Source organism: Mesorhizobium sp. B1-1-7, assembly GCF_006442705.1.
In the GTDB taxonomy this organism is placed as follows: Bacteria; Pseudomonadota; Alphaproteobacteria; order Rhizobiales; family Rhizobiaceae; genus Mesorhizobium; species Mesorhizobium opportunistum.
The window spans coordinates 275,312-332,982 of the sequence record NZ_VFWQ01000005.1; the positions used below are offsets into that span (position 1 = coordinate 275,312).

Below are 57,671 nucleotides of genomic sequence, written 5' to 3' on the forward strand. Positions count from 1 at the left end.
TTGAGCGGGAACTGGGGAATGCGAACTCGCATAAGCTTATGTTCTTTGCATTCGACCTTCTGCACCTCAACGGACGCGATCTTCGGCGAGAACCGCTGATTGCACGCAAGGCCGCCCTCCAGAAGGTGCTGAGGGACACGGCGCCGACGCTGACCTATGCCGAGCACCTAGAGGCATGCGGTCGCGACGTGTTCGACCACGCGTGCCGGATGGGCCTGGAAGGCATCGTATCCAAGCGAGCCGATTCGCCGTACCGCTCCGGCATCCAGACGAGCTGGCTCAAGGTGAAATGCATCAAGAGCGACACGTTCCCGATTGTCGCCTTTGTCGAGAAGCTTGGTGCTCACCCCCGCCGTATCGCCTCGCTGTATATCGGCAGGTGGAAAGGCGACCGGCTGCTTTATGCCGGGAAAGCTCAGAGCGGTTATACGCTGGACGCAGCACGGAGGGTCAGGGAACGGCTAGATCCGCTGGTCGTCGGCAAATCCCCCTTGTCCGAACCGGTTGAGAAGCCGAAGGCGACCTGGGTCAGGCCCGACGTGCTGGCGGAGGTGCAATTCAGCGGTGTCACGGATCGCGGCATCTTGCGGGAGGCCGTGTTCAAGGGGCTGCGGGAAGATCTGCAGGCGATCCCGGCCAAGCCGCCGTCTCCCTCCAAGCGCTCGGAAGCCCTGCATGGCGTCCCTCGCGAAAACATTCTGCAGCTTCTGCCCGATGCTATCGCGCCGTCCAAGGAAGAGCTCGCGCGCTATTGGGAGCGGGTGGCCGATCAGGCTTTGGTTCATCTGAGCCGCCGGCCGCTGAAGCTGGTCCGCCACGCCTTCGGCGCCACCTTCTATCACAAGGGGCAATTGCCTCCGATACCGGCTTCGGTGCACCAGCTTCGGGTCCAAAAGCGCGAAGGTGGCGAAGGTGTCCGAGTGTGGATTGACGATCTGGACGGTCTGCTTGGCTTAGTCGAAATGGACGCCGTCGAGCTGCATCCTTGGAACGCCACCATTGACGATATCGAACATGCTGACCGGCTCGTCCTCGACCTCGATCCCGGTGAAGGCGTTCCGTGGCAAGCGCTGGTTGAGGCCGCGCTGTCGCTGCGCCGTATCTTGGAAGCGGCTGGCTTGGAGAGTTGGCCGAAGGTGACCGGCGGCAAAGGCATCCACCTGATGACGCCGCTCGGCTCCAGGATGACCCACGACGAGGTCCGGCAACTGGCCAGATCGCTGGCTCAATGCCTCATCGATGCCGAACCCGACCGATACCTGCTGTCAGCCGACCCGGCGGCCCGAAAGAGCCGCATCTTCCTTGACTGTCTGCGCAACGGCCGGGGCAACACCGCCGTCGGGGCTTTTTCTCCGCGAGCGCGGCCGGGCTTCCCCATTTCCCATCCTGTCACATGGAGACAGGTTGAACGAGGTGTCAGGCCAGACGCCTTCACACTCGCCAACCCCTTCAGGCCCGATAGCCGAAGGGCGGCATAACCCAAACTTTGGCCACAGGCGCAATCTTCCCAGTGGCAAAAGCGTGAGGCGGGGTGGCGCCCTGCCTCACCGATCAGAGCCCTAGTGTTTGACCTGCTTCAAGCTGAAGGAAGGCTGCCGACGGATTCCTGAAAACCGCGTCCTGAAAAGCCTCGGCAGCAGAGGCGTGGGTGAGGTCGACCAGAATGGCTGCCGCTCGCTCAACTTCATCGGCCAAGTGGTCGAGTCGATCCATGCGCTTCAGGACGCGATCATGGAGCATCGACAACCGCGCGGCGTGGTAGACCTCGCTTCGCTTGTGACCATCCCAATTGAGTGGTTCGAACAACATCATGGGTTTTGGCTCCTCAAGGCGTGCTTGTCGGGTGCGCTATTTTGAGTAACCGCCGACGGGCCGCTTTTGCTCGCGCCTGCCCGGCTCGCATGCGGCTGCACAGCGCAAGACTGATCGCAAGCCCGTGGTTGTCGTTGTTCATTGTCTGTGGCCGATCGAGGGAGAGTTCGCCGCGCCTAGCGTGTTGCCTGGCGACCGCCATTTCCAGGTTCAAAAGTTCAACCATTCCTCGGCGTCCTCGATCATCAGCCTTCCATTAGAAAATCGTCACTTGGCCCTTTCGTTCCGCTCCGGGCCCCAAAAAGGGCCGCAAACACGTGCCCGGCTGGGAGCGTCCTATCGCCTGAGCGTACACCCGCTGGCTCCGGTCTGCGGGTTCTTTGCTGTCCTAGCTTTTGCGACGCGGCGAAGTCGGGGGCCGGGGATGCTCGTCCCGCCGTCGGAAATCCCCGGAAATGCATCGCCGGCCTAGTTGTCGTCTGCCGCTGCCAATCCGAAACGGCCTGTAGCCTGGCTGCTCGTATGAGGACCTGGTACAGCTCCCGATGTCGACTTGCTGACGGGAAACTTGCAGGGTTAGAAATCCTCCTGTTCGTCAGCCGGATCGCCTTCGCGCCTGTTGCCGGGAATAGGCGGACCAAGTTCGGAGAGCATGAATTCGGAGGAATGAGTCGGGTCGCCTGGTTCGGCCAAGATGTATTCGTATGTGGCGGCATTGGCGCAAATCCCGCTGGTCCACCTCTTGCCCAAAATTGGGGCACGGATAGAAATGCCGCTCTTCCGGGAGTCTTCGCCGCCGTGCAACTTGCCGGGGATAGGCGGGCCAAGCTTTGAAAGCTTCGTCATGCCGGTTTGTCCACCAGCGGCGTCTGCCGCGTCGGCGGCTTGTAGGCATTCACCAGGCGCAGGGTGTCCAGCTTGACTGTGATAGGCACGCCAAAGTTCACCGTCACCAGATCCCCATCGATGTGAGTGACGCTGCCGATAAGCTCGATCGGCTGGCCCTGCTGCACTTGGGAAGTCCGGTCGATGATGGAATGCGGGAAGCCATAAGAGGGGATCGAGACGCTTACGCGGTCTGCGGTGACGCGCCGCCGGACTGTCGCCACGATTGCCACCTCATCGCCTATGCTGATGCTGCCCTTAGCCATGCCGATTCAAACTCGGAGCAGGCGAGTTTGTTTCGTAAGCAGATGCTAAAATGTGATCGCCCGTCGTGGAACATACCTCCACCTTCGCAGTTATGACCGTTCAGATTTTTGCGCGTGTGGGGAAATCATGAAGCGAGACTTTGCATACCTGTGCGCTTGGGCGAGTGCACGGGGCATTAAAATATATCAGCGTTCAAAGACGGTATGGATCGTGGCTGGGGGCTATCGAGGTCGGGATTTGGAAGTTAAGGGGCGGTCGCCAGCTGTTGCACTCTTACTATGGATTGAGGCAACCCAGTACAGGGGAACGATTTAGGACTGTTGGCACGCACCTGCGAGTAGCCACAAAAAGCGCGCGACCGTCGGGATCTCCCCCGCTAGTGCATGTCGCCCCCCAAACCGACACGCATTTCAATGATCCCCGCATTCTCAGGATCGATCGCCGGCCGTTCGGATCGCTGGCCGAGCATGATGCAGCTGATTGCCCGGTGGAACGAGACCGTCGGCCCCGAGGATGAAATCTGGCATCTGGGCGACTTCGCGCGGCTAGGCAAATCGAACGTCGAAGCCCTGCTGGCACACCTGAACGGCCGCAAGAACCTCATCGTCGGCAACAATGATGCGGGTGGCACATCGTCCAGCACTATAGGGAGCTGGTGCAGGAGGCTCAGCTTATCGTGTTGTGCCATTATCCGTTCCAGACGTGGAACCGGATGGGCAAGAAATCGATAAACCTGCACGGACATTCGCACGGCAAATTGAAGCCGTTGACGCGCCAATATGATGTCGGTGTCGACAGCTGGGATTTCCGGCCCGTTTCGCTGCACACATTGCGCGGCAGGCGCGGGCTGCGGTGACGCGGCTGAAGCGGAGAGGGTTTGGTGAGCGAGCACCGGCGGCCGTTGCCCTTTCACTTTCTATCCAGCACCTTCCGGATCTTCTCCGCCAATTCGTCGATCGTGTACGGCTTGGACAAATACAAGCGGTTGACCTGTTTGACCCGCGAACTTGCAAGATTGGATTCGGATGGTGCCGACAGAATGCTACCAGAGTGATGGCGTAGTTCTGATCATTTGAGGTGACCAGCCGCGCGAAGCTTTGCCAGCAAGATCAGTGCTGTGCCATGGTAGTCAGCTCGCACGTGTTCGCTCAATGGGGAAGCCTCCCATGCAGCGAGCGCCGCGACGAAAGGCGACGCGGCACCATTCACTGAGGCGCACCTTAATTGGCCACTCTTCTCGAGCACGACTATCGCCGTATCTGCGTCACCGTATCCGATGGCGGCCATTCTATAAATGTTGGCGTCACCGTCGACACGCACATCGAACAGCACCGCGCCAGCAGTTTTCTCCGCAGCGTCGATCACCCTGTCGGAAAACGGCTGCTGAATGCCATCCGCATTGGCCATCGATTGCTCGAACAGAACCATTTCAACATGTCCAGCCACCATGTTAGCGACAGTGCGCTGTTCTGTGCGATTGGCCTAGCCAACATTTCGTGGATATCTGCCGTTGTTCACAGGACGCACTGCGCACGCCGCCAATCACCGCGATGGCCTGACGAGTGGTTCGTAGACGATCTCCAGGATCACGATGAAGCAACGGTGCAGGCAAAAACTCAGGCCGAAGCGGGCGTGTAGAGGGATCGGAAGATAGACGGCGGCATGCGCGTTCACGGTCTCAATTCGAAGCGGCTCCCCGGGGCTGCCCAAATCCCGCAGTCTGTACCGCTCCCATTCGGAGCAAAAAAAGAACGATAGGCCGCTGCGGTCTTGACGGGGCAGGAATATATTCCTTATTTGTGACAGCATGAAGCCAGAGAGCGTCCATGGCAAAGCCCCTAAACGGGGCGGCGGGCTGAGCTCTGTCGGAATTGGCATCCGCAGCCCGGCAGCGCACTAGACGCTGCACCCGGGTCGCGAGGAAGACAGAACTGGAACGCGAGCTTGGCTTGTCGTGTGGTGCGATTTCGAACGTTTTTCGCGAGTCTGACGCGAGCAGCACCTCTGGTGTCGACCACCGGCGAGGAGCAGAGAAGGGACCGTCGGTCCGGTGGAAATCCAGAGGATGCCAAGGGATTGAGCGGGTTTGAGAATGCATGATTTGATCAGGTTCTTCCAGGACAATGCGACGTTGATCATTGCCAATCCTATTGCCTTCGCGACGTTCGCGTTTCTTTTCGGGAGTGGAGGGTTCGTCGTGGGTCGCTATTTTCTAACCGAGCGCATCGCCAATCTGGAAAGCCGCATCGCCCGTCGTGACGACGAAATCGATGCGCTGAAAAAGCGCCGGGATAAGACGGGAGGGCCGTCCTTAATCCCTGTCATCGGTACATCGGCAATCGGCGAGAACGAAACCACACCACTGCTGGGAACACGGCCGGACCGGCCTCGGCTGGGACCACTGTCAGCGCCGCCGCGTCAACGTCGTGGCTAAGCTATGGCTGGTGGTGGCATTCATCTTTGGATGAGAAAGCGATTGATCAGAAAATAGAGTGAGCCATGTGGTGCTGTCGCGCCAAAAATCCGGTAGTGGCACAAGCAGCATGGCCGCGGACGTGGGCTATCCAAGCCGGCCCGGTATGTCATTCGATCCACCTATTTGTAGGGCACCGACAAATTGTGGAACTCTTCAAAATGGCCGGAAAAATTGCGCGCCAGATACCGCACGGCCCGAGGGTTATTCATCAGCCGATCGAGATAGCGGCCGGCAGCCAACAGTTCCAAGCTCACCGAACCACGTCGCTCCACAGCGCTCAGAAACTCACGGCTTAGCCGGTCAAGTTCTGGCGTCATCGCGTCCAGTTGATCTTTAGACGCGTTGGCAACCGTCGTCGGATCGAAACCCTCGGCCAGCAGCGCACGCGGCGTGAAGGCGACAAGCAACTTTTCGTACGTGAACGTGACCCGCTCCATGGCAACCATCAACTTGGCAATTTCCAATTGCCTGGCCGGGAGCACATGCCGCAGTAAGCCGAAGATTTTCACCTTCACAGGGTAGTCCTGAAGAAAATTGAGGACGTCGGGGCAAATCCCGCCGACAGATTGGGCACTGCTGTCAGAAGGGGACTCGCAGGCATGCGCGGCTGTCTGAGATTCGACCGTCAGGCCTTGCAACCGCTGGGCCAGGGGTTTTGGCATGGTGGCAAGGCTTTCGGACACCAGCAATGAGCGAAATTTCGTGTCGCTCATGATCAGGCGAAGCGCTTTGACCATACGCCCCAAGCGCTGTTCTGCTTCCACTGTTTCTTTTATGAAACGGCGCTTACGTCTGCACTCAGCTTCATAGGTTGCCAAAAGCTCTGGCCCAAAGAGCTTTACCTTTGATCCCGGTTGATCAGTGGCAATATTCCGGGCGTGTCTGTGGCCGTTATCCTGGAAAGCTTTGTAGGCGGCTATGCGGGTCATACGATACTTCGAACTCACAATATGGTCTCCACACTTGCTCGCGCTGCCAGTCTGGTAATTGGGGTGAGCGTGGGGAAAAGGTAGGTATCCAGTTGAGCCCCATTGTTAGCGCGCAATTCCGATTTGCCGACGATTTTAGAAATAGGGGCAATCAGATAGTCTCGAATGACAAGGTCACCTGGGCGCATCCGGACCAAGATGAAAATGTCGGCCACCGACTGGCGTCGGGTTTTCAGGGACCAGAAGGGATATCCGTAGTCGGAAGCGGTGCAATGTAGGACTTCGATTGCAACCGTGAACTCGTCGTTGATCCGCAGGATCTCGTTCTCTTTGTCATAGGCCGCCTGTCCGCCAGCGCTTCCGATCGCGCCCAGTAAGCCTTCTATCGCCTGTATACGTACCGTCGCCAATCGCCTTTTCGAGGCAATGAACTGCCTGGGCGACCGATATCCGATCAATTCGTAGCACTTCAGAAGACTTCCGAAGCGATGGAAATACAGGCTAGCCGCGGGGCAATCAGGCGCATCGTCAATGACCGAGGCAGACAAGTAGCCTCGGCGCGCCAGAACTTTCTTCAACGCAAGCAGTATCTCTTCGTTGCTCACCCTGATGCCCGAATAGAGCGTCTGGTGGATGAGTTGCGCCCGTTCGAACAGCCTGCGGTCGATGATGGGCTCGAATGCGCCGTCCGCTCGAGCCCAGTGTTCAGGAGGATTGTTCGTTGCCTTTGCTTTAAGCTTGCGCGAGCGCCTGTTCCAGACATTGTTGCCGATGTATTTCTCATTGGTCAGAACTCCGCGCACCGTTTCCCGCTTCCATGGCCGCCCAAGGTCTGTGACGACGCCGCGCTTGTTCAACAGCCTTGCGATCTCAAGCTCTGTCTTATGCGTTTTGACGAACTGACCGAAGATCCAGCGCACCGTCGCGATTTCTTCTGGCGGCCCGGGCACCAAGATCATTCTGTCGGTGTGCAGGCTCTTTTGTTCGTGCGGGCAGAGGATAAATTTGGGACGTCCTGAATGGTCCACCAACTGGCGTCTTAGGCCGAGCCCCGGCTTGCCACCTTGACGGAATCCCAGCCGGATCAGCCTCGCCTGGCCTATGAACGTCTTTTGAGAGAGCATGCGGCTGTGCTCGGCAGCCATGCTGCGTTTGATAGCCATAAGCACATCGGAGCCGACGCTGCCGTCATTTGCGAATTGCTCGGCGCAAAATTCGATCCGCACGCCGGCCATCTGGCAACGGTATTCGTAGGCGGCGCTTTCATTGATGTTCTGGAAACGTCCCCAGCGGCTGACATCATAAATCACGACCGTTTCGAACTCGGCGCGCCCACTTTCTACATCGGCCAGCATCCGCTGGAGGCCGGGACGACCGCCTAAGTTGAGACCGCTGCGACCGGCATCCTCGTAAGTGGCGACGATGTCGTAGCCCATGATTTCGGCATAGTTGCGGATGGCATCTTTCTGATTGTCGATCGAGTAGGTCTGGTGCTCTTTCGACATGCGCAGGTACTGAGCGGCGCGAACGATGCGTTTGCCTGAAGGAACTCTTGGGGTTTTGGCAACCTCGTCCATCGCTCGCGCTGTCCTGCCGATCGGTCATGTTAGCGACCACAGCGCTATGGTTTGGTTGAAAATTCCTGTCCAGTTTGCGTCGAATGCCGGGCTTTTCTGTTTGGAAACCATGGCGTTCAACTGCCGGGAAACCCTGACTCACTTCGTGAGCCGGCACGCCGCTGTTCGGCCGCAATCCGACCGCACTTGAGCGAAATCGCCCCATGTGCAGTCCCGGGGCTACAAAGGAGCTCTGGATATGATGATGAAGAAGGCCATTCTGGCGGTGCTTATGACCGCTGTACTCGCAGGCTGCGCGCAGACCGAAGGCCAGCAGAGGGCTGGAACCGGAGCCCTGATCGGCGGCGCCGGCGGCGCCCTCGTCGGCCAGGCCATCGGCGGCAACACCAAAAGCACGGTCATCGGCGCGGCCAGCGGCGCCTTGCTGGGTGCAGTCGTAGGTAGCGCGACCACCCCGCAGCGTCGCGGCGATGAGATGTGCCGCTACCAGGACCGTTACGGGCGGATCTACACAGCACCATGCGATGACCGTTACTACAACGGCAACTATTGAAGGGCGGTGTTCGCCGGCTACTGACGCCCCAATAGACCTTGGCCGACGCTCGTCCGCGATATGGGTACGGCAGGCTACGTCCATCGGACTAATTGTGTCGGCCGCTAAACGCGCTCACACTCTAGGCATCCGAAGCCCAGTAGACGCCTGCTGACATTGCTATCGGACGCTTGCCGACACCTGTCTTCCCCCCGAAGCCCGGTCGACATGCAAGGCGGATCCCGTCCCCGGATCCGCCTTTTTCATGTCCGCGCTATCGGCGCCCCTAAGCGGTGGCGAAAGTGGGCTCATTGTCATCTTTTGCCCACTTGCCTGGACTACCTTGTTTTTGAGGCGGGCTTTGGAGGAGGTCGATGTGACGACGACAAGCCTTGCCGCCTTGAAAAACCAAAGCAAACGCGCCGTCAAACGACTCATCGGCTACGATTCCCGAAACTGGCTGCGCATCCGCCAGATCGAGGCGTTCACCCTCTTCCTCGAAGCCGGCAACCGCAAAGCCTCCGACGTGATCGAGATCTCGCCCGGCTGGAACCGCTACTGGCGGGCGATGTGCCCCAACTACAGATCGGTCGATTTCCCCGACTTCGACATCTGCAGGAATCGCACCGACGAGAAATATTCCATCGTCATCGCCGACCAGGTGCTGGAGCATGTCCAGCGGCCGCTGGCGGCGATGGCCAATATCCATGACATGACCCGGCCCGGCGGCTGGGCGATGGTGGCGACGCCCTTCCTGTTCAGGGTCCACGCCAGGCCGCACGACTATAGCAGATGGACGCCTGCCGGCTTGAAACAGTTGATGGTCGAGGGCGGCTTTCCCGAAGCCAATGTCAAGGTCCATGGTTGGGGCAACAAGGCCTGCGCCAGGGCCCATATCGGTGGGCCGGTTCGCGCCTACGGCCTGTGGCGGGATCTGAGCAACGACGAGGAATACCCGCTGATGGTTTGGGCCTTCGCCAAGAAGGCCTAGTTGGAGCTAGCTGCTTGGGATGCCGTGACTGGCGGCTGGAGCAGACGACGGTCCAAGGACGATGTCAAGGCGAACGTCGAGGAGGTCACATTTAAGGCCAGGCGATAACATCAAGCAATAAAATGCCCGGCGCCCACTCGGATTGGGGCCCTTTGGGAAGACGCCGGCCAAGCGGACAATCAGATCCGCCGCAGTTTACACATGGCCGATTCGCCGAGCCGGCATCATGGCGTGATCGTGCAGGGCATTGGCGAGACTGGGGCGCCCGAACCTACTCGCTTTGCGCTTGCTCGGAGCCGTCGTCAGGGGCCGACGAGCCAGCGGGGGAGTGTCCGAGTTTTAGTACCCCGAGTTGCCGTACTAGACCGGGTGGAGATTGGGTGCCGACAGGTTCGCCAACAGGTGGTCCGCCTCCCTTAGGTGGAACATATTACATTGCGGTAGACGCGGATTTTCCAAACAGGCGGGATCAACGGACGCGCTAGTCTGCGCTTTTCACGAGAATCAGCCATGCGAAATCCTTTCCACCTTCTTGGGAGGAGGTTGTTCAGATTGAGATTTTCAGTAGGGTGAAGGGCTAAGGCGCCAGCACACCGGTTGGCTCGTACTGTTTCAGGACGTTTATGATCGCCAGTGGTAGGCCGAGGGCCACATTTGAGCAGATTGTCTGTTTAGGCCCCAATTGTAGGCCGAAACGACAGATCCAGAATCATTTTGGCGAACGTATATCTCGGAGACATGTGTTCGATTGGCAGCTCACACCTTTTGAAACGGTGCTGGAATATCTGCGGCGGGACTTCCGGGGCATGTTCGAACGGAGCGATCTAGTATTGCGCAAGGGGGTCGTTTGGAACGAGCGCTTTCAGACGGAACATCAGCACGAATTTCCCGCTGACCTCTCACCGGAACAACTGAATGCACTTTATTCTAAGGCGCGGCTCCTCCATTACCACTGGTGCGCGGCGACGACAGAAGCGCTCGATAATCCACTGTCAACGCTGTTTGTCGTCGGCGTTCCGATGTCGGAGGCGATCGCAGGGCAGCTTTCAGACGAAATCGCAAAGCGCTGCTCACACAAGGCCTACTTAGTTCTGGACGGACCCGAAGGAGATTACCCGATTGGGGGGAGCACCTGGGCCGGGAACCGCAAACTTTGGGCGGAACACCTGTCCTCATTTACGATTGAACCAGCGAGTTTGGTCGCTTCAGCGCGTTAGATCGCGGGCTCATTTTCCAGGATCACAGGCGGGATCGAGGTTTAAAGCAGTAACGAGCGCCACCGCGTCAGGGGCGTCACAGTAGACTGCTTCAGCGCTTACAGCGGGGTTGCATCGACGTGGGGAGCCGCGCTAGATCGCCGCGAATAGAGGAGTTAGCAGTGGTCGATTTTGCTAAGTGGTACGAAGGGAAAGAATTTTCTTCCGATTGGACGTCTAATAATTTCCGTGTCTGGAGCGCTTGCCTTGCAAGTATGCGGGATCGACCTCTCAACATCTTGGAAATCGGATCTTGGGAAGGACGTTCCGCGATCTTTTTCCTTGAGTACTGCCATCTGTCGCGGATTACGTGCATCGATCCGTTCGTTGGAGGGCAGAACGAATACGTAACTTCGGCTGGCGGATTTACCCAAGTTGAACAGCGCTTCGATGCCAACACGGCCTCTTATGCCGGGCGCGTCACAAAGTTGAAGTCGATTTCCAGCAAGGCATTGATCGACCTGCAGGACCAAAAAAGATCCTACGACCTGATCTATATCGACGGCGCCCACGAGCGGGACGCGGTTCACGTCGATTCCCTTCTGGCGTGGCCTCTACTCAAGAATGGGGGGACAATTATTTGGGACGATTACGCTTGGGAACGGAAACAGCCGATCGAAACAAGGCCGGAAGAAGCCATCAATGTTTTCGTGGCTTCCAGACGCAACGAAATTAAAGTTCTCCATGTCGGGCACCAAATCGCAGCGCAGAAAGTTGCTGACGGAAGGTTTGATGTCCGCTCTGCCATCAACTCATTCATTTTGGGGAGGCTGCGGCAACGCAAACGCTCCGTCAAAGTGGCTAGATAGTGGATGATCACTGTGGCGCCAGGATTACCGTCGGGTCCATCTGCGGTGTCATAGATGACGCCGGATGCTGCCCGGGTGCTGCGCGATAAACGAAAAGGCCGAACTAATATCCGGCCTTTCTAAGCCTCAAAGCCTCTAATTAGTCGCGCTCATCGTCCTTAGGTTCGCCAGACCATACGAGAGAATACGAAGGAAACGGCTTGGCGAACCATCCGCTAACGTATTGATTATGTGTGGGAAACGCTGACCCTCAGAGAGTAAGATAATCGTTATTGGTCAAAGGGTTACGAAGCGGGTCGCCCGAATTGATTCAAGAAGCTGATCCAGCCATTCGCTGACCGCATTTATCTTCTCCCCAATAGCAGCAATGCGCCTCATCACTCTCGTTCAGGCGGGCTGCCATCTTTCCTGAAAGCTGCCGGTCCGTTCAGGATGGTCGCCGGCGGGCAACAAATTGTCGCGCTTCCTATAACCGGAGTTGTTTATGACACTGGAGACGCAAGGCTCCGCGGTGATCATCTATGCGGCTCGCTCGCTGCCCTGGGTTCGATGCCGATCATCGGGTTTCGACGCCGAAGCCGTGCACCGGAATTTCGGCCTGGCCGAAGGGTGTTGACCGTCGGACTGCAGCGAACTGGCAACGGGCCGCAGAAGCCCCATGTGCCTGTGGCTGATGTCCTGGCATTTGCCGATCGGCCAGAGTTCGAAAATTCGGTCTTCCAAAATCGATGACACAGGCGCTTTGGGGAAAGAGGGTGCGCAAGCTGTGTTGGCAGTTTGAGAATTCGCCGATATGCCGCACAACGGTAAATGCAACGCCGAGCCGGAACACGCCCGAGCAATGTCAGGTTCGCAGGAGGACAAGTAGCCGTGACGCAGAAGGGGATCACCTTGAGGGACGTTGCTGCCGCGGCCAATGTATCGCGCGCTACGGCCGCGCGGGCGCTCAACAGCTACGGTTATGTCGGCGACGAGACCGCACTTCGGGTGCTGGAGGCGGCTGAAAGACTGGGTTATCGGGCCAATCTCGTAGCGCAGGCCCTCCGCAGCGGTCAGTTGCCGATCGTCGGCTTCGTGCCCGGCGACATCCAGAATCCGTTCTTCGCGCGCATCGCTCACGACATCGAGGTAGAATTGCGCAAGCACCGCCACAACCTGCTGATCGCAAGCAGCGAAGAGAATATCGAACAGGAAAAGGAGTTGCTGGAGAGTCTGCGCTCACTGAGCATTCGCGGCTTCATCCTGGCGCCAACCTCAGCGACCGACAGCGAGCACATCGTGCGCCTGGTGCGTGACGGCGCACCGGTCGTGCTGATCGACCGCGTCGTCAAAGAGGTGCACTGCGACAGCGTCGGCGTCGACAACGAGGGCGGCGCGGGCGAGGCCGTGGATTACCTAGTCGCCAACGGTCACAAACGGATCGGGCTGTTGCGCGACGAATCCCGTATCTTCACCGCGCAGGAGCGTCTTGCCGGATACCGGAACTCACTGCAGTCGCATGGCATCGCGCTGGATGAATCGCTGATCAGCGTGTCGCGCTCCACGGTCGAACATGCCGTCGAAGCCACCATCCGCCTGTTCAGCCGACGCAACCGTCCTACAGCGCTTTTCACGGTGGACAGCATGATGACCCAAGGCGCCCTTCTCGGCCTGCGCTCACTGGGGCTCGCAATCCCCAACGACGTGTCACTGGTCGGCTTCGACGACTTCAATCTCGCGACTTTCACCGATCCGCAGATCACCGTCGTAGCCCAGCCCATCTCCGAGATCGGACCGCTCGCGGCCAAGCTGCTGCTCGAACGGCTCGCCGGAAAGAAAGTTGCGCCGCGTCACACCCGGTTCCCGACGCGCCTCGTCATTCGTGGCTCGGTCGCACACCTGCGCTGACCGGCACAGAACTTCCGTTTCAGACATTTGCTCGCAGGGGGGCTTGCCAACCCCAAAAAAGCATGGCCATTATTTGGATGTGAGATCGATCTCACAACCTAACGGTTAATCAAAGGCTGGCTGGACGGCGCCTCGATTTTGGCGGCCCGGTAGGATTCCGCCGAATGCAAGTACAAGGAAGAACGACATGTTGAATTTCGATAGGGAACGCTTCGTAAGGATACAGAGCGGGGCCGTTTCCATTGCTGGCGAGGCGCGCACGCTCATGCGCGCGCTGCTTGCGGACGGCGTCGAGAGGCTGTTTTTCATGGGCACCGGCGGTGTGCAGCTTCTCACTCTGCCTGCGATCGAACTGGCGAAACGCTACTCCACGTTCCCGGTGAGCGCCGAATATCCGGCACAGGTCGTGCTCGATCCGCCGGCCGGCCTCGATAAAAAGGCCGCGGTTGTCATTCCCTCGCTGTCAGGCACGACCAAAGAGGGCGTCGAACTCATGGCTTTCCTGAAAAAGCGCGGCGTGCGCACGATCTCGCTCACCGGCCATTCGGACACCCCGATCGCACAGGAAGCAGACCACAATTTCACGAACTTCGCCGAAGACGACACCTCATCGGAATCATTCTACCTGCAGACGCTGCTGATCGTCCTGGCACTGCTGGCCGAGCGCGACGAATATGACAGTTTCGACGCTGCTGTCGCGGAACTTCAGCTTCTTCCCGGCCTTCTTGCCAATGCGAAGGCCGCCTTCGAGGACAAAGCCGCCGAACTGGCCGCGACAATCAAGGACGAGACCTACCACATCTTTACCGGCGCCGGCTCGGTGTGGCCGGAAGCCAACTATTACGGCATGTGCATCCTTGAAGAGATGCAGTGGATCCGGACCCGCCCAGTGCATGCCGCCGACTTTTTCCACGGCACGCTCGAACTGGTCGAGCCGGGCGTCAGCGTCTTCGTGTTCAAGGGCGAGGATCGCCTTCGCCCACTAGCCGACCGGGTCGAGAATTTCGCCAGGCGCTACACGGACCGCGTCCGTACGCTGGATGCTGCCTCGGTCCAGCTGCCGGGCATCTCCCAAGAGGTGCGCGGCATGATCTCGCCGGTACTGCTCGCCACCCTGCTCGAGCGACTGAGCGCGCATCTCGAAGTGCTGCGCAATCACCCGCTGACCACCCGTCGCTACTACAAACGCGTTGAATACTGATCCCCTCTCACCTTTGAAGGAGCTGCTTATGAAACGTTCGCTGCAAGTCGTGACGGTTACAGTGGCCGCGGTATCATCATTCGGTTTTTCGATCAGCGGCAGTTCCGCCGCTTCGGCTGCGGTCGCGGCCGATCCCAGCGCCAAGGTGGAGTACACCGGCACACTCTCGGTGCTGACCAAGTTCGGGCTGCAGCAACTGTCGCCTTACTTCGTCAACCTGGCGCAGCAATACGAAAAGCTCCATCCGGGCGTGAAGGTCGAACTCATCCAGGAGAGCGACGACAGCGTGAAGGGCAAGACCAAGACCCTGGTCGCTTCGAACTCGCTACCAGATGTCTATTTCTCCTGGACTGGCAGTTGGGGCGGCAATTTCGTGCGGGGCAATCGCGCCGTCGACCTGAGCGCCGTCATCGGTCCCGATACCGAGTGGGGCAAGACGCTTTCTCCCGCGGCCGTCAAAGCGTTCCAATACAATGGCAAGTTCTATGGCATCCCGCTTTATCAGGACGCCAAGTTCATGGGTTACAACAAGCAGCTATTCGGCAAGCTCGGCCTCAAGGCGCCGGCCAGTTTCGAGGAATTGCTGACCAGTTGCGACGCCATCCGCAAGTCCGGCGCGACACCGATTTCGTTCGGTAACAAGGAGGCCTGGCCAGCGATCCACTTTGCGGGCCAGCTGCTCGCCTACAATGTGCCGCAGGCAACGCTGGAACGCGACTTCGATCCGACCACCGCTGAATACACCGATCCGGGCTATGTCGCGGCGCTTAAGCAGTTCAGTCAGCTTGTCGAGCGTTGCACTGACGGCGCTGGCGTCAACGGCACATCCTATGCCTCGGCTCTCCAGGCGTTCACCAACGCGCAGTCGGCCATGTACTATCAAGAGATCATCGAGTTCGATCAGGCCGCCACGTCGGATTCGGCGCTCAAGCCTGCGGATTTCGGCTTTTTCAGACTGCCCGTACCGGCTGGCGCCAAGGGTGACCTCAAGTCGATCGAGGGCGCGCCGGAGGGCTACATGATCAATGCGGCGTCGAAAAACATCCCGCTGGCGATCGATTTCATGAAGTTCGTTACCTCGAAGGAAAACGCGCAGGTCCTGTCGGCGCCGCCTTATGGCCAGCCGAGCGCGACCATCGGCGGCGCCTCGGAAAAGAATATGAGCGCGGCTGTGGTCGCCGGTCTCAAGGACATCAACGCGGCCTCGTACCTCATGCCCTGGCTGGACACGGCCAATCCGCCGCGCGTCGCCGCCGTCTGGCTGTCCAGCCTGCAGGCACTGGCGGGCGGTTCGATGACGCCCGAGCAAGTGATGGGCGAGGTGCGCAAGGCCGCGTCCGCAGCCAGATAAGCGGACCATGGCCAGGACATCGGACACAATAGAGAGCGGCGCCGTGGTTCACGGCGCTGCCAGAGCGCAGAGGCCAAGAAGCCTGCGGGTGCGCTTCGGCAACCTGTTGTCGTTTCGATGGGCGGCAGCGGCACTGATCCTCATCGGCTGGTTCGTCTATTATCCGATCGTTGACAACTTTATCGTCAGCACCACTGATCAGGATATCTATACCGGTGAAGTGACCAATGTCGGCCTCGCCAATTACGACCGGCTTCTGCACGACCCGGTCGTTCTGCTCGCGCTCTGGAACAACTGCCTCTACGCCATCATCTCCGTGGTGTTCCAGGTCTTCGGCGCGTTCCTGCTGGCGGCGATCATCGAGGATCTGAGGAGCGAACGCTGGCGCCGTCTGTGGCGCGCCGTGTACTTCGTGCCTTCGGCCATATCGATCACCGTGACCGGCCTGCTGTTCTATTTCATCTACCAGCCGCAGATCGGTCTGCTGGATGCGGTTCTGAGCCGCGCCGGTCTCAGCCAGTTCGTCATGCCCTGGCTCGGCAACGAGCACACCGCCATCTACGCCATCATTGCCATGAGTCAATGGCAGGGCTTCGGCTACTCGACGCTGCTGTTTGCCATCGCCATTCAAAAAATCCCGCGCGACCTCTACGACGCAGCCACAATTGATGGCGCCGGCCCGCTTCGCCGCTTGTGGAGCATCACCTTTCCACTGACCCGGGAAATGACCGGGCTGATGATCATCGTCACCATCACCGGCGCTTTCCAGGTCTTCAACGAGGTCATGGTGATGACCGCCGGCGGGCCCAGCAACAGCAGCCAGGTGCTGGGCACATGGCTCTACCAGAAGGCGTTCATCGAGGACAATTTCGGCTACGGCGCGGCGATTGCGGCCGTCATTTTCGTTCTGACCATGCTCACCGGCGCGGCACAGCTCTGGTACACGAAGCGTCGCAGGGTGCAGCTATGAGTGCGACGGTCGCAGTCGGGCGGGCCCGGCATGTCAATCTATGGTCGGTCATTGCCAGGACATCGCTCTATTCATTCCTCGTCTGTCTCGGCGTCGTCGTCATCTATCCGCTGATCTGGATGGCGCTTAGCGGCGTCAAGGACAATGCGCAGATCTTCGGCGATCCCTTCGCCCTGCCTGCCCATTGGTCGTGGAACAATTATGTGCAGGCGTGGAACCAGGGCGTACGTGGTTATGTGACAGTCTCCGTGCTGGTGACCGTCGTTTCGGCCATATGCACTGTGCTGATCAGCGCGTGGACCGCCTTCGGCCTGACCCGGACGAGGATGCCGGCAAAGCCGCTGGTTATTGCCATCGTGCTGGGCGGGCTGATGCTCAGCCCCACAGTGGCGATCATTCCGCTGGTAAAGATGTTGCAGGCGCTCGGGCTCTACAACACCTACTGGGCGCTGATCATTCTATACACCGCGTTCCGGGTGCCGTTCACAACCTTCCTCATCCGCGCCTACATGCTGGATCTACCCAGCGATCTCGACGAGGCGGCGACGATGGACGGCGCCAGCGAGGGCCAGATCTTCTGGCGCATCACCCTGCCATTGTGCCGCCCGATCATCATCTCGTGCGTCATCCTGCATGTCCTGTTCGCCTGGAACGAATATCTGTTCGCCATGATCTTCACGAGCGGCAGCGACGTGCAGACGCTGCCCGTCGGCCTCACGTCGATCATGGCAACGCACGGGACTAACTATGCCGTGGTGTTCGCCGCCATGACGATCTCGGCCCTGCCCATCGTAATCGTGTTCTTTGCCGCGCAGCGCTACTTCATTCGTGGGCTGTCCGAAGGCATCGGCAAGTAGCCATTCCCGAAAGGACCCTTCATGCCGCAGCTTGCATTCCATCAGCGGATCGGAGCCAATTTCAGCTTCCAGCACTTTCCGTTCGATCGGGTCATCAAGCTGATCCGCGACTTCGGCATGAAAGAGATCGAATTATGGGGCATTGCCCAGCACCTCGACCTCTTCCACGCCACCGACGCGCGCATCGATTCTGTCCGCCGGATGCTAGCCGATAACGGCCTGTCTGCCTGGTGCTTCACTCCTGAGCAGGTGCTGTATCCGATCAACATCGCCTCAGGCGACCCGGATCTGCGCCGTGACAGCATCAAGCGGTTCTGCCACGCCGCCGAGATCTGCGCGGCGCTGGGCGCGCGCTATCTGTTCCTGACGCCCGGCCGAGGCTATGAGGACGAAGCCGCGAAACCGGCTTGGGACCGCTCGGCGGAGGCGCTTGGCGAGATCGCTGGATATGCCGACCACGTCGGTGTGCGCTGCCTGCTCGAGCCCTTGCAGCGCTTCGAGAGCAACCTCGTCCACGATGCGGCAAGTCTGCGCCGAATGCTGGACGCGTTGGGCGCGGACAACATCGACATCGTGCTGGATTGCGTGGCAATGGCCACCGCCGGGGACACCGTGGCCGGGTATGTCGACCTGTTCGGCCCACGGCTGGCGCACGTCCATCTTGTAGACGGCACACCGGGCGGGCATCTGGTGTGGGGCGACGGCACGTTGCCGCTCGGCGACTATGTCAGCGAACTGGCGCGCCTCGGCTATGCGGGAAAGCTCACCTTCGAGCCCTTTGGCAACGGCGCCTACTCACTGGATCCAATAAGTGCCTGGACCCGCTGCCTCAGCGCTATCGAGCCTTATCTCAATCGCGCAACGGTGCCGGCATGACTGCGCCGAAGCTGGTCGCTGTCGGCGACAATTGTCTGGACGCCTACCTCACCAACGGCCTGCTCACGGTCGGCGGCAACGCGCTCAACGTGGCGGTGCAATGGCGGCACAATGGCTGGGCGGCACGGTATTTCGGCGCCGTCGGCGAGGATCCAGAAGGCGAGGCGGTGCTTTCCGGGCTTGCCGGCGTTGGCCTGTCGCCGGACGATGTCGAACGGCGACCCGGCGACACGGCCGTCACCTTGCTTCGCGACGAATCCGGCGACCGGAAGTTTCTCCACGAATCCTTCGGAGTTGGTGAAAACTATATGCCGACGCCGGAGCGCTACGCGGTTGTCGCCGCCGCTGATTGGGTGCATCTCGGCACCAACGCCAACAAGGACCTCCTTCGCCGATTGGTCGCGGATGATGTCCCGTTCAGCATCGACGTCTCGACGGCGCACCTGGCGCTGCCGCTCGAGGGAGTGCCGCTGCTCTTCGCCTCCGGTCCAGATGAGGTCGATCGACCGGTCGAGCCGTTGCTCACCGCGCTCAGGGCCGCTGGTGCAAGGCAGGTTGTCGTGACCTGCGGGCGGCGCGGCTCCTATTTCGACGACGGCCAGGGTGTCGTGCATGCGCCGGCCACGCTCGTCGACGTGGTTGACACATGCGGCGCCGGCGACAGTTTCATCGCGACATTCCTGACCTCGTTCCGGTTCGAAGGTATGCGGCCAGCCGAAGCGCTGCACACCGCTGCGCTGGCGGCGGCGCGGACCTGCACGCATCTCGGCGGGTTTCCGCAGAAGCCGCGTCCCATACCGGACTGGCTGCCAGCCAAATACGCCGGATTCATCACCAACGCCTTCGGAGCCTGACCGTGACGACACTTCGTTTGCGCCAGCCGGCGGTAGCGCTCCCTTCCGACCGCTCGTTCTGGCTGCAGGACATCGGCGCCGACGCGGTCACCGAGCCGTTACAGGGCAATGAGCGCGCCGATGTGCTGATCGTCGGCGGCGGTTATACCGGTTTGTGGACGGCGCTGCGTATCCGTGAGCTTGCGCCGGAAACGCGGGTCGTCGTGCTTGAAGCCGACCTTTGCGGATCTGGGGCTTCGGGGCGCAATGGTGGCCAGGTCCACTCATGGTTCGCTGAACTCGATCAGATCAGCGCCGTCGTCGGCCTGGAAGAGGCGCGGCAGCTCTGCGCTGCCACGGTGGCATCGATCGCGGAACTGAAAACTCTGCAACGAGACGGTACGATCGACATGGATCTGCGGCTGGATGGATGGTTGTGGACGGCGAGCTCAATTGCCCAGGAAGGCGCCTGGGACAAGGCCGTCGCCATGACGGCGGCGGTCGGAGAAAACCGTTTCAAGCCGATGATGGCCGAGGAGATCGAACGCAGGACCGGTTCGTGTGCCTCCTATGTCGGCGTCGTGGAGACCAATGCCGGCACGGTGCATCCGGCAAAGCTGGCAATCGGATTGCGAGACCTGGCGTTGGCACGCGGCGTGATCATTCACGAGCGCAGCCCCGTCCTCGACATTGAACCCGCCAGGATATGCAGGGCGCGTACGGCGCAGGGCACGGTGCAGGCGGAGAAGGTCGTGCTTGCCGCCAATGCATGGCTCTCCGCTTTGCCGGAACTGCGACGTCATCTCTACGTCGTCGGCAGCGAGGTCATCGCCACCGCGGCCGTGCCCGAACTGCTCGACAGCATTGGCTGGCGCGACGGCGCATCGATCTGCGATGCGCAGGCGCAGGTACTGTATTATCAACGCACCAGCCCGGGCAGGGTGGTCTTCGGTCGCGGCAGCGGTACCGTTGCCTTCAGGGGGAATTTCGGCGCCAGCTTCAATCGCAGCCCGCAGCACGGCCGCGATAATGTGCAAGAGCTGCACCGGGTCTATCCGTCGCTGAGTGGTGTGGCGGTCGAGTATGACTGGTCAGGTCCAATCGACTGTGTGCCCGAACAGGTTCCGGTGTTCGATCATCTGCGCGGATATCCCAACATCTTCTACGGTATGGGCTTCAACGGAACCGGCATCGCGCAGACGCCGATTGGCGGGCGAATCCTGGCCAGTCTGGTTCTGGAGCGAAGGGATCGGTGGAGCGCCAGTGGACTGGTTGGCATCGAGCGACGCATGTCGCTGCCGCCCGAGCCATTCCGCTACCTCGGCGCCAAGCTCGTCCGCGGCGCGGTGCGCCGCAAGAACGAAGCCGAGATCGACAACCGCAAGGCGGACCGGATCACCAATCTGCTGGCTGGGCTGAAGCCGGGCCGCCGGAAGAAATAGGCGGCGGCCAAAGCGTCTTGTCCATGACGCTGCCGATGGGGACACGATGGCCGACCTGCGCTTGATGCAAGTCGCGAAAACTTCACGACAATGCCGCCGATGCGTCGCTGTAGCTCCGATCGTTAGCGCGGCGCGCCGGCAAAAAAGAAGCTGGCCTGGGTTTCTTTCCAATCGCAAAAAAAGGGCTTGATCCCCCCGCCGATATGTGTGCCTAATTTGATATGAGATCGATCTCATGTGGCGCTCTCAAGTTAGCTCTTTCTCACGGGGAGGGCGCTTTGGGGAGCATTGTGTGAATGAGGATGAACAGGGAGGTTTAAGTGAGGAAATTGATCGCGTGGCTGGCGTTGGCCACCACCACGCTTGCGTTCGCGTCTGCGGCGTCGGCGGGTGAAACCATGGACCGGGTTACCTCGAAAAAGGCGATGGTGGTCGCCACAAACAGCGGCTGGCCGCCGCAGAGTTTCCTCGACGACAGCAATCAGATGGTCGGCTTCGACATTGATGTCTCAAAGGAGATCGCAAGACGCCTCGGTGTCGAGGTCAGTTTCGACACGCCGGACTGGGCGACGATGACAGGCGGCCATTGGCAAGGGCGCTACGATCTGGGTGTCGGCTCAGTGACGCCGACCAAAGCGCGGGCCAAGGTGATCGATTTCGAAGGCGTCTATTATTACAGCCCTTACGTGTATGTCGTTCACAAGGACAGCCCGGCCAAATCGGTCGCCGACCTGAACGGCAAGATCATCGGCGTCGAGACCGCCACCACGTCGGAGGATTTCATCCGCAGACAGCTCGAGATCGATGCTCCCGGCCTGCCGCCCATCGAATACAAACTGGAGCCCGGTGAGATCAGGACTTTCGCCGATTCAATGCTGCCGTTCGATGATTTGAGGCTCGGCGACGGCGTGCGCCTCAACGCTGTCATCGCACCAGAACAGACAGCTCAGAACGCGATAAAGAACGGCTACCCGCTGCGTATCCTGGAGGGCGGCTATGCCTTCCGTGAGCCACTGGTGGTGATCGCGGAAAAAGGTGATGCCGAGTGGAATACCAAGATCGGCGGCATTCTCAACGAGATGAAGACGGACGGCACCCTCACGAAGCTGACCACCAAGTGGTACGGCAAGGATTACAGCGCCGACTGAGTAGGGTTGGACGAAGCGTGAGCGGGATGCATCTAAATTGAACATCCCGCTCCATCCGTTAGTTTTTAGCCGCATTTTGAACGACACCGGGCGGCTCCGCCTGGCTGCAAAATGCTCTCGCACCCCCACCCTATTATCCGATCATGACATATCCTGACACCTATTACCGACGCACGCTTGCCGACAACATCATCAGACCGCCGCTGAGCGGCGTTTCCGAGTGCGAAACAGTCGTTGTCGGCGGCGGACTGGCGGGCCTGACGACGGCGTTGCAACTGGCTCGCGCCGGCCAGCAGGTTGTCGTGCTTGAGGCGGAGGGCATCGGCTTCGGCGCTTCCGGTCGCAATGGCGGCTTCGTCAATCCCGGCTTCGCCACCGGCCTCGACAGCATCGCCGCGATGGCTGGCGTGGACGCGGCACAAAAACTGCACCGCCTGTCCATCGAAGGTGTCGATTTCGTGCGGCAGACGATCCGTGATCTCGACATCAAGGCGGCAGAGCCGCGCTCCGGTATATTGAGCGTGCTTCGCCACGATGGTGGCGCCGCGCTCAAGGGATATGCCGATCAAATGGCGCGGGATTTCAACTATCGGCTCGACTATCTCGAGCGCGAACAGGTGCGAGCGGTGCTGCATTCCGAGCGCTACCATCAAGGCTTGCGCGACCCCAGCGCCTTCCACATGCATCCGCTCAACTATCTGCGCGCTGTCGCGGTCGAGATCGAACGGCTGGGTGGCAGGATTCACGAAAGATCGGGGGCTATTGAAGCCAATCTTGGCGGCGCGGAAAAGATCGTGCGCACCAGCAGTGGCAACGTGCGCGCGCGCCAGGCTGTATTTGCCACCGGCGGCTATACGGGGCCACTGGTCGGCCGCCTGAAACGGGCATTCCTGCCGATCGCCACTTACGTCATGGTGAGCGAGGAAGCGCCTGACATGATCGCCGAGGCGATTACGACAACCGACGCCGTTGGCGACAACCGTCGCGCTGGCGATTATTACCGCATTGTCGAAGACGGCAGACGCCTGCTCTGGGGCGGGCGCATCACCACGCGGGCAGCCTCACCGGGCGTGTTGGCGAGGCAATTGCGCCGCGAGATGGTGACCACCTATCCGCAGCTCGAAAAGCTCAAGACCGAACTCGCCTGGTCCGGGCTCATGTCTTATGCCCGTCACCTGATGCCCCAAATCGGCGCGTTGCAGCCGGGCGTCTGGTACCTCACGGCTTTTGGTGGCCATGGCATCAATACCACGGCGATTGCCGGCAAGCTGATCGCCGAAGCCATACTGGGAGAATCGCCCCGCTACCGGCTCTTCGCACCATTTGGGCTTGCCTGGGCGGGCGGCCCGGCCGGACTTGCGGTCGCGCAACTTACCTACTGGAAGCTGCAGGCGCAGGATTGGTGGCGCGAGCGCGCCCGCTGACCACAGGGAGATCGATGACGTGATCGGCCGACTGTTGCTCAACCACCCGGACGCGGCGCGCCGCGTTGGCGTGTTCTTCGTGCTCGCCGCCATCGCCGCCGGCCTGTACGGACTCGGCATCAAAGCCAGTTGGCTCGGCAAGCTTGTTCCGGGGGCAGTCGAGTGGCTGGCCGCCAACCCTGAGATCGGGCGGGGGGTCTCGGCAGTGCTGATCGCATCGATCCTGGCGGCGAACTGGAACGCGCTGCGGTATCTCAGCCGCAAACAGCAGATCGTGGCTGTGTGGATAGAACTGTTCGTGCTGTTAATGCTGTTTTTCTATTCCTTCGACCTGTCGTTCGCGTTCATCGCCAAAAAGATCGGCTTCCTCGTCTCGAAGGGCGTAGTGACGACGCTCTACATTTCGGCCATTTCGATCGCCATCGCCACCCTCATCGCCTTCGTCGGCGCGATCGCCAAACTGTCCCGCAACGGCGTGGTCTATGGCTTGGCGACCTTCTATACCTCTCTATTTCGTGGCTTGCCGCTGCTGATGCAAATCTACATCATCTATCTCGGCCTGCCGCAGATTGGCTACGTCATCGGCGCCGTGCCGGCCGGTATCATGGCGCTGTCGCTCTGCTACGGCGCGTACATGACCGAAATCTTCCGTGCCGGCATCGAAAGCATCTCACGCGGCCAGACCGAGGGTGCTACGGCACTCGGCCTTAGCGCTAACCAGACGATGTTCCTGGTCATCCTGCCGCAGGCGATGCGCGTCATCGTGCCGCCGACCGGCAACCAGTTCATTGCGATGTTGAAGGATTCTTCGCTGGTTTCGGTGGTCGGGGTCTGGGAGATCATGTATCTCGCACGCACACAGGGCCAGACCGAGTTTCGGCACATCGAGATGCTCATCACCGCCTCGATGATCTATTGGCTGCTCTCGATGGGACTTGAGTTCGTGCAGTCGCGGATCGAGGACCGGTTCGGGCGCTCACTCAAGCGCTGATCGTGGTCTTCGGTGAACTGCGACTGCATTCCATCACCCAGCTTCCCCGCTCTAATCCTGCGAGCGTGGTCGAGACCGACATCGAGCGGGACTTCTAGTCTAGCTTATCTATCACGCGCCGCAAATGATCCGACATAGCACGAAGCCCGCCGCAAGGCGGGGCGCCGGCATGTTCAGATCCGACGATGCTGTCAGACGCAGCAGGCCAAGCGTCGGGAGGCGCCCGCGCGTCTTCTGCATCGGCGCCTTAACTGTAGCCGCAGTTGTTCTCGGCTTCGTCGTACGCACGGCCGGGTTGCGTTTTTCTGCCATCGAAGCTGTCAGGGGCGCCGCTTTGCGCCTGAGTCCAATTGATTTCGCCGGGGCGAGGCGGGTGCCGCATAGTTCGGCACCACCATCGGAATAGGCCAGGCAGGTTCCACCGCAGCGCTGGGGCAAAAACAGGCGTATCCGGGAAAGGCCACGGTTGCGCACGAGAGTTAACATCTTGTCGTCATCGGGGAATTGCTGAGCTACGAGCGCAAAGAAGCCACAGTTGGTCTGCTGCTGGCTACGCCGTTACAGCCTGCTCACCGAGCACGGCTCTCGCCGGTAGCGTTGACATGCACAAAGGTGACGCATCCGCGAGGAGTGAACGGCGGCTTTGCGCCCCAAGTTGGACGCAGAACCCACTTTGCGGGTTTCCCGAAAGCTGACACATGCAGCGGCCACCTTGGAGGTCCGGTCGCGCCAGGTATCTACCCTGTGCCGAGGGTCAGTTTGAACTACCGATCAGGGCGAGCCGAGGTGTTCGTTCGCGTGATGGCGCGGGCGCACTGAAATCCGCGATTATAGGAACTTCTGTTAGCGGCCCGGAGACATTCTCGTGAACCCCTACTGCGTAACCGCGACTTGCATCCTTGCCGATGATCTTGATCCCGGAAAGTCGACGATCCTCTTCGATAGCGGCGCGTCGAATTGAGATAGAAGCAATCATGAGCCCATCTCGCAAGACCGCAATCGCCTTCGTCGCGCTCGTGGTGATGCCGTGGGCAGCTATATGGAGCTGGCAGTGGTTCACGATCGGTCGGTACGAGGAAAGGACCGACAACGCCTATCTTCGCGCTGACATCACCAGTATCGCTCCCAAGCTGGCTGGCTATGTCGTCGAAGTCGACGTGGAAGATAATGCTAGCGTTTCGAAGGGCGCCGTGCTGTTTCGCATCGATGACAGCGACTACAAGGCCAAGGTGGAGCAGGCGAAGGCCAATGTCGACGCCCGGCGGGCGGAAATCGCCAACATCGAGGCAAGCCAAAAACTACAAGATGCATTGATCGCGCAGGCCGAGGCGCAGAAACAGTCAGCCGCCGCCGACCTCCAGTTCGCCCGTGCCAACCTGACCCGCTATGTCACACTGCAGAAGAACGGCACTGCCAGCGATCAGAAACTGCAGGATGCACAAGCCAGCTACGACAAGGCAAAGGCGTCCTTGGACGGCGCAGAAGCCAATCTGCTGGCTCAAAGGCTGAAGCTCGGCGTCTTGGAAGCACAATTGTCCGGTTCGCACGCGGCCCTGTCACAGGCGAAGGCCTCTCTCGATCTGGCTATCCTCGACCTCGACAACACGGTCGTGAGAGCCCCGGTCGACGGGATCGTCGGCAATCGGCAAATCCGTGTCGGCCGTTATGTCACTCCAGGGAATGGGGCCTTGGACATCGTTCCCGTTGACGATGTCTGGATCCTCGCCAACTTCAAGGAAACGCAGCTCAGCTTGGTCGAGATTGGCCAACGGGTACGCGTCACGGTCGATGAATATCCAGATCGAGAAATCGACGGTATTGTCGACAGCTTCGCTCCCGGCAGCGGCGCGGCGTTCAGCCTGCTGCCGCCGGACAATGCCACCGGAAATTTCATCCGCGTTGTCCAGCGTGTGCCGGTGAAGATCAGGATGATACGAAATCCGTTGCCTGGCCGCCTTGTTCCGGGCCTCTCCGCTCGCGTTGCCATCGCCGTCCGCGCGGGGGACGTTCCAGCGGTGGCGTTGGAAATGCAGTCCGAGGAGAGTGCCAGGGGACGCTCGCTACAGTGACGCACCGCACCGAATCCGAAAAAGGAGCGTTCCGCCATCCCGATACCCTGCTGTCGGCCTGGCTTGTAGCAACTGGCGTTGTATTGGCCGCCTTCATGGATGCAGTGGCATCCACTGCACTGTCCATCGGCCGGATCGACATGCTGGGCGACATCTACGCAACGCCGGATGAACTGGCGATGGTCGACATCGCATTCATCGCGGCCAAGCTGACGGCCTTCCTTGTCGCTCCGCTTCTTGTCACCGCCGCCAGGCCGACCGCCTGCCTGCGCGCGGGGGTCGTGATGCTTCTGCTGGGTTGCGCGGCAATGACGCTCTCGGTGGATCTTGTCTGGATTTGTGTCTTTCGCGTCGTCCAGGGGCTGGCTGGCGGCACAATTCTCGTAGCTGGCCAGACGTTGCTGTTTTTTCGGTTCCCGTCTCGACATCAGCCGACTGTCCAAGCCGTTTTTGCCGTGGGCGCGGTAATGGCTCCAACGACGATTACGCCGGCCCTGCAGGGCTGGTTGGTCGATCATTTCTCCTGGGACTGGATATTCCTCGCCAACGTCCCGCTCGGCATCGCCGCCCTTGTCCTTCTGGCGGCGGATGGCAATCGGACATACTGGCGGGCAACCACGCTCCCCGTCGTCGAGGTCATTGTGCTCGGCATCAGTACCGCGCTTTTGACATACGTGCTGCTGCAGGGCAGCAGGTTCAACTGGTCGGACGACATGGGGATCACCGGCCTTTCGACCATCGGTGTGGCGGCCGCCGGCCTTGTGGTTGTCCGGGAAGCCCGGTTCCGCTCAGGCTCACTTCAGGCGGTCGCGCCTTTCGCCGATCCGGACTTTCGCTTTGGCTTTCTTGTCAGCCTCGTCGCGGGCTTTGCCCTCTCGGGCAGCACCTATCTCATCCCGGCTTTTGCCCTCAACGTTCTCGATTTTACGGCCACGGCCGCAGGAGTGCTTCTGCTGCCCAGCGGAGCCATGCTGGCGCTGGGACTTCTGTTCTCCGGCCTCCTCATCGAAAAGGCCGGCGTTCACCCGATCGCCCTTGTTCCTTTTGGAGTCCTGCTCTTCTCCGGAGCCATGTGGCTCCTGTCCGGTTCGACGAGCGGTAGCGGCACCCCCGACCTGACCCCGGCCCTGCTTCTGCGAGGATCAGGTCTCGGTCTTCTGTTCGTGGCACTGACGCTGGTTACGCTGCGTGGACTTGCTGCCGATATTCTGCCGTTTGGAATAGGGCTGTTCAATCTCGGCAAGCAGGCTGGTGGTCTGATGGGCACGGCGCTCTTGCAAACGTATATCGATCACCAGAACGCTCTCAACCGAACGATGTTGTCCACCCACCTTGTCCGTGGCGATCCGGCCCTGGACCAGCGCTTGAGGGCCACTGCGAACATTCTCACTTCGAACGGTGCCGACATTCTAGCGGCACCCAAGATCGCTTTCCCATTGTTGCAGCGCTCTCTCGAAAGGCAAGCCTCCACGATCTCGTTCGACGAAGCTTTCTTCGCGCTCGTGTTGCTGTTCGCGGTTGCTGCGCCATGCCTGATTGGCGCCAAGCAATTGTTCAGTCGCAAAGTCCTCCGGCGGAATCAAACTGGATGAGCATCCTACATTTTGGAACAGATGTCCCTATCGTCATAGCTTCCAACTTGAATCTTGCGAGCCACGTCCACTAGACCAGACTGGGATGAACACGCGAGGTCGTCGCGGCCGCGTCGCGCTGCGGTTCATGGCTTTCCATGAGATGCGGCTGGGGCGCGGCGCTGCTTATGGTGAGTTTTGGTTCGTCAGCCCAGATCCCAGCTGCTGAGAGCAAGTGCTATACGGGGAGCCGACCAGGCCTTGTTTCAGGGGCTTTAGCTTCAATCGGGACGTCTAGGTGCCTTACCCCGAAAGTTAGGTCACCCACATCTCATGGATTTCCATGAGGTGCGGCTGCGGCGTGGTCCGGTTAAGATGATGAACCAATTCGCGAGCCCAGATGGTCAACGATGAGAGTTAAAGAAGGCGCTGATAGGTCTCCGCCTTTCATTGTCCGGTAGGAGAAGACAATGACGACAGCGTTCAACTCGCTTGGCGATCCCGACGCGGAAGCGTTGCGGGCGGCTCGGCTCATCGAAAGCGTGGTCGGCAATGGGTGGGCGACAGACGCGGCCGGCAGATTCAGCTATGTTACTCCCAGCACGCTATCGCTTCTCGGCACGACGCTGGAGGAGTTCAACACTTCGTCAGAAGATGGCTCCGCGGGTTGGAAGCGGCTAATCCATCCAGACGACTATGACCGAGCCGTGGCCGAGTGGCGTCGCTGCCTGCAGACAGGTGAGCACTACAATGTGGAGCACCGCATTTTGCGCGCGAGCGGTGCTTACGGTTGGAGTCGAAGCTCCGGACAGCCGCTGTGCGATAGCGAAGGTAACGCCGTTGCATGGTATGGCACACTGATTGAAGGCGATGCGCCGTCCGCAGCCACAGAGCGATTCGCCGATGTGATCAGTGCGGCACTTGAGAAGGAAGCCGCCTCCGACGCTCTCCATTCTTTGAGTCTGGTCCATCCGGATGACCGGACAGCGGCGGCGCACGCAATCGCCCGCGCCTTCTGGACGGGTGTCCCCCAAGTAACGAGGCACAGGCAACTGCAGGCCGACGGAAGTTATCGCTGGAACGAGACCCGATCGGAGCCCGGCTACAGTGTCAGTGTGGACATTGATGATCTGGTGACAGACGGGGAGCCGCTTTCCGGGGCGGACCTGGATCTCTTGGTTGAGAACAATGCCGGGCCAATTCGATCGGCGAAAATCGTTGAAAGCATATTCGGGAACGGATGGGCGTTCGATGCGGCGGGTAGATGGATCTACCTGCATCCGTTCGCGCTGAGCTCCCTCGGGGTGACGCTGGAGGATCTGAACGCTCCATTGAACGAGGGGTACACCGCCTGGAAGCGTTTGCTTCATCCAGACGACTATGAGCAGATCGCGGTTACCTGGCGCCATTGTCTGAGGACCGGCGATCATTTCAATGTCGAGTTTCGCTTTCGGCGCGCAAACGGCACCTATGTATGGGCCCGAACCGCCGCGCGGCCCGCGCGCGACAGCCAGGGTCGTATCACCGGATGGTACGGAATCGCGCTCGACAACGATGTCTACAAGAAAACCGTGGCGGAGCTGCGCGGTCGGGAGCGGGAACTTTCTCAGCTCGTCGACATGGTCCCAGTCCAGATCAGACGGCTGACGCCTGAAGGCGAGCCGACCTTCTTCAACAGACGTTTGCTTGACTTCTTCGGTCTCGACGGTGTGGCGGATCTGGACAAGCCGGGGATGAGCCGGCAAGCGGCGGCCATACAGTCCCTCGTCTATCCCGAAGATGCGGCACGCCTCCTGGAGACCGTCCGCCACTCTCTGGCTACCGGCGAACCATACTCCATGAAGTATCGAATGCGCCGTGCGGACGGAGCGTACCGCTGGGTGGATGGACGCGGCGAGCCGCTGCGTGATCACAGCGGCGCGATTGTTCAGTGGTATGTGATCTCTATCGACGTCGACGACGAGATGCGCGCACAGGAAGCGTTGCGCGACCGGGAGCGGGAACTCTCGCAACTGGTCGACATGGTGCCGAGCTTCCTCTGGCGCCTGTCTGCGTCGGGCGAGCCGGTCTTCTTCAGCAAGCGAATGGTTGAGTATCTCGGCCTTGACGTAGGAGGATACGAGAATGTCAGAGGAAATGGCCTGAAGGCGGCCATTGCGGCTGTCGTACATCCCGATGACGCCGCCACGCTGGAAGCAGCGATCAACCACTCGGTCACCACCGGGGAAAGCTTCTCCCTGAACTATCGCCTGCGTCGTGCTGACGGCGTCTTCCGATGGATGTCGGGCCGAGCGGAACCGATGCGAGACGAGTGTGGGACTGTCGTCCAATGGTACGGTCTTTCGCACGACATCGACGACCAGGTGAGGGCAGAAGAAGAGCTACGGAAAGCCAACCGGCAACTGGAGCAAATGATTGACGCTGTGCCCGTGAATCTCCTGAGCTTTGCCCCTTCTGGCAGGATCACCTACACCAGCAAGCGATACCTGGAGAAGGTCGGTTCGCCACCGACGCACATCAATGATTTCGATGCCCTGGCCCGGGACCTGGCCCATCCTGAAGACTTTCCGACAATGTTTCGGAGGGCTTCGAATGGCTTTGCGTCCGGCCAGCCTTTCGTGAACCGCTTTCGTCGACGCGAGAAGGATGGCGTCTACCGCTGGATAGAAGCACGAGCGCAACCGTTAAGGGATACCGATGGCGCGATCGTTCAATGGTATATGGCTTCAATCGACATTGAAGATGAGATGCGGGCGCAGGAGGCATTGCGCGAAAGAGAGCGCGAGCTTCAGCAGCTTGTCGATGCCTTGCCGGTCCACATCTGGAGCTGGACGCCCGATGGCAAGCTTGCGTACGTCAATAGGCGGTCTTTGGAGGAACTCGGCATCTCCGGGGCAAACTTCGAAGACTTCACGAGGGTGGCTCGAGATCTGATTCATCCCGAAGACGCTCTCGAGGTGCTCAATAGGTCAGCCACCTGCCTCAAAACTGGCGACTCCTTCATCATGCGGTATCGCCGGCGTTGGAAAGACGGCAGCTATCGCTGGATAGAAGGGCGTTGCGAGCCTCTGCGCGATCGAGACGGAGCCATCGTTCACTGGTACCAGGTCTCCATCGACATCGACGAGGAGATGCGCGCACAGGTGGCGCTGCGCGAGAGAGAACGTTCGCTGTGGCAGCTGGTTGAAACGCTGCCGGTGATGATCGATTGCGCCGCACCGAATGGTGAGCCGATATATCGAAGCCGTCAGCTCCGCGAGTTCCTCGGATATGAGTTGGAGGTATTGGACGGTAAGGGAAAATCCCGCCTATCCGGGACACTCGACGAAGGCGTTCATCCTGACGACCTAGCGGGCGTCAAAGCGAACTATGCTCATTCGTTGGCCACTGGCGAACCGTATGCGCGCAGGCACCGTCTGCGTCGCTTCGATGGCGAATATTGCTGGGTCGATACGCGCGCGGCACCGATGCGCAATGCAGAAGGGGCGATTGTTCAGTGGAACGTCGTCTGTCTGGACATCGACGGTGAAGTTCGCACGCAAGAAGAGCTGCGCCTGGCGCAAGAGAGACTTGCACGCGCGAGCCAGGCGGCGAGTCTCGCCGAGCTTTCAGCCTCTATAGCGCATGAGGTGAACCAGCCTCTGGCGGCTGTTGTCGCCAATTCATATGCCTGCCAGCGTTGGCTCACGGCCGATCCGCCAAATATCGAGCGGGCGCAGAAGACTGTGGAGCGTATTATCCGTGATGCCAACTCAGCTGCGGATGTCGTCAGCCGTATCCGCGCCTTATTCAAGCAATCGGCAGACGCGATGGCTTACACAGCACTCGACAGCGTCATCGCGGAAGCGCGCGACCTCATCGCCGAGGAGGCGGTGCGGCGCCGTGTTCGTCTGGATATCGATGTCGAAAGCGATCTTCCTATTGTCGCGCTCGATCGGGTGCAGATCCAGCAGGTTCTGGTGAACCTCATCCGCAATGGGATCGAGGCGATGGACTCTGTTACCGGTGACAAGGTTCTTGGACTTCGCGTGGGCCATATAGGGGACGCGATCCAGATCGAGATCAGCGATTGTGGCCCGGGCATTGAGTTTCCTGACCGAATATTCGAGCCGTTCTTTACGACGAAAGAGCATGGCATGGGCATGGGACTCGCGATCTGCCGTTCGATCGTCGAGTCCCATGGCGGACGGTTGTGGGTGGAGAAGAACGATCCGCACGGAACGGCGTTCGTCTTCACGATGCCAGTTGAAATGAAAGCGGCAGCATGACGCCCCACGATCAAATGGTCTTCATCGTCGATGACGACGTGCGTATTCGGGAAGCGCTTGGTGAGCTTCTGGAGTCCCATGGCATGCGCGCCGTAGCGTTCGGATCGGCCGGCGACTATGTCCTTGCCGACAAGCCGGACGTCCCCGCCTGCCTGATCCTCGATGTGGAATTGCCTGACATCAACGGTCTAGATCTGCAGAAGCAGATCGCCGAGGGCGATCATCCGCCGATCGTCTTCATAACGGGGCATGGCGACATCCCGTCCTCTGTGCGTGCGATCAAGCACGGCGCTGTGGACTTCCTGACAAAGCCTTTCAGCGATACGGACCTCATGGTCGCGATCCGGGCAGCGATCGCCCAGGACCGGGAAAGGCGATCAGAGCGCGCCGAACTCACCGTGTTGAGGCAACGCTATCAAGAGCTCACGCAGCGAGAACGCGAGGTGCTGCCGCTCGTTGTGAGTGGCCTGCTCAACAAACAGGCCGCGGCTGAGTTGGGGATCAGCGAGGTCACGCTGCAAATCCATAGACGGAACGTGATGCAGAAAATGGTTGCGGCATCACTCGCTGATCTCGTGCGCATGGCGGAGCGGTTGGAGATACCGATCAGCCACTCTCGACGAACGGGAGGGAACGGAGTGTGAGCAAGGTGCGACCTGTCGTGGCGATTGTCGATGACGACCCAAGATTGCTTGAGTCGCTCGAGAACCTTTTGGAGTCTGCGGGCTATGCTGCCCGCATCTTCTCGTCGGCGGGATCACTGCTCGTCAGCGGGCTGTCTGACGTGGACTTGCTCATTACCGATATCGGGATGCCTGGTACGGACGGCTTTGAACTTCGTGACTTGGTCAAGAAGACGCGTGCGGACCTGCCGGTGTTCCTGATCACCGGTCGTCACGAGATAGCCGATCAGCACCGCGCCAAAGGCATCAGCGGGTTTTTCCGAAAGCCCTTCGATGGCCAGGCCCTGCTTGCGGCTGTGAGCGACGCTTTACGCAACCAAGAACCGAGGGATGAACATGAGAGTTGACCAACCGCTCTTGCAGAGATCGACGCCGGTGTCACGGCAGCGGAACGCCGAGCCGCAGCAGCCGCTCGTCATCATTGTCGATGACGATGCGTCTGTTCGGGAGGCACTGTCGGAGTTGATACTGTCGATGGGCTTTGAACCGGTCTGCTTCGCTTCGACCCGAGAATTGCTCGACGCTGACGTCTTGGACAGCCCCGGTTGCTTGATCCTCGACGTCCGCATGCCAGGGGCAAGCGGCCTGGATCTACAGCACCATCTTGCGTCAAACGGCAATCCCAAGCCCATCATCTTCCTGACTGGGCATGGCGACATACCGATGACTGTCCAGGCGATGAAGGCGGGCGCGGTGGATTTTCTCACCAAACCGGTGCGCGACCAAACACTCCTTGACGCCGTGATCGCGGGCATTGCGGTGGATGCCAGGCGGCGGGCGGATGCGGTGATCGTCAAGCGCAACATCGAGCGTGTCGAGACGCTGACCCCGCGCGAGCGCGAGGTGCTGCATGAAGTGGCGCGTGGGCGCCTCAACAAACAGATCGCTTTCGACCTCGGCATCAGTGAAGTGACCGTCAAGCTTCACCGCGGCAATGTCATGCGCAAGATGGAAGCAGCTTCCATCGGAGAGCTGATCCGGGCCTGGGAAACGCTGCCCCCGGCGATGCGCGAGGCCGGCGCGGCCAGGACTTTCGAAAGGGTGAACCTCGCCTCCGTCCGATAGGATCGCCCAGCGGCTGGCGCTTCTCCATTAAGAGTAGCCTGCCTAGGACGATGCGGACTCAGACAAATTTTTATGAAGTTTAGAGCGATGATCGGCGCGTGTAACCTGGTGTTGAGGCTACACTGCCAAGCTCTTGCCGCGCATCGCCAGCTAACGGCGGCGTATTGGGAAAGCTTTGGAGCGGCGTATCTCCATCACGGCGACTATCGCTAATGTTGTGCTTCAGCCAGCCGCGAAGCTTAGTATGCTGGTGGCAGGAATTCGATCAGGGCCCTTGTGACGGCGGCCGGCTGCTCCTCCGGAACCCAATGGCCTGAGCCTTCGACTACTACGGCCCGTACGTTTTCGGCGACGTGGCGGAGATGGCCTTCGTACATCGATGCCAGGCCACCCGAACCGCTTATACCGAGTACCGGCATCGTCAGCTTGTGTTTTGCAAAGGCTTTGTTCTGTTCTTCGTCACGCGGAAAAGCCCGGTAGTACTCGAAGCCTGCGCGCAATGCGCCAGGCTGGGCATAAGAACGGCCGTAGACTTCGTCGGCTTCGGTGTCGAACGCGCGAGTATTTACCCCCTCTGCATTGTGAAACCACTTTAAATACTCAAGCTCGCGACCGGCAATGAGCATTTCCGGCACGTCGCGGAGTGGAAGCGAAAATGCCAAGTGCGAGGGCCTTGGATCAATTCGTTCCACGGTTCGATGCCTGGCAGCGGGACGTCAATGATTGCCAGTGTGGTGACTTCCCCCGCCCCCGGGTGCTGCGCCGCATAGGAATAAGCGACCATGCCACCCATATCGTGACCGACGAGATTGACGACCGGACCAAGGTTCAGCTGATTGACAAGTGCTCGAATATCCTCGGCAATCGCCGCCTTTTAGTAGCCGGCCGCAGGCTTGGCGGTGTCCCCCAAACCGCGCAAATCGGGCGCAAGTACCGTGTAACCGCGCGCCACCAGTTGCGGCATTACAAAGCGCCACATGTATGAGGTCGTGCCCCAACCATGCAACAACACCACGGTTTTCGGGCCGCCTGCTGCCAGCAAATAGTGATAGGCCACACCGTTAACGTCGGCCTTGCCGTCGACGATACGTGCCGACAGGTCGGTCGATTGCCCGAGCGGCACGCTGGAGTGCGGCACGCTGGAGTGCGGTGCGCTGGCAGAAGTCGATGGCCCGGCAGCAAGAACCGCAATGAGGAAACCAGAAAGAAAGCTAAGGCGCATAAAGCACTCCGGGGTTGTGAGGTCCAAAGTGCTCCAAGAACGGCAAATGCCGTGCAATTTCTATGAGGCGAAAGCTTTAAAGCCTTTGTCGTTATAATAACGCGTTGTACACCTAAGCATATTGCGCTCTGGCCGGCGGTGAGTTGATTACTCAACATGAGGACCACGTAGGCGAAACCTATCGCGGTCCGTTCGGGCGGTGACTTGCTCGCGATCAGCCGCTCCTCGTTTTGAGAAGAATCCTCATACGGCTTGATAGGTCGTGTTTGTGACAGCCGCACGCGGCACGTCGCGCACCAACCAACGTCATCGCATCATTTGCCCCATCTCAGCGACAGTTCCAGCACCTCGGCGTACCTACCCTGCACCTTGGCATCGTACGACAGATGCTTGCGTAGAATAGGTTCGCGGGGCGGATCGGCGCATCTTCTCCCTCGCAAGCCATCACGATCATCGGGCGTCGCCGCTCCTTCGCCCGCTCCTCCCCCCGAAAGCGACGGTGCAGGTCGACCCGGCGATCGTGATGGTGAGCCGACCCGAGAAGCCGCTCACCAAGGATGGACACGATGAGCATGGATGGACTTTTCACCCTCGGTGCAACCCGCCGCGACGTCTTGTTGGCCAGTTTTTCAGCGGCGGTCATAGCCGGACTGCCAGTCGCTTCGTCATCCGGCGCCCAGCAAAACCCACATGTTCCCACCCCTCAATCAGGACGCAAAACAATGAGCACCATCACAACCAAGGACGGTACGGAAATCTACTACAAGGACTGGGGTAGGGGTCCGCCAATAACCTTCTCACACGGCTGGCCGCTGAATTCCGACGCCTGGGATGCACAGATGCTCTTTCTGGCCCATAATGGCTTCCGCGTGGTTGCTCATGACCGGCGGGGCCATGGCCGCTCCAGCCAGGCCACCTCCGGCAACGACATGGATGGCTACGCGGACGATCTTGCAGCCGTGATCGAGGCGTTGGATCTCCGGGACGCCACGCTGGTCGGGCATTCAACCGGGGGAGGCGAGGTCGCCCGCTATATCGGACGGCACGGGACGGAACGCGTGGCCAAGGCTGTTCTTATCGCCGCTGTTCCGCCGATCATGGTGAAAACGCCGGCCAATCCGGAAGGTCTGCCGATCGAAGTGTTCGACGGCATAAGGGCTGGCCTCCTCAAGGATCGCTCGCAGCACTATCTGGACCTCGCACAGTCGTTTTATGGTGCAAACAGGCCAGGCGCCACGGTCTCCCAGGGGGTTCTGAATCAGTTCTGGCTCTGGAGCATGCAGGTCGGTCTCGTGAATGCATATGAATGCGTCAAAGCGTTCTCCGAAACCGACTTCACCGAGGACCTCAAGAAATTCGATATACCGACCTTGATCCTGCATGGCGAGGACGACCAGATCGTCCCGGTCAAGGATTCGTCAGTCAAGTCGGAGCGGCTGATCAAGGGCGCAAAGGCCATATATTACCCCGGCGCGCCCCACGGGATCACGGCCACACACCAGGACCAGGTGAACGCCGATCTGCTCGCCTTCATCAAGGGCTAGTGCTCTCAAGCGGCAGTCAGGCTGGCCGCACAACACCGGTGCGGCCAGCCTGACTATGAAAACTCAGCATCGATGGCTCCTGGAGAAGCTTTCTGGTCTCAGCCGTCCGAGTTCACGCTGAGAACTGCGGTTGGCAACTGCGGCGGCTCTCGTGAAAATCATCAGAGGCAATGCAAATGGGTATACTTTCAGGAAAGACGGCGTTGATCACCGGGGGAAACAGTGGGATTGGGCTATTCGCCGCGAAAGCTTTCGCGTCGGAGGGGGCGCAGGTCGTAATCACCGGCCGGAGACAGCGTGCCGTCGAGGAGGCAGTCTCCGAGATCGGAGCCGGCGCACTGGGCATTCAGGGTGATGTAGCCGACGTGGCGCACCACGAGGATGTCGCGCGACAGATCCATCAGAGGTTTGGGGCGTTCGATATCTATATGGCGAACGCCGGCGTGAACACCATCACGCATTCGTCGGCAGTTTCCGAAGACGAGTACGATGCGCAGTTCTCTATCAATGCGCGCGGCGTCTTCTTTGGTGTGCAGAAAGTGATCCCGCTGATGCGCGATGGCGGCGCAGTCATACTGACGGGATCAATCGCCAGCGAGAAGGTCTTGGAAGGCCATGCCGTTTATGCAGGCTCCAAGGCAGCCATCGGCGCCTTCGCGCGCAGTTGGGCGATAGAACTGAAATCGCGTCGCATACGCGTCAACGTGCTCAGCCCCGGCCCCGTGGATACGGCTATTCTCGACAAACTGGGTGTCCCGGCCGAAATGCGAGCATCCTTCGAGAAGTCCATGGCCGAAGCAATTCCCCTTGGTCGAATGGGCCAGCCGGAAGAACTGGCAAAAGCCGCTCTGTTCCTGGCATCGGACGCAAGCAGTTTTGTCACCGGTGTCAATCTGCGGGTCGACGGCGGAATGGCATTGCTTTGAGCTGGGGTAGCCAAGTCGCTGCCGTTTGACGGTCGAGCGTCGATCGCCATCCCACCCGGCCAGATCCCAGGTGAAAGGTGGTTTTATAGCTCCCCGGTCTCAGAACCTGTGTCAGGGCCCCCACGCACTTCCAAGGTCCTTTGGAAAGCGTGAAGAGGACCGGGGCGACGCCCCGGTCCTTCAAGGTTCTACAATTTTCGGGTGCTAGTGACCCCAGATGCCCTGGCCCGGGTCCTTGCTGGGAGCAATCGGCTTGCGCACGGTCTCCTGCACGCCGGCATCGTTGCCCGTCTTCCTGATCGAGGAGGTGTGCATGCTCTCGGAAGAAGTTGCGGGTTGCTGGACCGAGTTTGATCCGTAGTGATCGCTTCCGGCGACGGCGTTTCCTGCTGCAACAAGGAGGATTGCGGCAGCAAGAGATGTGTTCTTCATTTTGGTAACTCCATGGTTAATTTTGGATCGTATTCACAATAACAATATAAATGCTGCGTCATTGCGGAGCGATCAGACGATGTGGCTGTTTGATCCATACGAAAGCATGGGCTGTGAAGGCCTAAGGTCAGGGGCAATGTCGTTCGCGGTGGGAGGCTTGCCGTTACGCCGGGGCGGCAGCCGTGTTTGGAGGCAGCAGCTCCATGGATTTGTATTGGTCACGAACTCCTGCGCTGCCGGCGATCCGCGTGCGGAATACCCAGGTCACCTGATCGCAGCGATGACCCACCCTGCACCTTGGCATCGTATGACCGACCATTCGGCACAATAGGTCGGCGCCCCGGATCGGCGCATCCTTCTCCACATTGGTCAAACGGAAGGCCGACAAAGGAGAAAGCAAATGCGAAATGTCACTGGAATCCTGGCGCTGGCCGCCGCGCTTGCCGTCGCGGGTGGCGCAACGGCGCAGGCGGCCGGAGCGAAGCCCAAGCCGACGATCGTGCTGGTGCACGGGGCCTTCGCCGAATCGTCGAGTTGGGACGCGGTCATAACCAAACTCGGCAGGGACGGCTATGTGGCGAAGGCGGCAGCCAATCCCCTCCGCAGCGTCGCCAGCGATGCCGCGGCGGTCTCGGCCATCATCCGGTCGGTTCCCGGACCGATCGTGCTGGTGGGGCATTCCTACGGCGGACCCGTGATCACCGAAGCCGCCAACGGCAATCCCAATGTGAAGGCCTTGGTATACGTGGCCGGATTCGCGCCGGATAACGGCGAATCGAGCGCCACCTTGTCCAGCATGTTTCCCGGCAGCACTTTGGCAAGCGCGCTTGCTCCAGTCGCGTCGCCGAACGGCGGCCAGGATCTCTTCATCCAGCCGGACAAATTCCGAGCCCAGTTCGCGGCCGACGTTCCCGAAGAGCAGTCGTCGCTCATGGCCGCCACCCAACGCCCGATCGCGCAGGCAGCCCTGGCCGAGCCCTCGGGCGTAGCTTCATGGAAAACGCTGCCGTCCTACATGATCTACGGCACCGATGACCGAAATATCCCGGCAGCCGTCATGAGCTTCATGGCCAAGCGCGCGCACGCCGTGAAGACGGTCGTCATTGAGGGTGCTTCCCACGCGCTCATGGTCTCGCACCCCGACGAGGTCACCTCACTTATCGAGGACGCCGCATCGGCCAGCGAGTAGCTCGCCGGAAAGCCGACATTCGACCAACACCCGCAAATCAACACCCTCAACAAAGGAGATTGGAAATGAAGATCGTCGTCATCGGCGGAACCGGGCTGATCGGCTCCAAGACTGTGGAAAGACTGCGCAGGAAGGGACACGACGTGCTTGCGGCCTCACCGAATTCGGGAGTGAACACCGTCACCGGAGAAGGGCTGGCCGTCGCTCTTGCCGGGGCACAGGTCGTCGTCGATCTCGCGAACTCACCGTCATTCGAGGAAAAGGCCGCGCTCGAATTTTTCGCGGCATCCGGGCGTAATCTTCTTGCAGCCGAAGCGGCCGCCGGCGTCCGCCATCACGTCGCGCTGTCTGTGGTCGGCACCGACCGGCTGCAGGACATGGGGTATTTCCGCGGCAAACTGCTTCAGGAAAAGCTGATCAAGGAGTCCACTATCCCCTACACGATCGTGCACGCCACACAGTTCTTCGAGTTCACCGCCGCCATCGCAAACACCGGCGCCGCAGGGGATACCGTCCACATGTCACCGGCGTACTTCCAACCAATGGCAGCCGACGACGTTGCCGATGCGATGGCGGACGTCGCCCTAGCAGCGCCAGTGAACGGCACGATCGAAATTGCCGGCCCCGATCGCGTTCGTATGAGCGAGCTCGTCGGTCGCTTTCTAAAGGCCACCAACGATCCGCGCAAAATCGTCTCGGATCCTGGCGCTCTCTACTACGGTGAAGTGGCAATCGACGATCAAACGCTTGTCCCCGGCGAGAACGCGCGCATCGGCGCCGTCCACTTCGACGACTGGCTCAGCCGATACACGCCACCGGCGTAAGTACTGAACGCCGGTTTCGCGACCCATCAGACCAGCATTCCCTAGCTCTCATTCCAACAAGGATATCGGACATGATCAGGAAACTCCTCTGTGCAGCGCTCGCCGCCGCATCCGTCACCGCAGCAATGGCCAAAGACGCGGACAGCGTGAAGCTCGTCTACGACCACGCCCTTCCAAATGTGCCCGGCAAGAGCTTGAAAGCCGTGCTCGTCGAGTACGGGCCGGGCGGGACATCGCCGGCGCATACCCATCCCAGTTCCGCGTTCATCTATGCCACGGTGCTGGAGGGGGCGATCCGAAGCCAGGTCAACGGTGGGCCCGTGAAGACGTACCGTGCAGGCGAAAGCTTCTCGGAATTCCCGGGCGACCATCACGCCGTCAGTGAAAACGCCAGCAAGACGGAACGCGCTCGCCTGCTTGCGGTCTTCGTCGTCGATACCAACGAGACCAACCTGACGACCTACGCGAAATGAACTGGTGACGCCCTTGCCAAGGTAAGGGCGTCAAACCGACACACAATCGGCGAAGGAAAGGCACTGACATGGATGCGATCGCCAGGCGCACGCTTGCAGGGGTTTCGGTCCCCGATACGCCGCTTGTCGGCCGGGCGATCGAACATGCCCGCCAGCTATGTGAACCGTATTTGTTCAACCACGTGGTTCGATCATGGCTTTTCGCCGTCCGCATCGCACAGGTCCAGAACATCGAGCACGACGGTGAAGTTGTTGCCGTCGGAACCCTGTTGCACGACGTCACGCTCAACGAGACCTTCGCCGGGCCGCGCCGTTTCGAGGTGGAAGGCGCCGATCTGGCCCGCGCCTTCGTCCGGCAAGGCGGCTTCGACGAGCGTCGTGCTCAGTTGACATGGGACAGCGTCGCTCTCAATTCGACGCCGTCGATTGGCCTCTACAAGGAAGCCGAGGTGGCGCTGTGCACAGCCGGCATCTGCCTTGATGTCGTCGGCCTGCAATACAGTCTCATCTCTTCCGCCGAGATAGCCAGGATCGTCGGCGAATTTCCGCGTCTTCAAATGAAGCGGCGGATGACGCGATGCTTTTGCCACATCGCCAAGGTGAACCCGGAAACGACCTACGACAACTTTGCCCGGGATTTCGGTGAGCGCTTTGTGGCCGGCTACAAGGCGCCGTCTTCCGTCGATTTTGTGATGAACGCTTCCTTCGAAGAGTAGGCGAAACCTCGAATCTGATCTCTCCGGCCGCGGCCGCGAGACGCCTCAGGAGGGCACCATGCGAATTGACAGTCTACATCCAGAAACATCGGCGCGCCTTGCGGCGGTCGACCTCGACACGTCGCTGCGGGCAGCTGCGCTATGGCTGTCCAAGCCGGCCATAGGCCTGGTTGTCGTATGCCATGGCAGTGGCGAGGCGGCAGGCGTGCTGAGCAAGTCCGACCTTGTTCGTCATCTGGCGAATTCGGGACCGGCGGAAGCGCCGGTATCCACGCTGATGAGCCGGTCTTTCGTATCCTGTGGGCCTGATGACGACCTGCATTCGGTCTGGCAGACCATGACAACACAGCGGCTCCAGAACCTACCGGTGCTCGGCGCCGGCGCTAAGCCGATAGGCGTCCTTGATATCCGCGACGCGATGAAGGCGCTCTTCCAACAGGAAGAACTCCAGGAGCGGCTGCTCGCCAACTATATCGGGGGCATTGGCTACCAATAGAGGAGAATCTCGCGACGGTGCGATGAGCACGAAAGAGGGAGATCCGTCTCGCGAGATGTTGGTCCCGCACTGGCGATGGTCCGCAGATCGCGGGACATATACTGCAGTATGGTTCGGCTTCTTACTCGATCTAATCGACCACTCCCGTCCTCTATTGTACTATATTCAAGCAACTGAATTCTGCCTGAGCAAACATGAGGGTTATAATGTCTCGTCCGGAAGTGAAAGTGGATGTCTTCGACATCGCGCCCGAGATTCCCCGAGATGGCCTGCCCATCCAGATGGCGACCGCCGGCATCGTTCATGACCTTGGCAATCTCATCCAGGTCGCGTCGTCGGCCTTAAATCACCTGGCCCGTGACCCGAGCGTCTCAGCGGCTCCAACGCTTGGGCTTGCAATTTCGGGCGCCAGAACGGCCTTGGAACGAGCTGGCGCGCTTGTCCGCCAGAGTATCAGTTCCGCCCGAGAGAGCCGCAGAGAAAGCGAATATGCAAATGTCGGCGCCTGCCTGGCTGAAATCGAGACCCTCATTCGAAGCGCGTGGGACCCCAAGATTCGTCTCGAGGTTCGAGTGAGGCCGGACTTGCCGTCAGTGAGGTGCAACCGCCTGGGTTTGCAGAACGCGATTCTGAACCTGGTATTCAACGCGCGCGATGCATCCCCCAATGGGGGCCTGATCTCGATAGATACCGCAGTGGTCTTTGATGGCACCTCAGCCGCTCAGGTGGATATCACCACCGCCGACAACGGTGTGGGGATGACCGCCGAGACGATTGCCTTCGCATTCGATCCCTTCTTCACCACAAAAACGGAGGGCCTCGGCGGCGTCGGCCTGCCGATGGTGAAGCGCTTTGCCGAAGAGTCAGGCGGAAGCATCGACATTCAGAGCGCGCCCGGGACAGGCACCACCGTCAGGCTACGTTTGCCCGCGATGCGATAGCGATCGGGCAAGCTACGTCCAGCCTCACGCAACGAACATCGAGAGATAGAGATGGATGCAAAGGTCACAGAGAACATTCGGCAGCATAGGTTCGAGCTCCCGATCACCGGTCATGCCTTCGCAGTGGCCTACTATACGCTCCAAGACGGCAAGGTTGCGCTGATACATACCGAAGTGCCTTCGGAATTTTCCGGACAGGGGATCGCGTCGCGGTTGGCGCAAGGTACCTTCGAATTGCTCCGCAAAACCGGCCGCAAAGCTGTCTTGAAGTGTCCCTTCATGAGCGGCTTCGTCGCCAGGCATCCGGAATACACCGATGTCGTTGCAGCGTGATCAGGCACGAATACAGCTGTTTGCAAAAAAGGTCTGAGTCGAGATGGACGACCAATATAATTTGCAGAGGTTCGTCAGCGCTCAGGATCCGGTGTACGGCGACGCGCTGGCTATGCTGCGTCGAGGCATGATGTGTACTCCATACATGGAGTTGATCTTCCCGACGTTGGCTACCGGGCGAAGCGACACTGGAGCCGATCCGTACGCGATCACATCACTCGACGAGGCAGGCGCTTACCTCCAATCGCCGATACTGGGCGGTCGTTATCGGGAATGCGTCGGCACACTGCAACGACTTTCCGATCTAAGTGCTCGCGCGGTCTTCGGTGATGAGGATACAATGAAATTGCACGCGTCCCTCACGCTGTTTTCCGAAGCAAGTAACGACGAGTTCCTGCTCGAGACCATCTTCGACGTCTGGTTCGATGGTCAAATCGACGAGGGCACGATGCGCAAACTCTACTCGGTGTCATGACGCCGCCCGGCGACCCGCGGATGTGGCCGCCGCCGAAACCGTCACCACTTTGATTCTTCCTGCGGCAGAGGCATCAACCCGTGTTCCCCCGGCACGGCCGGGAAGCGGCCTTCGCGCCAGTCCGCCTTTGCCTGCTCAATCCGTTCAACTGAGGAGGAGACGAAGTTCCAATGGATATAACGTGGTTCGCAAAGAGGCTCGCCGCCGATCAGCATCAGCCGCGCGGCATGGAAGGCAGGCGCCTGGAGCACGATCTCAGCCCCGGGCGCCAGCATGATCAATTCGCCTTCACCGAAACTGCCAAGTTGGCCCATGACTTCGATCTCGCCGGCGACAACATAGATCGCACGCTCGCGATATCCAGGTTTCACCTGATATCGCGCACTGCCCGTGAGCACGATTTCGGCAAAGACCAGGTCGGAGTACGTCCTTGCCGGAGAGACCAACCCGTCGGACACTCCGGCGATCAAAGTGAACTCGACCCCATCGGCACAGATCCGTGGGATTTCGGGAGCGCCATAATGTGCAAAGTGGGCGGCAACTTCTTCGTGCCGGGAGGGGAGCGCCACCCATGCCTGAACGCCGAAGAGATTGCTTCCTCGCGCTCGGGCTTGCGGCGACGTACGTTCGGAATGGACGATGCCCGACCCGGCCGTCGTCCAATTGATTTCGCCGGGGCGGATGGCCTGCACTTCACCGAGATTGTCGCGATGGATGATCTCTCCGTCGAACAGGTAGGTTACGGTCGCGATCCCGATATGCGGATGCGGGTCCATGTCGAAACCACGACCCGCGTCGAATACCGCGGGGCCGAAATGGTCGAACAGGATGAAGGGGCCGATCATCAGGCGGTTCGAGGAGGGCAATACGCGCCGTACCTTCAAACCGTCGGCAAAATCACGCATAGCAGGCTGCCTGAGTGGATCGATGCCGACGATGTCGCTTTGGCGGATGGTCATGAATCTCTGTCCTTTCGAATGCCTGGTCGACCACGTCCTCGAACGTGCTCCGATGGGGCGGTGTGGAAGACAGCCTGAATGGCTTTCAGGAGCGCGAATTTGGAGCTATCGTGCTGCTGGCCGGGGATGCCGGTTTCGCCGTAAGCCGAAGTCCCCCTCGACAGGGTTGCCGCAAGATCATCGGCCATCTCGGGCCTGTCGAGTAGGAGCGGCGCGAAGCTCTGCTGGTCTATCTCGTAGACCACGACGTGGGTCATTGCCCGCAATGTCGACGTCTCGCCAATACCTGCGAGCAGGCCGGTCTCGCCGAAGAAGTCGCCAGGTGCAAGCCGGCCAATCTCCTGCACGTTAGCATTGCTTTGGCCATGTTGCCGGACGATGATGCCCTTCCGGACAATCATGAGGGATGGCAGCATCTCTCCTTGTTCTGCAACGACGTCGCCCTTGCGATAACTGCGAACCGAGGTCGTCGCGGCAAGCACCTCCTGCTCGGCATCCGTTAGCGTCGAGAAGATCGGTATGGCCTTGATCAGGTCGATCGCGGCGAAGCCTTGGGAGGTCGGCGTCCCGTCGATTGGCGGGGAGGTCACTGCAATCGAAGCCGAAAGTGGCGCTGCCAGCAGCACCCCGACCGACCTTGAATGGCGATAGACGAGATCGAAAATTTCGTTCCGAGCTGTAATCCGCTGATCAAGGCTGGCGACGCGAAATGACAGCTCGATCTCGATTGCCGCCGCATCCAGGCTTGTGATGGCTACCACGGGCGAGGGGTCCTGGAGGATCGAGTTGCAGCTCAGCAGGACCATGCGCATCGTGTCTACGATGACAGCCGGCGTCTTCGTCAGAGACATCTTTACCGTCACGGCAAGTCCATGGCTCTCGTCTGGGCCGCTAAGGTTTGTTACCCCGATTTTGGCGACAAGGCTGTTCGGAAGCGCGATGACGTTGTGGGCCGGGGTGAGGAGTTGGGTCGAGCGCCAATTGGTCTCGACGACGCGGCCCTCGGTTCCGTCGTTCAGAATGATCCAGTTTCCAAGCACATAAGGGCGGCCGAGGTTAAGCGCGATTCCCGAAAATACGTCGCCAAGCGTATTCTGGAGCGCCAGACCCAGCATGACGGCAAAAACGCCCGACGTGGCGATGAGCGTTCCGACCGGCACGGCAAAGACGAATGCGAGGATCGAAAGGAGCATTCCCGTGTAAACGACGCCGACCACGACATCCTGCAAGAGGCGTGCCTCGTGCGGCTTTCGCTCGAACACGACATAGATGCGGACAAACCCGATTAGCGCCCAAGCAAGATGTACCCACCACAGCAGCTTGACCAATCCGATGAGGATCGCTCCGCTGGTTGTCTCATCGCCTCGTGCGGGCTCGTACGGGACGACCCGCAGTTCAAGAACCAGGATCGACATTGCAAGGAAAAAGACCAGTTGGACGACCAACTTCGCATTGGCGAAGCGTGCCGGAACGAGGTTCCAAACGACAATTCCGGCGAGGCCGAGCGACACGATGTAGATTAGCGGTGAGTTCCACAAATTCATCGCCGGACCCAGATCGACCATGATCGCAATCCCTGGTTTTCAGCTTCGGAAGCAGCGTGGTTCCTAGCGCGCGACATGAAGTTGTCTCGTCACCTAGACGCATCGGCTCCGTCCAACGCGTGTTGCTATCGGCGACTTTCGAGGCGGGCTGGCGAGACACGATCATCGCCTCTTCTCATCAACGTTTGGTCTCCGGCGGCCGCGATCGCGCCTTTGCCGCCGGCCCCCTTGTTCTTCTCGAGCACCGCTTCGGTGATCGAGTTGGGCAGCCGCCGCGGCTTCTCGATCAAGCCCAGCACCGGCAGTGCGATCAGGAAGAAGGCGAAGTAGTAAAGCGTCGCCAACTGAGACATGACGACGTAGTTCCCTTCGGCCGGCCGCGAACCAAGCCAGCCGAGAAACAGGCCGTTGGCGACGAAGAGCCAAAAGAACACTCTGTACCAGGGCCTGTAAACGGCCGAGCGAACCTTGGACCTGTCGAGCCACGGCACGACGAAAAGCACCACGATCGAGCCGAACATGGCGAGCACACCACCAAGTTTGGAATCGATCGGCCCGACATTGAAGGTGATGGCGCGCAGGATCGCGTAGAAGGGCAGGAAGTACCATTCCGGCACGATATGGGCCGGCGTCTTGAGCGGATTGGCGATTGTGTTGTTGTCAGGATGGCCGAGATAGTTCGGCAGGTAGAAGACGAAATAGGCGAAGAAGAACAGGAACACGACGATGCCGAACGCGTCCTTGACGGTGGCATAGGGTGTGAAATCCACGACATCGGTTTTTGATTTCACATCAATGCCGGCTGGATTGTTCTGCCCGACGACGTGAAGCGCCCAGACATGCAAGGTCACCACGCCTGCAAGCACGAACGGCAGCAGGTAATGCAGCGCAAAGAAGCGGTTCAGCGTCGGATTGCCGACCGCGAACCCGCCGAGAAGGAGCTGCTGGAACCAGCCGCCGACCAATGGGATGGCCGTGAAAAAGTTGGTAATGACGGTGGCTCCCCAGAACGACATCTGTCCCCAAGGCAGCACATAGCCCATGAAGGCGATCGCCATCATCAGCAAGAGGTTGGTGCAACCGAGCACCCACAGCAGCTCACGCGGCGCCTTGTAAGAGCCGTAGTAGAGCCCGCGGCAGATATGGATGTAGGCGGCAATGAAGAAGAAGGAGGCGCCGTTCGCATGGAGAGAGCGCAGCAGCCATCCCGAATTCACGTCACGCATGATCTTCTCGACTGAATCGAAGGCCAGCCCGGTATCCGGAGCATAATGCATGGCCAGCACGATCCCGGTCAGGATCTGCGAAACCAGCATGACCGTGAGAATGCCGCCGAACGTATAGGCATAGTTCAAATTGCGCGGGACGGGATAGACGATGAAGCTATCGTGCACCAACCTCGGCAGCGGCAGGCGGGCGTCGAACCAGCGTTCGATACCGGTCTTGGGCGTATAGGTCGAATGTTTGTCGCTCATCGAAATGCCCCCCTCTCAGCTGATACGGATCCTGGTGTCGGAAATGAACTGGAACACGGGTATCGCCATGTTCTCGGGCGCTGGGCCTTTGCGGATGCGGCCGGCAGTATCGTATTGCGAGCCGTGGCACGGGCAGAGCCAGCCCCCGAACTCGCCTTGCTGACCAACCGGGATGCAGCCGCTATGCGTGCAGACCTGGACCATCACGATCCAGGCTTCCTTGCCCGGAGCAGTACGGTTGGCGTCGATTCCCGGCGCATCGGCCGGCAGATTGGCGTTACGGGCGATCGGGTCCTTGAGCTCGGCCAAGCTTACAGCTTTGCCGTCCTCAATTTCCTTCTCGGTGCGGTTGCGAACGACGACGGGTTTGCCGCGCCATTGCACGACCAGCGACATTCCCGGCATCAGCGAGGAGACGTCGACTTCGACCGTGGCCAGTGCCTCGGCGGGCAATGCGGCGGTGCCTGTTTCGGTTTGGGAAAGCTCGGTCATGATGATGACGACTCCTCTAATTGGAAAGCTGCTTCAGTGCGTCGGCGTGCAGTTGGGAAACCCGGCTGCGGCCTCTCGCCTTTCGCGTTTGCTCATTTCGAGTTGAACTATGCAGGCCATGGCGGGATGTGAGCCATCGTGCCAAGGGCACGTGCGTCCAATACTTTCGTTTATGGTTCCTGAGCGAATGATTACCGGAGTGTCGAGGACGCCAGGCGTGGTGGTTCTGAATTCTTGGCTGTCGCCGTTCCCCACCTGAGCGGGATTCCGGCATTGCATGCGGCAATCGCAGGACGATTGCTTAGCTTGATCATACCTCGGCATAGGCACGCCTACCTGTCGGTGTCGTAGCCTTCCTCCCCGGCAAGTGGGAGTTTCTAAGGATAATCGGTGCGCAGAGCTAGGCGGGCTTCCGCCCGACGAATTTGCGAACTGCGTCCGGATTCAGACAAGGGAAAAACCGTGAAACTGTATTATAGCCCGCTCGCCTGCAGCCTGGCCGACCACATCGCACTGGAGGAGGCGGGTGCAGCCTTCGAGCGCGAAACGGTCAATCTCAAGACCAAGCGAACGGGCTCCGGCGATGATTTCACCACTGTCACGCGCAAGGGGTATGTTCCCGCCCTCGTGCTGGATAGCGGGGAAACGCTGACAGAAAATGTCGCCGTCCTCGATTGGATAGCGGCGCAATACCCGGCACTCGGCGTGGAAGGGCCGATGGGTCGTACGCGCGTTCTCGAAGCGCTGACCTATGTCTCAACTGAAATACACCGAAGCTTCAAACCCATGTGGCACCAAGGCAGCGATGCTGAAAAGGCCAAGGCGCGCAGGACGATTACGTCGCAACTCGATCTCTTCGCGAACGGTCTCAAGACTGATTATCTGTTCGGCGAGAAACCCAGCGTCGCGGACTTCTACCTTTTCGTGATGCTGCTTTGGGCAGCCCGCTTCCAAGTCCCTGTTCCGGCTCCTCTAGAAGCGCTGCGCGCCCGAATTGCGGCCCGTCCGGCCGTTCGCGTCGCAATGAAGCGTGAGGGCCTTGTCTAAGTGCGAGACCGGCCGCGTGTCGTGTCACCCTTGAGCCACGACACATTACGAAGGAGTTTGTCCATGCTTCCGTTGCTGCAGATCCTCCACCTGATCGCTGCCAAGCGTGGCGACGGGTTACGCCCCGAATTTCTAAGGATGCAAAGCGAGGCGGCACAAAGCGTGACCTTCCCGCGTGTTCAAACGCAACTTTCTACACTGCCCGGCAATCGCGTCATTCCAGCTCAATGTATTTATGAACTTCAGTCGGTGGAGCCACCGACCTCTCGCCGTCCAAGGGGGTTGTCGAGGCACACAGGCTGGGAACGCCAAGCCGATGAATGAAGGTGATGCCAGTGCTGTGCCAAAAACAGGTGCATCCGATGGTGCCGCGAAAGAGGTTGCAAGAATGGAAAATACAAGACCGCCGGGAGAAATTGATCGCTATCGCAGGGCCTTTGTCGGCGTTGCCGCAATGGGTCTGGCTGCTACCCAGTTCACGACAGTTCGCACTGCTAAAGCACAATGCGTTTCAGAGCTGGGCGGAGCAACGACAGAACGATCGACGGCTGCCTCGTTCGCTGCGCTCAGGCAAATCGACGCCGGCTTGCTGAACGTTGGCTACGCTGAAGCTGGTCCATCCAACGGTCCCGTCGTTATCCTCCTTCACGGCTGGCCTTACGACATCCACAGCTTTGTCGATGTCGCTCCCTTGTTGGCGATGGCGGGCTATCGCGTGATCGTTCCGTACTCGCGCGGTCATGGCACGACGCACTTTCTCTCCAGTCAGACGGTCCGCAACGGCCAGCAGTCGGTGCTGGCTGTCGATGTCATCAAATTGATGGATGCGCTGAAGATCGGCGACGCGATCGTCGCCGGCTATGACTGGGGCGCACGCACAGCCTGCATCATCGCGGCGCTCTGGCCGGAGCGCTGCAATGCGCTCGTTTCGGTCAGCGGTTATCTGATCGGCAGTCTCGAAGCAAACAGAATGCCGCTGCCGCCGAAGGCCGAACTCCAATGGTGGTATCAGTACTATTTCACGACGGAGCGCGGCCGGGCCGGGTATCAACAGTACCGGCGCGATTTCGCAAACCTTATCTGGCGGATCGCCTCGCCGAAGTGGGACTTTGACGACGCCACGTTCGATCGCAGTGCTGCGTGCCTCGACAACCCGGATCACGTCAGCATCGTCATCCACAATTACCGTTGGAGGCTCGGCCTGGTTCGAGGCGAGCCGGAATATGAAGGCCTGGAAAAACGGCTGGCCGAAAGCCCGGTGATCACGGTGCCCACCATCACCCTTGAGGGGGATGCCAATGGCGCACCCCACCCTGACAGCAGGTCCTACGCCAAGAAATTTTCAGGCAGATACGCGCATCGGATCATCACGGGCGGAATTGGCCACAACTTGCCGCAAGAAGCCCCACAGGCTTTCGCCCAGGCAGTCATCGACGTCGGCGAATACTGATCGGGCAAACTGGTGACCGGCTGATGCCGAGATGATCCTGAGACTACCTCGAATTGGGTGAACCGCAACTCCGCCGTTCCCCGATGCCCATCGACCAGGTGCGTTACGAACAAGATAAGGAGGATCTATTGTGGACTTGACTTTGCCATCCCGTGTTTCCCAACCCGTCGTCGCGCAACTGACGCGGGCCGCGATATTTCTCGTCGTGACGGTCAATTCCGGAGCAGAACACGAAGCGACCGTGCGCGCCTTATGTGGCGATCTTTCCGCGCTTCTGCGCGCAGTCGGCTCCCGTGACCTGGACGGCCGGCTCTCGTGTGTCATGGCGTTTGGCTCCGATGCATGGGGCCGTTTGTTTGGAGCCTCCAGACCGAAAGACCTGCATCCATTTCGCGAGATCCAAGGCCAGCATCATGCCGTCTCGACGCCGGGCGACATCCTCTTTCACATCCGTGCCACGCGTATGGATCTTTGCTTCGAACTGGCGACACAGATCATGTCGCAACTCGATGGTGCAGTCTCCACAGCGGATGAGGTGCACGGCTTCAACTATTTCGATGGCCGCGACCTGATCGGCTTCGTCGATGGCACTGAAAACCCGGTGGATGATCGCGCCGTCAAGGCCGCGATCATTGGCGAGGAGGACACCTCATTCGCCGGAGGCAGCTATGTAATCGTGCAGAAGTACCTGCATGATCTGAAAGCATGGAACGCGCTCCCGATCGAGAAGCAAGAGGGAATTGTTGGCAGAAAAAAACTCTCAGACATCGAGCTGGACGTTGATGTAAAACCAACCTCCGCGCACAATGCGCTGACCACGATCGTCGAAGACGGAGAGCAGTTGGAGATCGTCCGCGACAACATGCCGTTTGGCGACGTCGGCAAGGGCGAGTTCGGCACATATTTCATCGGCTACGCCCGTTCGCCGCGCAGAATCGAGCAGATGCTCGAGAACATGTTCATTGGCCGTCCGCCAGGCAACTACGATCGGTTGCTGGACTTCAGCCGTGCAGTCACCGGCAATTTGTTCTTCGTACCGTCGGCGACGTTCCTGGAAAACGTTGCGACGGGGGAAGCCATTTCGACCGCTGGTCTGGGCCCGCCGGGTTGACCTGTTCGGAGTCGCCGTCAAGTAGGTTCCCACCAAATATGAAAACATACGCCTTACTCGCGCGATCTCAACCCGATCGAGAGCGCCATATCCTCAACATAGGCTAACCGTATCGTTCGGTAGAGTTCCGCGCCGGCGGCTGATGCTTGACGTTTGCCGTCGATGGGGCCGTAGCGAAGGCGCAGTGAATTCATCATGGCGTAGCGCGCCAAGGACGATCAGGATTGGCCAATGGCCGTGCGGGCGAAGCTGCGGAGGCGTTGGCCCCTTGGCCCCTGCCGAGAAGCGGCGCCATGTTGGTCACGATCCACGTTTCGGGAATGACACTAAACGCGCCCGATCGAAAGCGTCCCTGGCATGAGCGGCGAGACCCGACCTATTCTCTTCAATTTCCCCGTTCGCGTTAGGATCAGTTCAGGCCAGCACACAGATGTCCTGTTAAGTCCGCTTCTGACGATCCGCGCCTCAAACCCGACAGTCCGGTTTCGGCCCCAATGCGGCCGCCCTTATAGCGCTATGGTCAACATGCATTGCGCCGCTCGTATGGAAACTAGTCGTCTTGTTGGTCCAATGGTTCGCCAGACCATACGAGAGAATACGAAGGAAATGGGTTGGCGAACCATCCGCTAACATATTGATTTCCAATAGGAAACGGTGACCCTCCGGGCCCACCATCGGCCTTCGTTGCTCTATGCGAGCCTGATCGAGACCGACACCGAGGCCAATTTCCAGCTCATCTGGTCCCGCCGCACCGCGGTGTGATCCGATTTAATACGAAGCCTCCCGAGAGGCGGGGCTTCGCCGTGTTGGTTCAGGCGCAGCCTAGGTCTCTGTCAGACGCGGCAGGCTACGCTTTGGCCGGCGCCTTGAGCATCTTCTTCAGCGGCGGCTTGATGGCTGCCGCGGTCGTCGTCGTGCCGCCGCACGAGCAGCGCGTTTTGGTTGATGTATGTTTTGGAAAATGAGGCGGGATGCGATGCGTTGGCGAGCTTCCCGCTGAACTGCACGCTGAAGGCCGAGGCTATCGAGCTTGAATGGTTCAGACCTGGACTTGAAAGTCGTCGAAGGCTGCCATATCTTTTGCACAAGAAATCTGACTCTCACTATGGGTAGGATGAATTCTGTGGCCCAGGCACTTAAGATCCCCGAACAGAACGGACCTCTCATCCTGTCCTATATGGACCGGAACGGGAAGATTGCGATCGGACAGGTCGCGGATGGTTTTGGCATGTCCAAGAGCCAGTTGGCCCAAACCGCTGGTCTTGCTCGCGAGACCCTGTATCGCTCAGAGCGCAGCGCTGCGGTAAAGACACAGGGGCGTCTGCGGGAGATGCTCGAGATTATTAGTCGCGTGACGGATTGGGCGGGCGGCAAGGAGCAGGCGATGGCCTGGTATCGGGCTCAGCCGCTTCCAGCATTCGGCGGACGCACGGCTGAGGCGCTGGTGAAGGACGGTAAGGCCGTCGCGGTCCGTGATTATCTCGATCACATGGCCGTTGGTGGCTTTGCGTGAAGTTCGTCGGAACCTGCTATCGCGCGCACGATCCACGTTGGGCATTCAAACCGACTTCCGGTGAAGGAGCAGCGATCCGAGGGGCCCGATTCAATCCCAAAGGTGTGCCGGCGCTCTATCTGGCGTTGAGCCTAATGACAGCCATCAAGGAAGCCAACCAGGGCTTCGCGCAGCGGATCGACCCCTGCGTGCTGTGTTCGTATGAGGTTGACTGCGACGACATCGCGGATCTGACAACGAAAGGGACGAGGGGAGAATTTTCTGTCGCGCTCGAAGACATGGGCTGCGCCTGGGCGACGGCGCTTAGCGATGGGGAGCGCCCGGCGTCCTGGTCCGTCTACGACCGGCTGCGGCCTCGAAATATTGCCGGCATCGTTGTCCCAAGTTTCGCGCCGAGCGCCGAGATGGAGGATCGCAACCTGGTACTTTGGGACTGGGGTCCGGATCTGCCGCACAAAGTAGCTGTATTCGACCCGAGCGGTCGGTTGCCCAAGGACCAGCTATCCTGGCGGTAACACACTCTCGCTCATCCGGACGGCAGGGGAGGGGTCTTTTGCCCTACAGCTCTGATGGTTTGGCGAGATTGACAGGGAAACAGTCGCGTCCGCGCCCCGCCAGCCAAAGCTCGGGTAGCTCAGAACCTCCATTCCCGGAATGAAAGCAGCCAGGCAGGTAGGCCGCTAAGGCGCTGGAGGCGAGCGCGCTAGCAGACCTCTCAGCGATGCGTGCGGCAACGACCCACAATCAGCAGGGTCTGACCCACAGCCTTCGGCCGCTGCGTCGAGCAGCAACCGTTACGGAGTACGCAATAACTCCTGCAAGCGGAGTGGCAGTTGCGGCGAGGCATGCAATTCCGTGCAGCTCTGTTCCCATTGCCGGAGATATTCTGCGATGGCAATACCGGTGCGGCCGGGCTAACGGTTGAGTGCGCCCAGCGCCTCGACGCGTCGGGTGCGCGGTGGAATTCGGCAAGGATGCTCGCTCGGGGCAGGGCCATGGCAATCAATGCCGCGAGATGTCATCTCCTAGCCGGAATTAGTGAGCACAGGCAGTGTATATAGCGTTCGTTCAACCCGCTTCCTTCTGGGATTTCGAGAGAGAGCCTTGCTGGACCCAGGAAAGGCTGGATGATATCCGCCGATCTTGTTCATTCTGACCCGAAATTTAGGGCTTACGCGCGAGCTTGTTGCAGAATGGCGAGATGGACACCCAAGCGGCTCATATGATATATATGAGCCGTTGCTAAAATGCTTCAGACGCAGAGCATTCAAGGGGAATAAGATTCACGATAGTGCCGATGTTAATGAAACGGCGGGCGATCTAGCTGTCTTTACCTAAAGGTGTGTTTCACTTTTTCGAATGGGAACAACAATAATTGTGGGGCTGGAACCGTTTGGATATCTGTGGTGAGTAATCGCTCCCACTTCGTACAGACTTTCGCACTATGCGAACTGAGTTAGTCAACGACCTTGGCCACCGCGCATGACCGCTTTTACACCTCAGGAGGTACAGATGACAGATAAGACCGATGCAACATTAGCACAGGCGCTTACGCAAGAGTTCCTGATTGCATGTGAATTGCCGTCTTCGATCGACTCCTACGAGCTCTTCGCGAAGAAGGTCATCGCGGCTGCACGGGCGCGGGATGAAAGATGGGATGACATTTCATCTGCTCCCAAGGACGGAACCAGGATTCTCGTGCTTTGCCCCCGTGCGCGCATCTTTCCAGAAATTCACATCGACTGGTGGTCGGATGGCCCCGGCAAGCCGCGCTGGTCCCAGTCGAGCCCAAACGAGCAACCGAAGTTCTGGCGTCAGATCCCAGCCCGGCCGGGGCAAAGTCACGACCTACCCGTAGGAAAACGCGACCGCCGCTGATTGTGGGCTGCTACAGATCCTCGCGACGTTTCTCGTAAAGATCCCACGCGAGTTCCACAATGGTAGGGTGGCCATCGTCCTCGTTCCCGCCGGTCGCAACCCTCCGCCCGGACGATATCAACCACGAGAGGCTGCAACTGGCTTGCGCTTAGGGCCTGTAGCTCGGCGTCACCAACGCAATGGGTCGCACGGCCGAGCAGTGACGTGGCCAGCTTGACGTCTCCGGAGACATTGGCTGAGACTGGCGATGATGACCCTGGTGCGCTCGTAAGCTTGCTCAGCAGATGGAAGGGCAATGCGCCACCTGACGCGCTGAATGGCAGCTATCCAGGCTCATTGAGGATGATCGGAAAGACCAGCCGGTTACCGATCTCTGCCCGCAACGCTCCTCGAGGCACACCCGCAATATGAGGGCTAAGCCGTCTGCGTATCAAAGCCACATGAGCGCCGCGAGCTAGGGTGTCATCGCGCCGGATAGCCGTTTCCAGTTCAGCCAGATCATGCCGTCGAGGCTGCCATCTTCCGGCTGATCGACCATGTAGCCATATCGAAGGCGTGGTCTCAATGATCGTGTAGGACACGGCGAGGCCGCTGTAAGGATGTCCCGAAACGGATCAACCGCGTTTGGCACCGCAATTGCTTGTTCAGAAAGACAAGCGGGATACGCCCTACATGATCGAAAGTGATCCTAAGGTTGGCTGCAATCGATGCAAAGTGCCCCTTACCGGTGTCACTCGGTCTCCAGGGTCCGACCGGTTGACTTGCCCCAGTTGCGGCCTCACGGACACTTACGACAATGTCATGCTTGAACTTGATCAGCGCACTGCGGAAGCACTTTCTCGTGCGCTCTGCCAACCAGTCCCGCCAAAGGCGTATCGTTTCGCACTGATATTTCGGGCAGGGACGCGATAGGCTCAACGCAAATATCAACATCGGAATTGCGCGGTGACAACTGACGATTGGGGGCCGACACGGCCGGCTGAGGACGAACGAACGCCATAAATTCGTGGTTACACAAAATGGACCGAGGCTTGTCGAGCCAACAGTTTAGGCACGAATAGGCCTCGGCGATGGGTGAGACGCCGAGGCCTATGGACATGAACGAATCACATGGCATGTCCGCAATTACGATGCGCCTGAATTCTCCAACAAATGATAAACCGGCATGCAACCTGACCGGGTGGCAAGTGGGAGAATCCCGGCCCGGGTATGCGCTTGATATCATCTGGCATCCGCTTGATCGGCGCCTTCTTCAGTGGCGCAGGCTTACTGCCTTCCGGCCGCATGCGTGATAAAACTCTTGCAGGAGAGCCTGCTCTTCGGCCGCGACCACGTCCGCAACGCCACTATCGAATGGCGGCCGACTTCAACACGGCGGGGCCTCGTTCCTCACTCGGCAATACCCTGCAGCCTTTGCCGAGGACATCACCGCAACGGCTCCGGCACTGCGATGATCGAAGGCCCTGCGCCTCCGGTTGCTCAACCGCAGTTGGCGCGGGAGCAATCTGCAACTGAAGCCATGCTGCTGGCGCCGATAAAAGTGCGAATACAGTACGCAGTGAGGCATAGTCTTGTCACGCGAAGTGAGAAGGGGGCGGCGGCCCTAGCCCGATTTGCTAGAGTCCCCGCGCAAGGCGCCACACGGACAAGAGACCTGTGAACGAGCCGAAAATGCCGATGAGCCAGCCCATCCGCGCCATGGCCGCTCGCCATTGTTCCTTGCGTTCTTCCCGGACCGCGTTCCGGATTTCCGAATATCCGCTTGCCGTCAGGATCCAGCAGTCAAGCTGGATTGACCGCTTCCAAAGCGCTCCATCCTCAACCGCGTAGTCAATCGCCAACTTGTCTGCTTTCCGCAACAGTCGTCGCGTCCTAATCGCTTCGATCTGCTCGGAGTACAACAATGTCTCCCAATGACGTTTGTACCGTGCCCGCTCGCGCTCTGCGTCCGAACCAGCCTCTCCCAGGGTGAGTTCATACGCGTGGTCAATTGCCTTGATCGTTCGCCGGTAGGCGTCAAGTTCCAACAACTCTCTGATTGATAACGGTATCACCATCGCCCCCCAAGGCGCACTGCCCCTGCTGAGCCTACAGCCCGGCAGAACGGTCAGTCCATTCCACAACTTGGATGATGCAGGCATGCAAAGGGACTAGCCCCGTCGTCCCAAGGTTCGGGCTATTCAAATTGGCAAGCGGTTCAGCACCGAACGGTTTTGCCCCAGGTCCACGGATTGTGCATCCTTCCCGTATCGCCAAACCTCCGTAGCGAATACGTGAGGAAGAGAGGTTATGGGCGCTGTCGAGACTGACCGTTCCTCGCAATTAGACAACCCGCCAAGACCCCGGCAACACCCGCAGCAGCCTTAACGACAGCGTCATCGACGGCCGGGTGTCGTGTTGGGCTTAACAGTTGCAAGGCCTCTATGCCGAACGCTACAGCAACGACAAGGCAGAGCGTCAG

General features: G+C 59.7%; 54 protein-coding genes and 4 pseudogenes (1 of these 58 cut by a window edge). 43 read left to right on the forward strand and 15 right to left on the reverse strand.

Translation table 11 applies throughout. The features are described 5' to 3' along the window. Positions 1–1,478, forward strand: partial view of a DNA ligase D gene (ligD, locus tag FJ978_RS10655; RefSeq protein ID WP_013894078.1) — the 3' portion only. Its footprint begins 289 nt before the window's first position; the window shows 1,478 of its 1,767 coding nt (coding positions 290–1,767); its start codon lies beyond the left edge, outside the window; the stop codon is at positions 1,476–1,478. Positions 1,479–1,551: 73 nt separating this feature from the next. On the opposite strand, the gene FJ978_RS10660 is transcribed toward ligD, so the two are convergent. The 3 genes from FJ978_RS10660 to FJ978_RS10670 form a co-directional block, all read right to left on the reverse strand. Continuing rightward, complete coding sequence (locus FJ978_RS10660; protein ID WP_013894079.1) at positions 1,552–1,812, reverse strand: hypothetical protein; 261 nt, start codon at positions 1,810–1,812, stop codon at positions 1,552–1,554. Positions 1,813–2,388: 576 nt separating this feature from the next. Next, a complete protein-coding gene (locus FJ978_RS32770; protein WP_013894080.1) occupies positions 2,389–2,658 on the reverse strand; it encodes a hypothetical protein in 270 nt (89 codons plus the stop codon). After that, positions 2,655–2,963: a hypothetical protein gene (locus tag FJ978_RS10670; protein ID WP_140572104.1), complete on the reverse strand. Its 309-nt coding sequence runs from the start codon at positions 2,961–2,963 to the stop codon at positions 2,655–2,657. The genes FJ978_RS32770 and FJ978_RS10670 overlap by 4 nt, the downstream gene beginning before the upstream one ends. Positions 2,964–3,343: 380 nt before the next feature. On the opposite strand from FJ978_RS10670, the pseudogene FJ978_RS10675 reads away from it, so the two are divergent. Continuing rightward, a pseudogene (locus tag FJ978_RS10675) lies at positions 3,344–3,820 on the forward strand (metallophosphoesterase). A 212-nt stretch (positions 3,821–4,032) separates the two neighbouring features. On the opposite strand, the gene FJ978_RS10680 reads toward FJ978_RS10675, so the two are convergent. Next, on the reverse strand, positions 4,033–4,392 hold the full coding sequence (locus FJ978_RS10680; RefSeq protein ID WP_245265098.1) for a hypothetical protein: 360 nt from the start codon (positions 4,390–4,392) through the stop codon (positions 4,033–4,035). A gap of 664 nt (positions 4,393–5,056) precedes the next feature. Here FJ978_RS10680 and FJ978_RS10685 point away from each other — a divergent pair. Continuing rightward, positions 5,057–5,398 carry a hypothetical protein gene (locus FJ978_RS10685; RefSeq protein ID WP_013894084.1) on the forward strand — a complete coding sequence of 114 codons (342 nt, stop codon included), beginning with the start codon at positions 5,057–5,059 and terminating at the stop codon, positions 5,396–5,398. Between the two features lie 161 nt (positions 5,399–5,559). Here FJ978_RS10685 and FJ978_RS10690 read toward each other — a convergent pair whose 3' ends face one another. Then, positions 5,560–6,369, reverse strand: a complete 810-nt coding sequence (locus FJ978_RS10690; RefSeq protein ID WP_246678103.1) for a plasmid partitioning protein RepB C-terminal domain-containing protein — start codon at positions 6,367–6,369, stop codon at positions 5,560–5,562. Positions 6,370–6,383: 14 nt separating this feature from the next. Further along, positions 6,384–7,946, reverse strand: a complete 1,563-nt coding sequence (locus FJ978_RS10700) for a recombinase family protein (RefSeq protein ID WP_140572105.1) — start codon at positions 7,944–7,946, stop codon at positions 6,384–6,386. 238 nt (positions 7,947–8,184) lie between these two features. On the opposite strand from FJ978_RS10700, the gene FJ978_RS10705 reads away from it, so the two are divergent. The 22 genes and pseudogenes from FJ978_RS10705 to FJ978_RS10805 all read left to right on the forward strand — a co-directional run bounded on the left by FJ978_RS10705 (position 8,185) and on the right by FJ978_RS10805 (position 34,170). Further along, complete coding sequence (locus FJ978_RS10705) at positions 8,185–8,499, forward strand: YMGG-like glycine zipper-containing protein (protein ID WP_013894087.1); 315 nt, start codon at positions 8,185–8,187, stop codon at positions 8,497–8,499. A 355-nt stretch (positions 8,500–8,854) separates the two neighbouring features. After that, positions 8,855–9,469: a methyltransferase domain-containing protein gene (locus FJ978_RS10710; protein ID WP_140572106.1), complete on the forward strand. Its 615-nt coding sequence runs from the start codon at positions 8,855–8,857 to the stop codon at positions 9,467–9,469. Positions 9,470–10,209: 740 nt separating this feature from the next. Beyond that, positions 10,210–10,686: a hypothetical protein gene (locus FJ978_RS10715; RefSeq protein ID WP_041164130.1), complete on the forward strand. Its 477-nt coding sequence runs from the start codon at positions 10,210–10,212 to the stop codon at positions 10,684–10,686. 161 nt (positions 10,687–10,847) lie between these two features. Then, on the forward strand, positions 10,848–11,534 hold the full coding sequence (locus FJ978_RS10720) for a class I SAM-dependent methyltransferase (protein WP_013894090.1): 687 nt from the start codon (positions 10,848–10,850) through the stop codon (positions 11,532–11,534). 496 nt (positions 11,535–12,030) lie between these two features. Continuing rightward, positions 12,031–12,266: pseudogene (locus FJ978_RS33140) on the forward strand (hypothetical protein); the annotation flags it as partial. A gap of 138 nt (positions 12,267–12,404) precedes the next feature. Next, a complete protein-coding gene (locus FJ978_RS10725) occupies positions 12,405–13,421 on the forward strand; it encodes a LacI family DNA-binding transcriptional regulator (RefSeq protein WP_023766292.1) in 1,017 nt (338 codons plus the stop codon). 187 nt (positions 13,422–13,608) lie between these two features. Beyond that, positions 13,609–14,622, forward strand: a complete 1,014-nt coding sequence (locus FJ978_RS10730) for an SIS domain-containing protein (protein ID WP_023766291.1) — start codon at positions 13,609–13,611, stop codon at positions 14,620–14,622. Between the two features lie 28 nt (positions 14,623–14,650). Beyond that, positions 14,651–15,973, forward strand: coding sequence for an extracellular solute-binding protein (locus tag FJ978_RS10735; protein WP_140572108.1), 1,323 nt, complete (start codon positions 14,651–14,653; stop codon positions 15,971–15,973). A 7-nt stretch (positions 15,974–15,980) separates the two neighbouring features. After that, entirely contained in the window at positions 15,981–16,943 is a 963-nt protein-coding gene (locus tag FJ978_RS10740) for a sugar ABC transporter permease (protein ID WP_140572109.1), read from the forward strand. Continuing rightward, positions 16,940–17,800, forward strand: a complete 861-nt coding sequence (locus FJ978_RS10745; RefSeq protein ID WP_140572110.1) for a carbohydrate ABC transporter permease — start codon at positions 16,940–16,942, stop codon at positions 17,798–17,800. Before FJ978_RS10740 ends, FJ978_RS10745 begins: the two co-directional genes overlap by 4 nt. A gap of 21 nt (positions 17,801–17,821) precedes the next feature. Next, on the forward strand, positions 17,822–18,676 hold the full coding sequence (locus tag FJ978_RS10750; protein ID WP_140572111.1) for a sugar phosphate isomerase/epimerase family protein: 855 nt from the start codon (positions 17,822–17,824) through the stop codon (positions 18,674–18,676). Then, entirely contained in the window at positions 18,673–19,530 is an 858-nt protein-coding gene (locus FJ978_RS10755; protein ID WP_023766286.1) for a PfkB family carbohydrate kinase, read from the forward strand. The genes FJ978_RS10750 and FJ978_RS10755 overlap by 4 nt, the downstream gene beginning before the upstream one ends. A 122-nt stretch (positions 19,531–19,652) precedes the next feature. After that, complete coding sequence (locus FJ978_RS10760; RefSeq protein WP_246678104.1) at positions 19,653–20,951, forward strand: FAD-dependent oxidoreductase; 1,299 nt, start codon at positions 19,653–19,655, stop codon at positions 20,949–20,951. A 320-nt stretch (positions 20,952–21,271) separates the two neighbouring features. Further along, entirely contained in the window at positions 21,272–22,099 is an 828-nt protein-coding gene (locus tag FJ978_RS10765) for a transporter substrate-binding domain-containing protein (protein WP_031257819.1), read from the forward strand. A gap of 143 nt (positions 22,100–22,242) precedes the next feature. Continuing rightward, entirely contained in the window at positions 22,243–23,523 is a 1,281-nt protein-coding gene (locus FJ978_RS10770; RefSeq protein WP_023766283.1) for an FAD-binding oxidoreductase, read from the forward strand. 19 nt (positions 23,524–23,542) lie between these two features. Next, a complete protein-coding gene (locus FJ978_RS10775; protein ID WP_023766282.1) occupies positions 23,543–24,514 on the forward strand; it encodes an amino acid ABC transporter permease in 972 nt (323 codons plus the stop codon). 974 nt (positions 24,515–25,488) lie between these two features. After that, positions 25,489–26,583: an HlyD family secretion protein gene (locus tag FJ978_RS10780; RefSeq protein ID WP_140572113.1), complete on the forward strand. Its 1,095-nt coding sequence runs from the start codon at positions 25,489–25,491 to the stop codon at positions 26,581–26,583. Next, positions 26,580–28,175 (forward strand): MFS transporter, encoded by a 1,596-nt coding sequence (locus FJ978_RS10785; protein ID WP_140572114.1) that lies wholly within the window; start codon positions 26,580–26,582, stop codon positions 28,173–28,175. The genes FJ978_RS10780 and FJ978_RS10785 overlap by 4 nt, the downstream gene beginning before the upstream one ends. 449 nt (positions 28,176–28,624) lie before the next feature. Beyond that, the gene (locus FJ978_RS10790) at positions 28,625–32,422 is read left to right on the forward strand and encodes a PAS domain-containing protein (protein ID WP_140572115.1); all 3,798 of its coding nucleotides are present in this window, start codon (positions 28,625–28,627) and stop codon (positions 32,420–32,422) included. Then, positions 32,419–33,066, forward strand: coding sequence for a response regulator (locus FJ978_RS10795; protein ID WP_023767341.1), 648 nt, complete (start codon positions 32,419–32,421; stop codon positions 33,064–33,066). The genes FJ978_RS10790 and FJ978_RS10795 overlap by 4 nt, the downstream gene beginning before the upstream one ends. Further along, a complete protein-coding gene (locus FJ978_RS10800) occupies positions 33,063–33,452 on the forward strand; it encodes a response regulator (RefSeq protein ID WP_013896619.1) in 390 nt (129 codons plus the stop codon). Before FJ978_RS10795 ends, FJ978_RS10800 begins: the two co-directional genes overlap by 4 nt. Further along, a complete protein-coding gene (locus tag FJ978_RS10805; RefSeq protein WP_140572116.1) occupies positions 33,442–34,170 on the forward strand; it encodes a response regulator transcription factor in 729 nt (242 codons plus the stop codon). Before FJ978_RS10800 ends, FJ978_RS10805 begins: the two co-directional genes overlap by 11 nt. Before the next feature lie 239 nt (positions 34,171–34,409). Here FJ978_RS10805 and FJ978_RS32950 read toward each other — a convergent pair whose 3' ends face one another. Together FJ978_RS32950 and FJ978_RS33500 are read right to left on the reverse strand one after the other, a co-directional pair. Continuing rightward, the gene (locus tag FJ978_RS32950; protein ID WP_210241437.1) at positions 34,410–34,832 is read right to left on the reverse strand and encodes an alpha/beta hydrolase; all 423 of its coding nucleotides are present in this window, start codon (positions 34,830–34,832) and stop codon (positions 34,410–34,412) included. Continuing rightward, positions 34,763–35,392: pseudogene (locus FJ978_RS33500) on the reverse strand (alpha/beta hydrolase). The gene FJ978_RS32950 and the pseudogene FJ978_RS33500 overlap by 70 nt, the downstream one beginning before the upstream one ends. Positions 35,393–36,114: 722 nt before the next feature. Between FJ978_RS33500 and FJ978_RS10815 the strand changes: the two are divergent. Both FJ978_RS10815 and FJ978_RS10820 read left to right on the forward strand, forming a co-directional pair. Next, on the forward strand, positions 36,115–36,936 hold the full coding sequence (locus FJ978_RS10815; RefSeq protein ID WP_181180397.1) for an alpha/beta hydrolase: 822 nt from the start codon (positions 36,115–36,117) through the stop codon (positions 36,934–36,936). A 176-nt stretch (positions 36,937–37,112) separates the two neighbouring features. After that, positions 37,113–37,862: a glucose 1-dehydrogenase gene (locus FJ978_RS10820; protein ID WP_140572118.1), complete on the forward strand. Its 750-nt coding sequence runs from the start codon at positions 37,113–37,115 to the stop codon at positions 37,860–37,862. A gap of 204 nt (positions 37,863–38,066) precedes the next feature. On the opposite strand, the gene FJ978_RS10825 is transcribed toward FJ978_RS10820, so the two are convergent. Then, positions 38,067–38,294, reverse strand: a complete 228-nt coding sequence (locus tag FJ978_RS10825) for a DUF680 domain-containing protein (protein ID WP_013896614.1) — start codon at positions 38,292–38,294, stop codon at positions 38,067–38,069. Between the two features lie 418 nt (positions 38,295–38,712). On the opposite strand from FJ978_RS10825, the gene FJ978_RS10830 reads away from it, so the two are divergent. The 8 genes from FJ978_RS10830 to FJ978_RS10865 all read left to right on the forward strand — a co-directional run bounded on the left by FJ978_RS10830 (position 38,713) and on the right by FJ978_RS10865 (position 43,741). Then, positions 38,713–39,483 (forward strand): alpha/beta hydrolase, encoded by a 771-nt coding sequence (locus FJ978_RS10830; RefSeq protein WP_085984582.1) that lies wholly within the window; start codon positions 38,713–38,715, stop codon positions 39,481–39,483. Between the two features lie 65 nt (positions 39,484–39,548). Beyond that, positions 39,549–40,307: an SDR family oxidoreductase gene (locus FJ978_RS10835; protein WP_140572119.1), complete on the forward strand. Its 759-nt coding sequence runs from the start codon at positions 39,549–39,551 to the stop codon at positions 40,305–40,307. Positions 40,308–40,378: 71 nt separating this feature from the next. After that, the gene (locus FJ978_RS10840; RefSeq protein WP_013896611.1) at positions 40,379–40,780 is read left to right on the forward strand and encodes a cupin domain-containing protein; all 402 of its coding nucleotides are present in this window, start codon (positions 40,379–40,381) and stop codon (positions 40,778–40,780) included. Between the two features lie 68 nt (positions 40,781–40,848). After that, a complete protein-coding gene (locus tag FJ978_RS10845) occupies positions 40,849–41,496 on the forward strand; it encodes a hypothetical protein (protein ID WP_140572120.1) in 648 nt (215 codons plus the stop codon). A 58-nt stretch (positions 41,497–41,554) separates the two neighbouring features. Then, positions 41,555–41,992, forward strand: a complete 438-nt coding sequence (locus FJ978_RS10850) for a CBS domain-containing protein (RefSeq protein ID WP_013896609.1) — start codon at positions 41,555–41,557, stop codon at positions 41,990–41,992. 206 nt (positions 41,993–42,198) lie between these two features. Then, positions 42,199–42,933, forward strand: coding sequence for an ATP-binding protein (locus tag FJ978_RS10855; RefSeq protein WP_013896608.1), 735 nt, complete (start codon positions 42,199–42,201; stop codon positions 42,931–42,933). A 51-nt stretch (positions 42,934–42,984) separates the two neighbouring features. Next, on the forward strand, positions 42,985–43,266 hold the full coding sequence (locus tag FJ978_RS10860; protein ID WP_140572122.1) for a GNAT family N-acetyltransferase: 282 nt from the start codon (positions 42,985–42,987) through the stop codon (positions 43,264–43,266). 43 nt (positions 43,267–43,309) lie between these two features. Continuing rightward, on the forward strand, positions 43,310–43,741 hold the full coding sequence (locus FJ978_RS10865) for a DUF1810 family protein (protein ID WP_140572123.1): 432 nt from the start codon (positions 43,310–43,312) through the stop codon (positions 43,739–43,741). Between the two features lie 41 nt (positions 43,742–43,782). Here the strand turns inward: FJ978_RS10865 and FJ978_RS10870 are convergent, their stop codons facing one another. The 4 genes from FJ978_RS10870 to petA form a co-directional block, all read right to left on the reverse strand. Then, positions 43,783–44,700 carry a pirin family protein gene (locus FJ978_RS10870; protein WP_140572124.1) on the reverse strand — a complete coding sequence of 306 codons (918 nt, stop codon included), beginning with the start codon at positions 44,698–44,700 and terminating at the stop codon, positions 43,783–43,785. Beyond that, positions 44,697–46,265: a mechanosensitive ion channel family protein gene (locus tag FJ978_RS10875; RefSeq protein WP_140572125.1), complete on the reverse strand. Its 1,569-nt coding sequence runs from the start codon at positions 46,263–46,265 to the stop codon at positions 44,697–44,699. Before FJ978_RS10875 ends, FJ978_RS10870 begins: the two co-directional genes overlap by 4 nt. Positions 46,266–46,369: 104 nt before the next feature. Next, entirely contained in the window at positions 46,370–47,719 is a 1,350-nt protein-coding gene (locus FJ978_RS10880) for a cytochrome b N-terminal domain-containing protein (protein ID WP_013896603.1), read from the reverse strand. Positions 47,720–47,734: 15 nt separating this feature from the next. Continuing rightward, positions 47,735–48,211 carry a ubiquinol-cytochrome c reductase iron-sulfur subunit gene (petA, locus tag FJ978_RS10885; RefSeq protein WP_013896602.1) on the reverse strand — a complete coding sequence of 159 codons (477 nt, stop codon included), beginning with the start codon at positions 48,209–48,211 and terminating at the stop codon, positions 47,735–47,737. 462 nt (positions 48,212–48,673) lie between these two features. On the opposite strand from petA, the gene FJ978_RS10890 reads away from it, so the two are divergent. The 4 genes from FJ978_RS10890 (at position 48,674) to FJ978_RS10905 (ending at position 51,819) form a co-directional block, all read left to right on the forward strand. Beyond that, positions 48,674–49,258: a glutathione binding-like protein gene (locus tag FJ978_RS10890; RefSeq protein WP_013896601.1), complete on the forward strand. Its 585-nt coding sequence runs from the start codon at positions 48,674–48,676 to the stop codon at positions 49,256–49,258. Between the two features lie 63 nt (positions 49,259–49,321). Beyond that, positions 49,322–49,582: a hypothetical protein gene (locus FJ978_RS10895; RefSeq protein ID WP_013896600.1), complete on the forward strand. Its 261-nt coding sequence runs from the start codon at positions 49,322–49,324 to the stop codon at positions 49,580–49,582. 64 nt (positions 49,583–49,646) lie between these two features. After that, entirely contained in the window at positions 49,647–50,708 is a 1,062-nt protein-coding gene (locus tag FJ978_RS10900; RefSeq protein WP_013896599.1) for an alpha/beta hydrolase, read from the forward strand. 130 nt (positions 50,709–50,838) lie between these two features. Continuing rightward, a complete protein-coding gene (locus tag FJ978_RS10905; RefSeq protein WP_181180398.1) occupies positions 50,839–51,819 on the forward strand; it encodes a Dyp-type peroxidase in 981 nt (326 codons plus the stop codon). Positions 51,820–51,974: 155 nt separating this feature from the next. Here the strand turns inward: FJ978_RS10905 and FJ978_RS33145 are convergent. Continuing rightward, a pseudogene (locus tag FJ978_RS33145) lies at positions 51,975–52,141 on the reverse strand (IS630 family transposase); the annotation flags it as partial. 332 nt (positions 52,142–52,473) lie between these two features. Here FJ978_RS33145 and FJ978_RS33150 point away from each other — a divergent pair. From FJ978_RS33150 to FJ978_RS10930, 4 genes are all read left to right on the forward strand, one after another. After that, on the forward strand, positions 52,474–52,581 hold the full coding sequence (locus FJ978_RS33150) for a DUF736 domain-containing protein (RefSeq protein ID WP_140572126.1): 108 nt from the start codon (positions 52,474–52,476) through the stop codon (positions 52,579–52,581). A gap of 361 nt (positions 52,582–52,942) precedes the next feature. Further along, positions 52,943–53,332, forward strand: coding sequence for an MbcA/ParS/Xre antitoxin family protein (locus FJ978_RS10915; protein ID WP_031258242.1), 390 nt, complete (start codon positions 52,943–52,945; stop codon positions 53,330–53,332). After that, positions 53,329–53,847: an RES family NAD+ phosphorylase gene (locus FJ978_RS10920; RefSeq protein ID WP_013894092.1), complete on the forward strand. Its 519-nt coding sequence runs from the start codon at positions 53,329–53,331 to the stop codon at positions 53,845–53,847. The genes FJ978_RS10915 and FJ978_RS10920 overlap by 4 nt, the downstream gene beginning before the upstream one ends. A 997-nt stretch (positions 53,848–54,844) precedes the next feature. After that, positions 54,845–55,210: a hypothetical protein gene (locus FJ978_RS10930; protein WP_140572127.1), complete on the forward strand. Its 366-nt coding sequence runs from the start codon at positions 54,845–54,847 to the stop codon at positions 55,208–55,210. A 1,616-nt stretch (positions 55,211–56,826) separates the two neighbouring features. On the opposite strand, the gene FJ978_RS10940 is transcribed toward FJ978_RS10930, so the two are convergent. After that, complete coding sequence (locus tag FJ978_RS10940) at positions 56,827–57,237, reverse strand: hypothetical protein (RefSeq protein ID WP_140572128.1); 411 nt, start codon at positions 57,235–57,237, stop codon at positions 56,827–56,829. Between the last annotated feature and the right edge of the window lie 434 nt (positions 57,238–57,671).

Bases quoted from the DNA above. Each gene is read 5' to 3' on its own strand.
- FJ978_RS10860 (WP_140572122.1), top strand. From the start codon at position 42,985: ATGGATGCAAAGGTCACAGAGAACATTCGGCAGCATAGGTTCGAGCTC.
- FJ978_RS10850 (WP_013896609.1), top strand. From the start codon at position 41,555: ATGCGAATTGACAGTCTACATCCAGAAACATCGGCGCGCCTTGCGGCG.
- FJ978_RS10780 (WP_140572113.1), top strand. From the start codon at position 25,489: ATGAGCCCATCTCGCAAGACCGCAATCGCCTTCGTCGCGCTCGTGGTG.
- FJ978_RS10880 (WP_013896603.1), bottom strand. From the start codon at position 47,719: ATGAGCGACAAACATTCGACCTATACGCCCAAGACCGGTATCGAACGC.
- FJ978_RS10875 (WP_140572125.1), bottom strand. From the start codon at position 46,265: ATGGTCGATCTGGGTCCGGCGATGAATTTGTGGAACTCACCGCTAATC.
- FJ978_RS10840 (WP_013896611.1), top strand. From the start codon at position 40,379: ATGATCAGGAAACTCCTCTGTGCAGCGCTCGCCGCCGCATCCGTCACC.
- FJ978_RS10855 (WP_013896608.1), top strand. From the start codon at position 42,199: ATGTCTCGTCCGGAAGTGAAAGTGGATGTCTTCGACATCGCGCCCGAG.
- FJ978_RS10815 (WP_181180397.1), top strand. From the start codon at position 36,115: ATGAGCACCATCACAACCAAGGACGGTACGGAAATCTACTACAAGGAC.
- FJ978_RS10680 (WP_245265098.1), bottom strand. From the start codon at position 4,392: ATGGTTCTGTTCGAGCAATCGATGGCCAATGCGGATGGCATTCAGCAG.
- FJ978_RS10670 (WP_140572104.1), bottom strand. From the start codon at position 2,963: ATGGCTAAGGGCAGCATCAGCATAGGCGATGAGGTGGCAATCGTGGCG.
- FJ978_RS32770 (WP_013894080.1), bottom strand. From the start codon at position 2,658: ATGACGAAGCTTTCAAAGCTTGGCCCGCCTATCCCCGGCAAGTTGCAC.
- petA (WP_013896602.1), bottom strand. From the start codon at position 48,211: ATGACCGAGCTTTCCCAAACCGAAACAGGCACCGCCGCATTGCCCGCC.
- FJ978_RS10740 (WP_140572109.1), top strand. From the start codon at position 15,981: ATGGCCAGGACATCGGACACAATAGAGAGCGGCGCCGTGGTTCACGGC.
- FJ978_RS10835 (WP_140572119.1), top strand. From the start codon at position 39,549: ATGAAGATCGTCGTCATCGGCGGAACCGGGCTGATCGGCTCCAAGACT.
- FJ978_RS10805 (WP_140572116.1), top strand. From the start codon at position 33,442: ATGAGAGTTGACCAACCGCTCTTGCAGAGATCGACGCCGGTGTCACGG.
- FJ978_RS10895 (WP_013896600.1), top strand. From the start codon at position 49,322: ATGCTTCCGTTGCTGCAGATCCTCCACCTGATCGCTGCCAAGCGTGGC.
- FJ978_RS10845 (WP_140572120.1), top strand. From the start codon at position 40,849: ATGGATGCGATCGCCAGGCGCACGCTTGCAGGGGTTTCGGTCCCCGAT.
- FJ978_RS10735 (WP_140572108.1), top strand. From the start codon at position 14,651: ATGAAACGTTCGCTGCAAGTCGTGACGGTTACAGTGGCCGCGGTATCA.
- FJ978_RS10900 (WP_013896599.1), top strand. From the start codon at position 49,647: ATGGAAAATACAAGACCGCCGGGAGAAATTGATCGCTATCGCAGGGCC.
- FJ978_RS10755 (WP_023766286.1), top strand. From the start codon at position 18,673: ATGACTGCGCCGAAGCTGGTCGCTGTCGGCGACAATTGTCTGGACGCC.
- FJ978_RS10820 (WP_140572118.1), top strand. From the start codon at position 37,113: ATGGGTATACTTTCAGGAAAGACGGCGTTGATCACCGGGGGAAACAGT.
- FJ978_RS10770 (WP_023766283.1), top strand. From the start codon at position 22,243: ATGACATATCCTGACACCTATTACCGACGCACGCTTGCCGACAACATC.
- FJ978_RS10745 (WP_140572110.1), top strand. From the start codon at position 16,940: ATGAGTGCGACGGTCGCAGTCGGGCGGGCCCGGCATGTCAATCTATGG.
- FJ978_RS10660 (WP_013894079.1), bottom strand. From the start codon at position 1,812: ATGATGTTGTTCGAACCACTCAATTGGGATGGTCACAAGCGAAGCGAG.
- FJ978_RS10705 (WP_013894087.1), top strand. From the start codon at position 8,185: ATGATGATGAAGAAGGCCATTCTGGCGGTGCTTATGACCGCTGTACTC.
- FJ978_RS10700 (WP_140572105.1), bottom strand. From the start codon at position 7,946: ATGGACGAGGTTGCCAAAACCCCAAGAGTTCCTTCAGGCAAACGCATC.
- FJ978_RS10795 (WP_023767341.1), top strand. From the start codon at position 32,419: ATGACGCCCCACGATCAAATGGTCTTCATCGTCGATGACGACGTGCGT.
- FJ978_RS10685 (WP_013894084.1), top strand. From the start codon at position 5,057: ATGCATGATTTGATCAGGTTCTTCCAGGACAATGCGACGTTGATCATT.
- FJ978_RS10690 (WP_246678103.1), bottom strand. From the start codon at position 6,369: ATGACCCGCATAGCCGCCTACAAAGCTTTCCAGGATAACGGCCACAGA.
- FJ978_RS10825 (WP_013896614.1), bottom strand. From the start codon at position 38,294: ATGAAGAACACATCTCTTGCTGCCGCAATCCTCCTTGTTGCAGCAGGA.
- FJ978_RS10870 (WP_140572124.1), bottom strand. From the start codon at position 44,700: ATGACCATCCGCCAAAGCGACATCGTCGGCATCGATCCACTCAGGCAG.
- FJ978_RS10750 (WP_140572111.1), top strand. From the start codon at position 17,822: ATGCCGCAGCTTGCATTCCATCAGCGGATCGGAGCCAATTTCAGCTTC.
- FJ978_RS10730 (WP_023766291.1), top strand. From the start codon at position 13,609: ATGTTGAATTTCGATAGGGAACGCTTCGTAAGGATACAGAGCGGGGCC.
- FJ978_RS10790 (WP_140572115.1), top strand. From the start codon at position 28,625: ATGACGACAGCGTTCAACTCGCTTGGCGATCCCGACGCGGAAGCGTTG.
- FJ978_RS10930 (WP_140572127.1), top strand. From the start codon at position 54,845: ATGACAGATAAGACCGATGCAACATTAGCACAGGCGCTTACGCAAGAG.
- FJ978_RS10865 (WP_140572123.1), top strand. From the start codon at position 43,310: ATGGACGACCAATATAATTTGCAGAGGTTCGTCAGCGCTCAGGATCCG.